Origin of the sequence: Kitasatospora sp. NPDC059646, from assembly GCF_042734615.1 — a bacterium.
GTDB lineage: Bacteria > Actinomycetota > Actinomycetes > Streptomycetales > Streptomycetaceae > Kitasatospora.
The window spans coordinates 105,901-159,886 of record NZ_JBHWDS010000012.1; the positions used below are offsets into that span (position 1 = coordinate 105,901).

The 53,986-nt window shown below is 75.0% G+C and carries 55 protein-coding genes; 23 read left to right on the forward strand and 32 right to left on the reverse strand.

Annotated elements, in window-relative coordinates:
- Positions 1–120 precede the first annotated feature (120 nt).
- The 5 genes from ACFV1L_RS11185 to ACFV1L_RS11205 all read right to left on the reverse strand — a co-directional run bounded on the left by ACFV1L_RS11185 (position 121) and on the right by ACFV1L_RS11205 (position 3,509).
- Positions 121–1,368, reverse strand: a complete 1,248-nt coding sequence (locus ACFV1L_RS11185; RefSeq protein WP_380364964.1) for an MFS transporter — start codon at positions 1,366–1,368, stop codon at positions 121–123.
- 145 nt (positions 1,369–1,513) lie between these two features.
- The gene (locus tag ACFV1L_RS11190; RefSeq protein ID WP_380364965.1) at positions 1,514–1,666 is read right to left on the reverse strand and encodes a hypothetical protein; all 153 of its coding nucleotides are present in this window, start codon (positions 1,664–1,666) and stop codon (positions 1,514–1,516) included.
- A 181-nt stretch (positions 1,667–1,847) separates the two neighbouring features.
- Entirely contained in the window at positions 1,848–1,970 is a 123-nt protein-coding gene (locus tag ACFV1L_RS11195) for a hypothetical protein (protein ID WP_380364966.1), read from the reverse strand.
- Positions 1,971–2,358: 388 nt separating this feature from the next.
- Positions 2,359–2,490 carry a hypothetical protein gene (locus ACFV1L_RS11200; protein WP_380364967.1) on the reverse strand — a complete coding sequence of 44 codons (132 nt, stop codon included), beginning with the start codon at positions 2,488–2,490 and terminating at the stop codon, positions 2,359–2,361.
- A gap of 191 nt (positions 2,491–2,681) precedes the next feature.
- Entirely contained in the window at positions 2,682–3,509 is an 828-nt protein-coding gene (locus tag ACFV1L_RS11205) for a sterol desaturase family protein (RefSeq protein WP_380364968.1), read from the reverse strand.
- Positions 3,510–3,585: 76 nt separating this feature from the next.
- Between ACFV1L_RS11205 and ACFV1L_RS11210 the strand changes: the two genes are divergently transcribed.
- Positions 3,586–4,284: a FadR/GntR family transcriptional regulator gene (locus tag ACFV1L_RS11210; protein WP_380364969.1), complete on the forward strand. Its 699-nt coding sequence runs from the start codon at positions 3,586–3,588 to the stop codon at positions 4,282–4,284.
- A gap of 59 nt (positions 4,285–4,343) precedes the next feature.
- Here ACFV1L_RS11210 and ACFV1L_RS11215 read toward each other — a convergent pair whose 3' ends face one another.
- A complete protein-coding gene (locus tag ACFV1L_RS11215) occupies positions 4,344–5,009 on the reverse strand; it encodes an alpha/beta fold hydrolase (RefSeq protein ID WP_380364970.1) in 666 nt (221 codons plus the stop codon).
- Positions 5,010–5,110: 101 nt separating this feature from the next.
- Here ACFV1L_RS11215 and ACFV1L_RS11220 point away from each other — a divergent pair, with 101 nt between their 5' ends.
- Complete coding sequence (locus tag ACFV1L_RS11220) at positions 5,111–6,103, forward strand: helix-turn-helix transcriptional regulator (RefSeq protein ID WP_380364971.1); 993 nt, start codon at positions 5,111–5,113, stop codon at positions 6,101–6,103.
- Here the strand turns inward: ACFV1L_RS11220 and ACFV1L_RS11225 are convergent.
- The 6 genes from ACFV1L_RS11225 to ACFV1L_RS11250 form a co-directional block, all read right to left on the reverse strand.
- Positions 6,081–6,722 (reverse strand): LysE family translocator, encoded by a 642-nt coding sequence (locus ACFV1L_RS11225; protein ID WP_380364972.1) that lies wholly within the window; start codon positions 6,720–6,722, stop codon positions 6,081–6,083. The genes ACFV1L_RS11220 and ACFV1L_RS11225 overlap by 23 nt on opposite strands.
- Before the next feature lie 6 nt (positions 6,723–6,728).
- Positions 6,729–7,577 carry a DUF3626 domain-containing protein gene (locus tag ACFV1L_RS11230; RefSeq protein ID WP_380364973.1) on the reverse strand — a complete coding sequence of 283 codons (849 nt, stop codon included), beginning with the start codon at positions 7,575–7,577 and terminating at the stop codon, positions 6,729–6,731.
- Positions 7,578–7,649: 72 nt separating this feature from the next.
- Positions 7,650–9,383, reverse strand: coding sequence for an SDR family oxidoreductase (locus ACFV1L_RS11235; protein WP_380364974.1), 1,734 nt, complete (start codon positions 9,381–9,383; stop codon positions 7,650–7,652).
- Positions 9,380–10,228: a M24 family metallopeptidase gene (locus ACFV1L_RS11240; protein ID WP_380364975.1), complete on the reverse strand. Its 849-nt coding sequence runs from the start codon at positions 10,226–10,228 to the stop codon at positions 9,380–9,382. The genes ACFV1L_RS11235 and ACFV1L_RS11240 overlap by 4 nt, the downstream gene beginning before the upstream one ends.
- Positions 10,229–10,231: 3 nt before the next feature.
- The gene (locus ACFV1L_RS11245) at positions 10,232–11,317 is read right to left on the reverse strand and encodes a PDR/VanB family oxidoreductase (RefSeq protein WP_380364976.1); all 1,086 of its coding nucleotides are present in this window, start codon (positions 11,315–11,317) and stop codon (positions 10,232–10,234) included.
- Positions 11,318–11,446: 129 nt separating this feature from the next.
- The gene (locus tag ACFV1L_RS11250; protein ID WP_380364977.1) at positions 11,447–12,364 is read right to left on the reverse strand and encodes a metal-dependent hydrolase; all 918 of its coding nucleotides are present in this window, start codon (positions 12,362–12,364) and stop codon (positions 11,447–11,449) included.
- Between the two features lie 205 nt (positions 12,365–12,569).
- Here ACFV1L_RS11250 and ACFV1L_RS11255 point away from each other — a divergent pair, with 205 nt between their 5' ends.
- On the forward strand, positions 12,570–13,139 hold the full coding sequence (locus ACFV1L_RS11255; RefSeq protein WP_380364978.1) for a pyridoxamine 5'-phosphate oxidase family protein: 570 nt from the start codon (positions 12,570–12,572) through the stop codon (positions 13,137–13,139).
- Positions 13,140–13,179: 40 nt separating this feature from the next.
- Here ACFV1L_RS11255 and ACFV1L_RS11260 read toward each other — a convergent pair whose 3' ends face one another.
- The gene (locus tag ACFV1L_RS11260; RefSeq protein WP_380364979.1) at positions 13,180–14,115 is read right to left on the reverse strand and encodes an alpha/beta hydrolase fold domain-containing protein; all 936 of its coding nucleotides are present in this window, start codon (positions 14,113–14,115) and stop codon (positions 13,180–13,182) included.
- A gap of 111 nt (positions 14,116–14,226) precedes the next feature.
- On the opposite strand from ACFV1L_RS11260, the gene ACFV1L_RS11265 reads away from it, so the two are divergent.
- Positions 14,227–15,402, forward strand: a complete 1,176-nt coding sequence (locus tag ACFV1L_RS11265) for a glycosyltransferase (RefSeq protein WP_380364980.1) — start codon at positions 14,227–14,229, stop codon at positions 15,400–15,402.
- Positions 15,403–15,409: 7 nt separating this feature from the next.
- Here the strand turns inward: ACFV1L_RS11265 and ACFV1L_RS11270 are convergent, their stop codons facing one another.
- Positions 15,410–15,844, reverse strand: a complete 435-nt coding sequence (locus tag ACFV1L_RS11270; protein ID WP_380364981.1) for a low molecular weight phosphotyrosine protein phosphatase — start codon at positions 15,842–15,844, stop codon at positions 15,410–15,412.
- A 160-nt stretch (positions 15,845–16,004) separates the two neighbouring features.
- Between ACFV1L_RS11270 and ACFV1L_RS11275 the strand changes: the two genes are divergently transcribed.
- Both ACFV1L_RS11275 and ACFV1L_RS11280 read left to right on the forward strand, forming a co-directional pair.
- The gene (locus ACFV1L_RS11275) at positions 16,005–16,730 is read left to right on the forward strand and encodes a hypothetical protein (protein ID WP_380364982.1); all 726 of its coding nucleotides are present in this window, start codon (positions 16,005–16,007) and stop codon (positions 16,728–16,730) included.
- Between the two features lie 87 nt (positions 16,731–16,817).
- Positions 16,818–17,432 (forward strand): dihydrofolate reductase family protein, encoded by a 615-nt coding sequence (locus ACFV1L_RS11280; protein WP_380364983.1) that lies wholly within the window; start codon positions 16,818–16,820, stop codon positions 17,430–17,432.
- Between the two features lie 16 nt (positions 17,433–17,448).
- Here ACFV1L_RS11280 and helR read toward each other — a convergent pair whose 3' ends face one another.
- Positions 17,449–19,620: an RNA polymerase recycling motor ATPase HelR gene (helR, locus tag ACFV1L_RS11285; protein WP_380364984.1), complete on the reverse strand. Its 2,172-nt coding sequence runs from the start codon at positions 19,618–19,620 to the stop codon at positions 17,449–17,451.
- A gap of 314 nt (positions 19,621–19,934) precedes the next feature.
- Between helR and ACFV1L_RS11290 the strand changes: the two genes are divergently transcribed.
- Complete coding sequence (locus ACFV1L_RS11290) at positions 19,935–20,996, forward strand: helix-turn-helix domain-containing protein (RefSeq protein ID WP_380364985.1); 1,062 nt, start codon at positions 19,935–19,937, stop codon at positions 20,994–20,996.
- A 183-nt stretch (positions 20,997–21,179) separates the two neighbouring features.
- Here ACFV1L_RS11290 and ACFV1L_RS11295 read toward each other — a convergent pair whose 3' ends face one another.
- From ACFV1L_RS11295 to allB, 3 genes are all read right to left on the reverse strand, one after another.
- Complete coding sequence (locus ACFV1L_RS11295; protein ID WP_380364986.1) at positions 21,180–21,965, reverse strand: IclR family transcriptional regulator; 786 nt, start codon at positions 21,963–21,965, stop codon at positions 21,180–21,182.
- Between the two features lie 166 nt (positions 21,966–22,131).
- On the reverse strand, positions 22,132–23,262 hold the full coding sequence (gene alc / locus ACFV1L_RS11300; protein WP_380364987.1) for an allantoicase: 1,131 nt from the start codon (positions 23,260–23,262) through the stop codon (positions 22,132–22,134).
- Between the two features lie 11 nt (positions 23,263–23,273).
- On the reverse strand, positions 23,274–24,617 hold the full coding sequence (allB, locus tag ACFV1L_RS11305) for an allantoinase AllB (RefSeq protein ID WP_380365030.1): 1,344 nt from the start codon (positions 24,615–24,617) through the stop codon (positions 23,274–23,276).
- A gap of 135 nt (positions 24,618–24,752) precedes the next feature.
- Between allB and ACFV1L_RS11310 the strand changes: the two genes are divergently transcribed.
- From ACFV1L_RS11310 to ACFV1L_RS11345, 8 genes are all read left to right on the forward strand, one after another.
- Positions 24,753–25,280, forward strand: a complete 528-nt coding sequence (locus ACFV1L_RS11310) for a GNAT family N-acetyltransferase (RefSeq protein WP_380364988.1) — start codon at positions 24,753–24,755, stop codon at positions 25,278–25,280.
- 97 nt (positions 25,281–25,377) lie between these two features.
- Entirely contained in the window at positions 25,378–25,683 is a 306-nt protein-coding gene (locus ACFV1L_RS11315) for a thiamine-binding protein (protein ID WP_380364989.1), read from the forward strand.
- On the forward strand, positions 25,680–26,051 hold the full coding sequence (locus tag ACFV1L_RS11320; RefSeq protein WP_380364990.1) for a helix-turn-helix domain-containing protein: 372 nt from the start codon (positions 25,680–25,682) through the stop codon (positions 26,049–26,051). The genes ACFV1L_RS11315 and ACFV1L_RS11320 overlap by 4 nt, the downstream gene beginning before the upstream one ends.
- A gap of 154 nt (positions 26,052–26,205) precedes the next feature.
- Positions 26,206–26,718 carry a 2-oxo-4-hydroxy-4-carboxy-5-ureidoimidazoline decarboxylase gene (gene uraD, locus ACFV1L_RS11325; RefSeq protein ID WP_380364991.1) on the forward strand — a complete coding sequence of 171 codons (513 nt, stop codon included), beginning with the start codon at positions 26,206–26,208 and terminating at the stop codon, positions 26,716–26,718.
- A gap of 38 nt (positions 26,719–26,756) precedes the next feature.
- Entirely contained in the window at positions 26,757–27,089 is a 333-nt protein-coding gene (gene uraH, locus ACFV1L_RS11330; protein ID WP_380364992.1) for a hydroxyisourate hydrolase, read from the forward strand.
- 49 nt (positions 27,090–27,138) lie between these two features.
- Positions 27,139–28,056, forward strand: a complete 918-nt coding sequence (pucL, locus tag ACFV1L_RS11335; RefSeq protein ID WP_380364993.1) for a factor-independent urate hydroxylase — start codon at positions 27,139–27,141, stop codon at positions 28,054–28,056.
- A 32-nt stretch (positions 28,057–28,088) separates the two neighbouring features.
- Complete coding sequence (locus ACFV1L_RS11340) at positions 28,089–29,474, forward strand: 8-oxoguanine deaminase (protein WP_380364994.1); 1,386 nt, start codon at positions 28,089–28,091, stop codon at positions 29,472–29,474.
- Positions 29,475–29,595: 121 nt separating this feature from the next.
- Entirely contained in the window at positions 29,596–30,033 is a 438-nt protein-coding gene (locus tag ACFV1L_RS11345) for a hypothetical protein (protein ID WP_380364995.1), read from the forward strand.
- Positions 30,034–30,040: 7 nt separating this feature from the next.
- On the opposite strand, the gene ACFV1L_RS11350 is transcribed toward ACFV1L_RS11345, so the two are convergent.
- Positions 30,041–31,273, reverse strand: coding sequence for an MFS transporter (locus ACFV1L_RS11350; RefSeq protein ID WP_380364996.1), 1,233 nt, complete (start codon positions 31,271–31,273; stop codon positions 30,041–30,043).
- Between the two features lie 56 nt (positions 31,274–31,329).
- Between ACFV1L_RS11350 and ACFV1L_RS11355 the strand changes: the two genes are divergently transcribed.
- Positions 31,330–32,328 carry an ArsR/SmtB family transcription factor gene (locus ACFV1L_RS11355; RefSeq protein WP_380364997.1) on the forward strand — a complete coding sequence of 333 codons (999 nt, stop codon included), beginning with the start codon at positions 31,330–31,332 and terminating at the stop codon, positions 32,326–32,328.
- Here the strand turns inward: ACFV1L_RS11355 and ACFV1L_RS11360 are convergent.
- Positions 32,312–33,916, reverse strand: a complete 1,605-nt coding sequence (locus tag ACFV1L_RS11360; protein ID WP_380364998.1) for a TROVE domain-containing protein — start codon at positions 33,914–33,916, stop codon at positions 32,312–32,314. The two genes, ACFV1L_RS11355 and ACFV1L_RS11360, sit on opposite strands and share 17 nt — an antisense overlap.
- A gap of 444 nt (positions 33,917–34,360) precedes the next feature.
- A complete protein-coding gene (aceB, locus tag ACFV1L_RS11365; protein ID WP_380364999.1) occupies positions 34,361–35,989 on the reverse strand; it encodes a malate synthase A in 1,629 nt (542 codons plus the stop codon).
- Positions 35,990–36,107: 118 nt separating this feature from the next.
- Between aceB and ACFV1L_RS11370 the strand changes: the two genes are divergently transcribed.
- Positions 36,108–36,878 carry an IclR family transcriptional regulator gene (locus tag ACFV1L_RS11370; protein WP_380365000.1) on the forward strand — a complete coding sequence of 257 codons (771 nt, stop codon included), beginning with the start codon at positions 36,108–36,110 and terminating at the stop codon, positions 36,876–36,878.
- 21 nt (positions 36,879–36,899) lie between these two features.
- On the opposite strand, the gene ACFV1L_RS11375 is transcribed toward ACFV1L_RS11370, so the two are convergent.
- From ACFV1L_RS11375 to ACFV1L_RS11390, 4 genes are read right to left on the reverse strand one after another with little or no spacing between them, the layout of a single operon-like run.
- Positions 36,900–37,553, reverse strand: a complete 654-nt coding sequence (locus tag ACFV1L_RS11375; protein WP_380365001.1) for a response regulator — start codon at positions 37,551–37,553, stop codon at positions 36,900–36,902.
- Positions 37,550–38,755: a sensor histidine kinase gene (locus tag ACFV1L_RS11380; RefSeq protein WP_380365002.1), complete on the reverse strand. Its 1,206-nt coding sequence runs from the start codon at positions 38,753–38,755 to the stop codon at positions 37,550–37,552. Before ACFV1L_RS11380 ends, ACFV1L_RS11375 begins: the two co-directional genes overlap by 4 nt.
- Complete coding sequence (locus tag ACFV1L_RS11385; RefSeq protein ID WP_380365003.1) at positions 38,752–40,059, reverse strand: TetR/AcrR family transcriptional regulator; 1,308 nt, start codon at positions 40,057–40,059, stop codon at positions 38,752–38,754. The genes ACFV1L_RS11380 and ACFV1L_RS11385 overlap by 4 nt, the downstream gene beginning before the upstream one ends.
- Before the next feature lie 26 nt (positions 40,060–40,085).
- Positions 40,086–42,443 carry a tetratricopeptide repeat protein gene (locus ACFV1L_RS11390; RefSeq protein WP_380365031.1) on the reverse strand — a complete coding sequence of 786 codons (2,358 nt, stop codon included), beginning with the start codon at positions 42,441–42,443 and terminating at the stop codon, positions 40,086–40,088.
- A gap of 226 nt (positions 42,444–42,669) precedes the next feature.
- On the opposite strand from ACFV1L_RS11390, the gene ACFV1L_RS11395 reads away from it, so the two are divergent.
- Entirely contained in the window at positions 42,670–42,828 is a 159-nt protein-coding gene (locus ACFV1L_RS11395) for a hypothetical protein (protein ID WP_380365004.1), read from the forward strand.
- On the opposite strand, the gene ACFV1L_RS11400 is transcribed toward ACFV1L_RS11395, so the two are convergent.
- Together ACFV1L_RS11400 and ACFV1L_RS11405 are read right to left on the reverse strand one after the other, a co-directional pair.
- A complete protein-coding gene (locus tag ACFV1L_RS11400; RefSeq protein ID WP_380365005.1) occupies positions 42,821–43,345 on the reverse strand; it encodes a hypothetical protein in 525 nt (174 codons plus the stop codon). The two genes, ACFV1L_RS11395 and ACFV1L_RS11400, sit on opposite strands and share 8 nt — an antisense overlap.
- 43 nt (positions 43,346–43,388) lie before the next feature.
- Complete coding sequence (locus ACFV1L_RS11405; protein ID WP_380365006.1) at positions 43,389–44,654, reverse strand: esterase/lipase family protein; 1,266 nt, start codon at positions 44,652–44,654, stop codon at positions 43,389–43,391.
- Positions 44,655–45,039: 385 nt separating this feature from the next.
- Between ACFV1L_RS11405 and ACFV1L_RS11410 the strand changes: the two genes are divergently transcribed.
- Positions 45,040–45,435, forward strand: coding sequence for a ribonuclease domain-containing protein (locus tag ACFV1L_RS11410; RefSeq protein WP_380365007.1), 396 nt, complete (start codon positions 45,040–45,042; stop codon positions 45,433–45,435).
- Between the two features lie 100 nt (positions 45,436–45,535).
- Complete coding sequence (locus tag ACFV1L_RS11415) at positions 45,536–45,862, forward strand: hypothetical protein (protein WP_380365008.1); 327 nt, start codon at positions 45,536–45,538, stop codon at positions 45,860–45,862.
- A gap of 94 nt (positions 45,863–45,956) precedes the next feature.
- Here the strand turns inward: ACFV1L_RS11415 and ACFV1L_RS11420 are convergent, their stop codons facing one another.
- The gene (locus ACFV1L_RS11420; protein WP_380365009.1) at positions 45,957–47,144 is read right to left on the reverse strand and encodes an alpha/beta hydrolase; all 1,188 of its coding nucleotides are present in this window, start codon (positions 47,142–47,144) and stop codon (positions 45,957–45,959) included.
- A gap of 205 nt (positions 47,145–47,349) precedes the next feature.
- The gene (locus tag ACFV1L_RS11425) at positions 47,350–48,114 is read right to left on the reverse strand and encodes an SDR family NAD(P)-dependent oxidoreductase (RefSeq protein WP_380365010.1); all 765 of its coding nucleotides are present in this window, start codon (positions 48,112–48,114) and stop codon (positions 47,350–47,352) included.
- Between the two features lie 195 nt (positions 48,115–48,309).
- Here ACFV1L_RS11425 and ACFV1L_RS11430 point away from each other — a divergent pair, with 195 nt between their 5' ends.
- Positions 48,310–48,936 (forward strand): TetR/AcrR family transcriptional regulator, encoded by a 627-nt coding sequence (locus tag ACFV1L_RS11430; RefSeq protein ID WP_380365011.1) that lies wholly within the window; start codon positions 48,310–48,312, stop codon positions 48,934–48,936.
- 181 nt (positions 48,937–49,117) lie between these two features.
- Here ACFV1L_RS11430 and ACFV1L_RS11435 read toward each other — a convergent pair whose 3' ends face one another.
- Positions 49,118–49,981, reverse strand: a complete 864-nt coding sequence (locus ACFV1L_RS11435) for a universal stress protein (protein WP_380365012.1) — start codon at positions 49,979–49,981, stop codon at positions 49,118–49,120.
- A gap of 196 nt (positions 49,982–50,177) precedes the next feature.
- On the reverse strand, positions 50,178–51,425 hold the full coding sequence (locus ACFV1L_RS11440) for an alpha/beta fold hydrolase (RefSeq protein WP_380365013.1): 1,248 nt from the start codon (positions 51,423–51,425) through the stop codon (positions 50,178–50,180).
- Between the two features lie 299 nt (positions 51,426–51,724).
- On the opposite strand from ACFV1L_RS11440, the gene ACFV1L_RS11445 reads away from it, so the two are divergent.
- Complete coding sequence (locus ACFV1L_RS11445) at positions 51,725–52,921, forward strand: alpha/beta hydrolase family protein (protein ID WP_380365014.1); 1,197 nt, start codon at positions 51,725–51,727, stop codon at positions 52,919–52,921.
- 144 nt (positions 52,922–53,065) lie between these two features.
- Here ACFV1L_RS11445 and ACFV1L_RS11450 read toward each other — a convergent pair whose 3' ends face one another.
- The gene (locus ACFV1L_RS11450; RefSeq protein ID WP_380365015.1) at positions 53,066–53,416 is read right to left on the reverse strand and encodes a hypothetical protein; all 351 of its coding nucleotides are present in this window, start codon (positions 53,414–53,416) and stop codon (positions 53,066–53,068) included.
- A 59-nt stretch (positions 53,417–53,475) separates the two neighbouring features.
- On the opposite strand from ACFV1L_RS11450, the gene ACFV1L_RS11455 reads away from it, so the two are divergent.
- Positions 53,476–53,937 (forward strand): MarR family winged helix-turn-helix transcriptional regulator, encoded by a 462-nt coding sequence (locus ACFV1L_RS11455; RefSeq protein WP_380365016.1) that lies wholly within the window; start codon positions 53,476–53,478, stop codon positions 53,935–53,937.
- Positions 53,938–53,986: the final 49 nt, after the last annotated feature.

Below are 53,986 nucleotides of genomic sequence, written 5' to 3' on the forward strand. Positions count from 1 at the left end.
GGCCACCGCCCACCAACCGCCCGCGTGGTAGGCGAGGGTGCCGAGTTCGGAGCCCAGCACGCCGCCACTCCCTCGACCGGCCCGCCGGCCCCGCGCAGCGGAACCGACACCCCCGCCGCCTCAACTCGCCAAGCTCTTGCGGTCCGTCGCCCAATGCGCCAGCGCCGGAAGCGGCAGCAGCGCGGCGAAACCGGCCACCGCCCACCAACCGCCCGCGTGGTAGGCGAGGGTGCCGAGTTCGGAGCCGAGGGCGCCGCCGAGGAAGAAGGTGGCGATGAAGACGCTGTTGAGTCGGGCGCGGGCGGCGGGGTCGAGTTGGTAGACGACGTGCTGGCCGAGGATGAGGGTGGTCTGGACGGCGATGTCGATGACGATCGCGGCGAGGGCGAGCAGCAGGATGTGGTGCCCGCCGAGGCCGGCCAGCAGGGCGCCGAGGGAGGCGGTCAGCAGGGCCGCGCCGGTGAGCGGGCGGCCGAGGCCGCGGTCGGCCCAGCGTCCGGCTGCCGGGGCGACCAGCGCGCCGGCCGCGCCGACCAGCGCGAACAGGCCGACGCCCGCCTCGGAGTAGCCGAACGCCGGGCCGGTGAGCTGGAACGAGACGGTGGTCCAGAAGGCGCTGAACGAGCCGAACACGGCCGCCTGGTAGAGGCCGCGCTTGAGCAGTGCGGGGTGGGTGCGCACCAGCCGGGCGGTGGAGCGCAGCACGTGGTGGTAGGGCAGGTCGGTGGTGGCGGCGTGGCGGGGCAGGGCGCGGTAGAGGGCGGCGGCGAGCACCGTCGTCAGCACGGCCGAGCCGAGGTAGACCGCCCGCCAGCCGGCGGCGTCGGCGACCAGGCTGCTCAGGGTGCGGGAGAGCAGGATGCCGGTGAGCAGTCCGGCCATCACCCGGCCGACGGTCCGCCCGCGGGCGTGGTCGGGGGCGAGGCCGGCCGCGAACGGGACCAGGATCTGTGCGACCACCGAGGTCCCGCCGCTGACCAGCGAGGCGGCCAGCAGCACCGGGAAGCTGCCGGCGGTGCCGGCGACGGCCATCGCCGCGCTGGTGACGAGCAGCAGCACGGCCACCAGCCGCCGCTTCTCGAACCGGTCGCCGAGCGGCACCAGGAACAGCATGCCCAGCACGTAGCCGATCTGAGTGGCCGTCACCAGCGCGCCCGCGGTGGCCGTCCCGACGTGGAACACCTCGGCGAGGCGGGCCAGCAGCGGCTGCGCGTAGTAGAGGTTGGCGGCGGTCATGCCGGTGGAGACGGCGAGCAGCGCGACGAGCCCGCCGGGCACTCCGTCACCGGCCCGGGCGGCGGCCGGTGCGGCCGGCGCGGCCGGTGCGGTCGGCGCTGAGGGGGTGCTGACGTTCGGTGAGGTGGCCATGTCTGCCTTCCGGAGTGGTCGTTCGCGCTGCGGCGTTCGCGGCGCGCAGCTGTGAGAGCGTCCGGCCCCGGCGTTCGCTTCCCGCCCGGGCGCGATGATCGGCGACAACTGTCATCTCTGTGGGAGATGACCGTGGCGGGCGCGGTCACCGGGGCCGGACCAGGCCCTGGTCGGACGCGGTGAGGCCGCCCCGGACGCACCGGGGCCGGACCGGGCCCTGGTCGGACGCGGTGAGGCCGCCCCGGACGCCGAAGGCCGCGCCGCCCTGGACGCCGAAGGCCGCGCCGCCGGCTCGCACGGGGCAGAGCCGGCAGCCGGCAGACGGACCGGGCGCGCCGTTCGCGCCTGCGACGGTCGCCGCCCTGCTCGCCGGTCGGCGCGAAGCACACGGAGCTGTCCGTGCCCCGGCAGCCCGCCCGGGCCTGCCACTCCCAGCAAGTCCGCTACGTCGACGTCGACCTGAGCGCGCCGTCGCTCGCCTATGTCGCGCCGTCCACGGTGTTCCCGCCGATCGGCAGCGGCATCGAGCCGTCCGGCCAGGCCGGCGACCCGGGCGCGCGGATCCGCGTCACCAGCACCGACCCGGTGCCGGGCGGCTGCACCCGCGGCTCCTGCCTGGCCGGCGGCGTACGGGAGTTCCGGTACAGCCTGGACGACAACAGCCTGCCCCGGCCGGCTACCGGGCCGAGCCGGTGGCCGGGGTCGACGCCTCGTCGACCGACCCCGGCCGGCCCGGCCCGGTCACCGTGGAGAACGGGCACCTGCGCCACTACCCCGGCGCTCCGCTCGGCGGCTGCAAGCTCGCCCCGGGCGTGGAACCCGGCCGGGCCGGCGAGAGTTGGAGCGGGTTCACCCTGCGGTCTCCCGGGCTGGTGGCCGGCGGCCCCGCCCTGTGGGTGCGCGACACCGTGACCGGCGCGATCAGCAGCATCCCGCTGCCGCCGGCGACCGGCCCGGCCCGGCCGCGAACTCCGTGGCGCTGCCGGCCCGTCAGGCACTGGTGTCCGCGGTGGCGAACGCAGCCGGCCGGCGGATGTGCGCCGACATCGAGGACGGCGGCACCGCGAACGTCACCGACGCCCGGCTGTCGGACTGCACCGGCACCGCGAACCAGGCGTTCACCCGCGGCACCGACGGCTCGCTGCACGTCCTCGGCGAGTGCCGGGACGTCACCGACGCCGCCACTGCCGACGGCCCCTGGACCAACCTGTACGGCTGCAACGGCACGCCCGCGCAGCAGTTCGTCGACGGCCCGTACCCGAACACCCTGTGCGGCGCCCAGGTACTGCACCGGGGTCGCGGGCCCCGGTCCGTCAGTGCGGTTCGGGCGCCCAGCCCGGGCCGCGCAGCACGTACCCGATCCGGTCGGACCAGCGCCGGGCGCCGAGCACGTCGCGGACGATCGCGGCGAGTTCGTGGGTCTGCACGCGCAGGATGTTGTAGGTGCCGATGTTCTTGGTCAGGCCGTAGCGGACCCGCTCGCCCTCGGGCTGGAAGGTTCCGAACAGCCGGTCCCACACGATCAGGATGCCGCCGTAGTTCTTGTCGAGGTACTGGCCCTGCGAGCCGTGGTGGGCGCGGTGGTGGCTCGGCGTGTTGAACACGAACTCGACGGGCGCCCACAGCCGGTCGACCAGTTCGGTGTGGACGAAGAACTGGTAGACCAGGTTGAGCGCGAAGCAGGCCGTCAGCACCTCCGGGCGGACGCCGACCAGCACCACCGGCAGCAGGAACGGCAGCGCGGTGACGGCCAGCAGGAACGGCTGCCGCAGCGCGACGGAGAGGTTGTACTGCTCGCTGCTGTGGTGCACCACGTGCACCGCCCAGAGCACCCGTATCTCGTGGTGGGCGCGGTGGAACCAGTAGTACGCGAAGTCCACGGCGAGCATCCCGGCCACCCAGGCCGGCCACCCGGTGAGCTGCCAGGGGACCGCCGAGTGCAGCCGCAGCAGCACCGCGGCCTCGACCACCGCCCATGGCGCGGCGACCAGTTGGTTGCCGACGGCGGTCGCGATGTTCAGCAGTGCGTCGCGCCTGTCGTAGCCGGGCAGCCGGCGTCTGCGGAGCACGAACAGTTCGACGAGCATGCCGAGGAGGAACACCGGCGCGGAGAGCCAGAGTACGAGCGATGCGAGGTCCATGAGCCGCGAGCATAGGGTTACTGGTCCAACCAGACAATCAGCAATCTGCTCCGGACCGCACGGATATGCTGTCGGCGTGAACCTCCGACCCGTGGGCGCCCTGCCGCTCTCCGGCCAGATCCACCGTCAGCTGATGGACGCCATCCTCGACGGCACGCTCACCGGCGCCCTCCCGTCCGAGCGCGAACTCGCCGAGACCTTCGGCGCCAACCGCCACGCCGTCCGCGAAGCCATCAAGCGCCTCCAGCAGGCCAGGCTGGTCGAGGTCCAGCAGGGCGGCGCCACCCGCGTCCTGAACATCCCCGACCACGCCGGCCTCGACCTGCTCCCCGAACTGGTCGCCGGACCCGGCCGGTTGAACGACGAAGCCACCACCGGCGTCCTCGAACTCCGCGCCTGCATCGGCGCCGACGCCGCCCGCCTCTGCGCCGAACGCTCCCCCGCGGTCGGCGCCGCCCTGCTCGACCTGCTCCCCCACGACGGCATGTCCGACGCCGAACTCGCCGCCACCAGCGCCGCCTACTGGACCGCCCTCGTCGCCGGCACCGCCTCCCTCCCCTACCGGCTCGCCCTCAACACCCTGCTCTCCGGCCTCGACGCCATCGGCGACTCGCCGGCCGCGCAGGTCTTCGTCACGGCCCTGCGCGAGGAGTCCCGCCGCACGGACGAGCTGGCGGAGATCGCCCACGCCATCCGCCGCGGCGACGCGGCCGCCGCCGGCGGGACCGCCCGCCGCCTGCTCGACTCCTCGGTCCCCGCCACCGCTCCGAAGTAGCGCGGCGCCGGGGGGGCTGCCGCGGGGCCCCGCTGCCGAGTCCCGCTGCGCCCGGGCCGTCAGGCGAAGGTGTGGAGCAGACGGGCGAGTTCGGCGGGCTTGGTGAACATCGGCCAGTGGCCGGAGTCGAAGTCGTGGTACTCGATGTGCTTGGCGGCGGCGAGTTCGGGGACGTGGCCCTCGGCGACCCAGGCGCGGACCTGGGCGGGGCTGAACTCGGGGCAGACCATCATGACCGGGACGTCGTGCCGACGGGGGTCGCTGTAGCGGACGGGGCCGCGGGCCACCTGCTCGGGGACGGGGACGGCGGCGGCGGCGATCCGCTGCCGCAGGCCCTCGTCGAGGTCCGCACTGTCGGGGCCCTCGAACGCGGCCCAGCCGGGGAACGGCATGAAACCGTCGCGGATGTCGAAGAACTCGGCGTAGCGCCCGCCGTCCGGCTGCGGGTAGCCGCCGACCAGGACGAGCGTGGCGATCCGTTCGGGGCGGGCGTCGACGGCCAGCCGGCCGAGGGTGCAGGCGGCCGAGTGGGCGACCAGCAGGACGGGCCCGGGCGCGGCGTCCACCGCGGCGAGGACGGCGGCGAGTTGGTCGTCCAGGGCGGTCGAGGAGGTGGCCGGCAGCGTCAAGGCCCGGGGGCGGTGGCCGAGTTCGCGCAGCGTCGGGGTGACGGCGTCCCAGGCGGTGCCGTCCAGCCAGAGGCCGCCGATCAACAGGATGTCCATGAGTGAGCTCCACAGGTGGGAAGGGGTACGACGGCAAGGCTAGGAGCGGTTCAGGACGATCGGCTTCCTGATTGAACGGTGATCCGTCTAGGCTGCCGGACATGTCGACCGGAACCAGCCCCACCGCCCGGGCGCTGCGCACGCTGGAGATCCTGCGGGCCCGCCCGGGCACCACGTCGGAGGAGCTGGCGGAGCGGCTGGGCGTGACGGACCGGGCGGCGCGGCGGTACGTGGCGATCCTGCGGGAGGCCGGGATCCCGGTGGAGTCGGAGCGCGGACCGCACGGCGGCTACCGGCTGCGGCGCGGGACGCGGCTCGCGCCGGTGACGTTCACTCAGGCCGAGGCGCTGGGGCTGGTGATGGCGGTGCTGGACGCCCGCCCGGCCGCGACCGATCCCGGGGATCCGGTCGGCTCGGCGCTGGACAAGGTGGTGCGGGTGCTGCCGGAGGAGGTCGGCCGGCAGGCGGCGGCGCTGCGCGAGCACGCCGCCGCCGCACCGGACCCGCGGGCGGTGCACGCGGACCCGGCGGTGACGAACACCCTGGTGGAGGCGGTGGCGCGGCGGCGGCGCGCGGTGATCACGTACCGGAGCGCGGACGGCGACGAGTGGCGGGCCGAGGTGGATCCGTGGGCGGTGGTGGTGCGCCGGGCCCGCTGGTACCTGCTCTGCCACTCGCACCGTTCGGACGCCCTGCGCACCTACCGGATCGACCGGATCGGGACGGCCGAGGAGACCGCCACGGCCTTCCGGATGCCGGACGGCCTCGACCCGGTCGCCGTGCTGGAGGCGCACCTCGGCACCGGCTGGGCCTTCCCGGCCCACGTGCTGTTCGACGCCCCGCTGGAGCAGGTCGCCCCGTGGGTCAGTGCCCCGATGGGCCGGCTGGAGGCGGCCGGCGAGCGGTGCGTGCTGCGCGGCAGCACCCGCAATCCGGCGATGTACGCGCAGGAGTGGCTGGGCGGCGTCCCGTTCGGCTTCCGGGTGCTGGGCGGCGCCGAACTGCGCTCGGCGGTCGCCGCGGCGGCCGCCCGCCTGGCCGCCGCGGTGGCGGATCCGGCGGGCGGGGATGTCAGTCGGTCAGTGCGAGCTTGACGCCGAAGCCGAGCACGGCGGTGCCGGTGACGCGGTCGAGCACGCGTCGCGCGGCGGGGCGGCGCAGCCAGCTGCGCAGGGTGTGGGCGAAGCCGATCAGGACGGCGGACCACAGCGCGCCTTCGAGCACGTGCACGGAGGTGAGCAGGACACCGGCGGCCAGGTGCGGCTGGCCGGCCGGGATGAACGGCGGCAGCACCGCGACGTAGAACACCCCGACCTTCGGGTTGAGCAGGTTGGTGACCGTGCCGCGCCGCCAACCGGCCCACAGGCCGCCGCCGTTGCCCCGGTCCGACGGCTCGTCGGCCGGGGCCGCCTCCCGGTGGCGGGTGCGCAGCAGTTGGACGCCCATCCACAACAGGTAGCAGACGCCGGCCCAGCGCAGCGTCTCGTACGCGAGGCGGGAGGCGGTGAGCAGCACGCTGAGGCCGGCCGCGGATGCGGTGCCCCAGATCATGGTGCCGGTCTGGATGCCGAGGACGACGCCCCAGGCGCGGCGGCGGTGTCCGAGGGCGGCGGTGCGGAGGATGAGGGCGGTGTCGACGCCGGGGGTGAGGGTGAGCAGGCCCACCACGAGCGCGAAGGAGGCGAGGGGGGCGGCCATGGCTGTCAGGTCCATGGGCTGTCAGTCTACGGGCCGGCCGAACCGGGCCAGGCAGTGCCAGACCCGTTTCAGCTCCTGCGGGTCGTGGCGGCCGTCGTGGACGGCGGCGCCGATGGCGGCCGGGTCGAGCACGCCGTCGCGGGCGATCCTCGCGCCGAGGGCGGCGATGTGCGGTCCCCGGTAGTCGGCGATGTCGGCGCGGTGGGCGAGTTCGTCGGCGGTGAGCCGGTGGCCGGGGTGCCATTCGAGGCGGCAGGGCAGGGCGCGGGCGGCGGTCTCGACGGCGGTGCCGCGGTAGCAGGGGTCGAGCACCAGCGCGTCGAGGTGGGCGGCGAGCCGGACGGGGCCGTGCAGTTGGGCCTCCACGTAGGCGTCCAGCAGGTCCTGCTCGTCGGCCTCGGCGACGGCGAGCAGGGCCGTCGCCTCGGCGGTGCCGAAGTGTTCGGGTTCGAAGACGCTGTCGGGGTAGCAGAAGGTGGCGCGGTGCAGGGCGGCGGGGGCGAGGCGGAAGTGCGCGGAGCCGAACCGGGGTGCGCCGCCGTAGGGGCTGCGCAGGTGGTTGAGCGCGCCGTAGACGGGGCGGCGCTCGGCGGGGGCGTCGTCGTAGGCGCCGCCGAAGATCCGGCTCTCCCAGGCCCACCGGTCGCCGCCGGGGTGGGCGGTGAGCCCGCCGTTGCTGGTGCCGGTGGAGAACTGGGAGCGGTAGACGCCGTCCCGGGCCAGCGATTCGAGGATCGGCACGCCGTCGAGGCCCGCCCGGTCGGGGTGGAAGTTGAGCGTGACGTCGAGGCCGGCGGGCAGCGGGCCGCCGCTGCTGCGGGCGGCGACGTGCCGCAGGGCTCGGGTTTCGGGCGTGTCCATGCGGCGCATTCTCGCCTCGGACACCTGTGCGGCGCAGCCGGTTTACGCTCCGGCCGCGCCGCACGTCCCGCTGACCGTCCGTCAGCCGACGTCGAGCCGGGCGGCCCTGCGGAGCAGGCCGGGGCTGAGCCGGCCGAGCAGGCGGGCGGCCTTGGCCTCGACCGTCACGGGGACGACGGCCCTGCCGGTGCGGACGGCGCGGACGATCTCGGCGGCGACCTTCTCCGGCGGGAAGCCGCGGCGGGCGTACATCTTGGAGACCCGGGCCTGCCGGGCGGCCTGCTCCTCCTCGCCGAGGCCGGAGAAGGTGGAGGTGCGGGTGATGTTGGTGTTGACGATGCCGGGGCAGATGGTGGAGACGCCGATCCGGTGCGCGGCGAGTTCGGCCCGCAGGCAGTCGGACAGCATGAACACCGCGGACTTCGACGTGGCGTACGCGGCCAGCACCTTGGACGGCAGGTAGGCGGCGGCGGACGCCAGGTTGACGAGGTGTCCGCCCCGTCCGTGGTCGACCATCAGCTGCCCGAACGCGCGGCAGCCGTGGATGACGCCCCACAGGTTGACGTCAAGGACGCGCCGCCACTCCTCCTCGGTGGTCTGCAGGAAGGTGCCGGAGTGGCCGATGCCCGCGTTGTTGACCACCACGTCGGGGACGCCGAAGTCGGCGGCGACCTGCTTGGCGAACGCGTCCACGGCCGCGCCGTCGCTCACGTCCACCTGGTACGCGCCGGACTTGACGCCGGACAGCGCGCACAGTTCGGCGGTGCGCTGCGCGGCGGGCAGGTCGCGGTCGCAGACCACCACCCGGGCGCCCTGGTCGGCGAAGGCCAGCGCGGTGGCCCGGCCGATGCCCGAGCCGCCACCGGTGACGACCACCAACTCGCCGCTGCCGGACGGCTCCTGGCGCAGCGCGCCGTGGTCGCGGGCGGCGAACTCGCGGACCATCGCGGCGACCGACGGGCCCTTCTCCAGCAGCGCCGACCAGTGGGTGGCGTTCAGGCTGCGGCGGGTCAGCCGGGGCACCCACTGCTCCAGGCCCTCGGAGAGGAACTCCGAGACGTAGTTGTCGCGCTGCAGGGTGATCAGCTGGACGGGGACCTCGGTGCGGCGCTCGCGCGGCCTGGCCACCGAGGGCCGCATGTTGGCCCGGTACAGCTCGATGCCGTGCACGGCGTCCTTGGCGAGCGTCGGCTGCGGGTGACCGGGGCGCGGGCGGACGGCCTCCAGGTCGTTCAGCACCCGGGGCCACAGCCGGGCCAGGCCGAGCTTCCAGGCGGCGGGCGCGAGGACCGGCAGGTGGAACAGGCCGATGTACCAGGAGTGCAGTCCCTGGCGGAGCAGTTGGGAGACGTGACGGGGCGTCGGGCGGCGCAGCCGGTGCCGGATCCAGTGGCCCATGTGGTCCAGGCACGGGCCGGACATGGTGGTGTAGCTGGCGATCCGCCGGTACGAGCCGGGGGCGGTGACCGCCTCCCAGGACTGCACGCTGCCCCAGTCGTGCGCGACCACGTGCACCGGCCGGTCGGGGCTGACGGCGTCGGCGACGGCGAACAGGTCCTGGCCGAGCAGTTCCAGCCGGTAGTCCTCCCGCCGGGCCGGCACCCCGGAGGCGCCGGCGCCGCGGGTGTCGTAGCGCACCACGTGGTGGTCGGCGGCGAGGTCGGCGGCGACGTCGTCCCAGACGCTGTGGTCGTCGGGGTACCCGTGCACCATCAGCACGGTCGGGTTCGCCGGGTCGCCCTGCTCGTAGACGGCGAGCTCCAGCCCGCCGGAGTCGACGGTGCGGCGGCGGATCTCGGTGCTGCGGCCGGTCATGCTGCATCCTCCAGGAGTGCCCAGCGCCGCACGTGCGGCAGGTCGTCGTCGAGCCAGTACACATCGTCGTCGGTGACCACGAGGAGCTCCTCGAACTTGATGCCCACCTCGCGGAAGCCGATGTGCGGTTCCACCGCCCACAGTCCGGGCGTCGGCGCGTGCCGGGAGGCCCGGCCGCCGGCCCACAGCGGGGACCGGCCCTCCAGCCGCTCCTTCACCAGTTCGCGGCCCAGCGTCTGCAGCGTCCGCACGCCGAACCCGAACAGGTTCACCCCCGCCGGACCGCGCGCGGTCGTCCTGGTGACCTGGTGGCCGATCACCCGGCCCGGGTACACCTGGTGCCGGTTGTCGTAGCCGTGCTCGGCGATCTGCGCGTCCACCGCCGCGTACACCTCGGACAGCGTCTTCCGCGCCTTCACCTCACGCAGGATCAGCTCCCGGTACACCTTCAGGTCCTGCGCCAGCCGGTCCCACACCGCGTTCTCGCCGACCTTGCCGCCGTACCCGATGTCGGCCGTGTAGCCGTCCACCACCGGCGCGCAGTCCAGCACGTACGGCATGCCCTCCTTCAACACCCGCGAGCCGGCGAAGAACTGCAGCGGGGTGTGGAAGTGCCGGAACGCGGTCCGGTCGCCGAACCACGCGAACGGCACGTGGAAGAAGTCCTGCACGCCGGCCCGCACCAGGCTGCGCCGCAGCCTGGCCGTGGCCTGACGCTCCGTCACGCCCGGCTCGATCCACGCCGCGACCTGCTCCGCGCAGTGGTACGCGAGCTGCTGGACCTCCCGGAACCTCGCCAGGTCCCGCTCCTCGAACGGGAACCGCGGCAGCTGCTTCTGGGCCATCGCCTACACCTCCAGGACGAGGGTCTCGCCCTCGGCGGCTCGGGACACGCACGGCAGCACCAGGCCCTCGGCCCGCTGCTCCTCGGTCAGCCTGCGGTCACGGTGCTCGGGCGTCCCCGAGGACACCTTCAGTACGCACGTCCCGCAGAAGCCCTGCTTGCACGAGTAGGCCAGGTCCGGCCTCAACTCCCGTGCGACGTCGAGCGCGGAGCGGTCCGCGGGGACGGTCACCGGCTCGCCGTCCGCGCCCAGCCGGATCGTGAACGGCCTGCCGTCAACGATCGGTGCGGCGCTGAACCTCTCGAAGTGCAGGGACGCCGCGGGCGACGCGTCCAGCGCCCGCTGCACCGCGCCCAGCATCGGCGCCGGGCCGCACACGTACACCGCGGCGTCGCGCGCCGCGTGCGAGAGCAGCTCGGCGGCGTCCGGGAGACCGTGCACGTCGTCGGTGCGGATCTCCACCCGGCTCGGGTCGAGGGCCTTCAGCTCGGCGGTGAACGGGAGCGCGGCGGCCGTCCGGCCCAGGTGGATCAACTTCCAGTCGATGCCCGCGTGCTGGGCGGCCCGGGCCATCGGCAGCAGCGGTGTGATGCCGATGCCGCCGGCCAGGAACAGCACCTTCGGCTCCCCGCAGAACGCGAAGCCGTTCCGCGGCCGGCGCACCCGCAGGCGCAGGCCGACGTGCAGCTCGTCGTGGACCTCCACCGACCCGCCGCCGCCGTCGGCGATCCGCCGCACCGCGATCCGGTACCCGTGCCGGTCCGCCGGATCCCCGCACAACGAGTAGTGGCGCTCCCGCCCCGACGGCAGCGTCACCAGCACCCGCGCACCCGGCTGCCACTCCGGCAGCCTTCCCCCCGAGGGATCGGCGAGCCGCACCTCCACGACGTCCTCCGCCACCACCTGGTGCGACGTCACCACCAGGTACAGCGGCGGCACCGGCCGCGACTCCGCGCGCCGCGGACTCCGCCGCAACCCCGGCCGCCCCAACGCCGGGCTGTACCAATCACCGAACGCGGTCAGCCGCGCGAACATCCGATCGACCCGAGGGCGGCCGTACAGGTCCGGCGGCGGGGTTTCGAGATCCATGGGGAGCGACTCCGGGAGTGAGGCTTCGTCAGGAGGAGGAGGGGCGGGGCGCGCACAGACGGGGACGTGTGGGGGTGCCTCCCAGCCGCTGGTGGTGCACCGTCCGCGCGCCGCCGGTTGCGTACTCGCCTAGTGAGCGGCGGCGGCCCTCGCCGCCGGCGACTTCGCCAAGTACGCCAGGGCCTGCGAGGAGCTGCCCTCGTTGGTGGGGTGGTAGCCGGGGGCGAAGTAGCGGAGGGCCGAGCGGAGGAACCGGGCGGGTTCGGGGAGCAGTCCCCGCTTCGCGGCCTTCTGCGCCTCGCGCCACGTCGGCACGATGCTCCCGTTCAGGCTGGGGTCGGCGGCGAGCATGAACCGGGTGCCGCGGATCCACAGGTGGATCAGGAGCGGTCCGGAGACGGCCATGCCGCGGATGCGTCGCAGGTAGCCGGGGTCCAGGTGGCGCATCAGGTCGTAGGCCACGCTCCGGTGTTCGACCTCTTCCGCGCCGTGCCAGCGCAGCAGGTCGACCATGGTGGGGTCGGCCTTGGCGCGGTCCAGGCCGGGCGAGTTGAGGGCCCAGTTGCCGAGGAACGCGGTGAAGTGCTCGATCGCGGCGACGAACGCGACCCGTTCGATGATGTTCTCGCGGCGCTGACGGGCGGTCAGCCCGGGCTTGTCGCCGAGGACGCGGCGGAACAGCCAGGTGATCTGGCGGACGTACGGCCGCGGGTCGAGGCCCTGGGCGAGCAGGTGGTCGAGGACTTCCTGGTGGGCCTCGGCGTGGATCGCCTCCTGGCCGATGAAGCCGAGCACCTCTTCGCGCAGCTGGTCGTCGCGGATCAGCGGCAGCGCGTCCTTGAACACCTTGACGAACCAGCGTTCGCCTTCGGGCAGCAGCAGGTGGAGGACGTTGATGGTGTGGGTGGCCATCGGCTCGTCGGGGATCCAGTGCAGGGGCAGCTGCGACCAGTCGAAGTGGACGTCGCGGGGTTCGAGGACGAGGTTGTCGTGCACGGACGCGGGCTGCCCGGGCCGAAGGCTGCGGGAGGGGGTGGTGCGGGGCATGGGGGTGCCTCCTGTACCTGCGGGTGGACATGGCGACGGGGCGGGACGGGTGGCGGGCCGGCCTCGGGGAGGCCTGGGGCCGGGTGGGCACACGGGCAAACTACTCGCGGGTAGTGGGCCCGACAAGGGGTTCGACCGTTCTTATCAACATTGTGTCTAATAAGCCGCTCGATAGGGTGAACCCCGAACCACCCCTGGAGACACCGTGACCGACCCCGCCCACCGGACCCCCCGCACCGCACCCGGCCCGCTGGTCCGGGCCCTGCTCGCCCACCCGGTCCTCGCGGCCGACACCTACCCGGCCCCGGACCCGGCCATCCCTGCCGATCCGGCGGGCCTGTTCACGGCCTGGCTGCTGGAGGCCCTCGCGGCGGGCGTCCCGGACGCGCAGGTGATGACGCTCTCCACGGTCGACGCCGAGGGCCGCCCGGACGCCCGGGTGCTCGTCCTGCGCGACGTCGACCCGACCGCCGGCGCCTGGCACTTCTGGACCGAGCCCGACTCCCCGAAGGCCCGCCAGCTGGCCGCCCGCCCGGACGCCGCGCTCACCGTCTACTGGCCCGGCCCCGGCCGCCAGGTCCGCCTGCGCGGCCCGGTCCGGCCGGCGCCGGACTGCTTCACCCCGTCGCCCGCCCTGCACTGCTACGCCCTGCACGCCGCCGCCGCGGAGTTCTGGCAGGCCGCTCCGGACCGCGCCCACCGGCGTCTCCGCTGCACCCGCACTCCCGGCGGCTGGACGTCCACGGGCTGGACCCCCGCCGACGTCCCGGGCTGACCCGCGGCCGGTCCGGGTCCGGCCGCTTCCCGGTGAACCGTCAGGTCAGCAGTCGGCGCAGCCAGTCCTGGCGGGCCGCCACCGCCGCCCGGCTGACGGCGGCGTTCGGGGCGAGGGTGTCGAACCCGTGGTACGCGCCGGGCCAGACGTGGAGTTCGGCGTTGCCGCCGCTCTGCCACAGGGCGTTGGCGTAGGCCACCACCTCGTCCCGGAAGGTCTCGGCGGAGCCGACCTCCAGGTAGGCGGGCGGCAGGCCCGCGAGGTCGGTGGCCCGGGCGGGTGCGGCGTACGGCGGGAGGTCGGGCGTGCCGTACCGGTGGCCGAGGGCGGCCTGCCAGGCGGTGGCGTTGGAGGTGGCGTCCCAGGTGTCGCGGCCGGCCTGCTGGCGGGCGGAGGCCGTCCCGCCCCGGTCGTCCAGCATCGGGCTGAGCAGGAGTTGACCGATCGTCGGCGGGCCGCCCTGGTCCCGCAGCAGGAGGGCGAGCGCGGCGGCCAGTCCGCCGCCGGCGCTCTTGCCGGCGAGCACCACCCGGGCCGGGTCGACCCCCAGGGCGCCGGCGTGGGCGACCGTCCACCGCAGGGCGTCCCGGCAGGCGTGCAGCGGCTCCGGGTACCGGGCACCGGGGGCCAGGGGGTACCCCACCGAGACCACCGCCAGTCCGAGTGGCTCCGCCAACTCCCGCAGCACGCGCGGCAGTACGGCGTAGGCGTTGCCGCCGATCAGCCCGCCCCCGTGCAGGTAGTGGAGCACCGGCAGCCGCCCGGCCCGCCCGGCGGGCCGCGCCCAGACCACTCCGTCCGCCTCGCCCACCTCGAACCGTCCGCCGGCCGCCAGTTCGGCCACTGCCGGGCGCGGCCGTCGGGCCGCGTCGGCCCGCTGCCACTCCGTCAGCCGCTCCGCCGTCAGCGGCGCGGGCACCCCGCCACGGGCCGCCAGTGCGGCCGCCGCCTCCGGATCCAGGTACGCCTCGCGCATCTCCTGCCCGCCCCTCTCCGGCCCCGCCCGGCGAAATGTGACTGTCCGCCAGGAAAGGGTGCACCCTGGAGCGCGTACAGGTGATCAATTTCGACGTGGAGGGGCATCACAGTGGTCGACGAACAGGGGCGCCGCAGCCTGCGGCTCGTGGTGACGGGCGGCGGTACGGGCGGGCACACCTACCCGGCGCTGACGGCGGTGCGGGCGCTGCAGGAGCGGCTGGCCGCCGAGCACCGCGCCGTCGACGTGCTGTGGATCGGTACCGCGAAGGGCCTGGAGGCGCGGGTGGCGCCGGCGGAGGGGATCCGGTTCGAGCCGGTCGCCACCGGGAAGATCCGGCGTTCCCGCAATCCGTTGAAGCTGGTCTCGCCGGCGAACGTGCGGGACATGTTCCGGGTGCCGCTGGGCGCGGTGCAGGCCCGGCGGCTGATCGCCCGGTTCGGACCGGACGTGGTGCTGGCCACGGGCGGGTACGTGGCGGTGCCGGTCGGGCTGGCGGCGCGCTCCTGCCGGGTGCCGCTGGTGGTGCACGAGCAGACGGTGCGCCTGGGCCTGGCGAACAAGGTGCTGGCGCGGGCGGCGAGCCGGGTCGCGGTCTCCTCCGAGTCGACGCTGCCGTTGCTGCCCGGGTCCGCACGGAGCACCGCGGCGGTGACCGGGAACCCGGTCCGCCCGGCCGTTCTGACGGGTCGTCCGGACAAGGCGGTGGCGGCGCTGGGCCTGTACGGGTTCGACCGGGCGCTGCCGACGGTGTACGTGACGGGCGGCGCGCAGGGCTCGGCGCAGATCAACGACCTGGTGTCGGGCGTCCTGCCGTGGCTGCTGGAGCGGGCCAACGTCGTCCACCAGTGCGGCCCGGCGAACGAGGCCGCGCTGCATGCCCGGGCGGCGCAGCTGCCCGCGCACCTGATGGGCCGCTACTTCCTGTCCGGCTTCATGGGCGCCGAGCTGCCGGACGTGCTGGCGCTGGCGGACGTGGTGGTCAGCCGCAGCGGCGCGGGCACCCTCGCGGAGCTGACGGCGCTGGGCAAGGCGGCGGTGTTCGTCCCGCTGGCGTCCTCGGCGGGCAACGAGCAGGCCCACAACGCGTCCCACCTCCAGCAGTCCGGTGCGGCGGTGGCGCTGCTCGGCGCGGTCGGCCCGGACGACCTGCGCTCGGCGCTCGGCCCGCTGCTCGACGATCCGGCCCGCCGCGCCGCGCTGGCGGCCCGGGCCCGCGAGCACGGCCGCCCGGACGCGGCGGAGCGCCTGGTGGACGTCCTGCTGTCGGTCGCCCGGCGGGACTGACCCGCCGTCAGGGCAGGTGGACGGCCGCTCCCGCCTCGATCAGCAGCGCGCAGTAGGCGAATTCGACGGCGGAGCGGCCCATCGGGTCGGGCACGTCCCGGTCGTGGTCGAGGTAGAGGCGCATGGGGGTGGTGCTGTCCGGGCCGGCGAGCGGGTAGAGCCGGTCCAGCACCGACTGGTCCATGGCGAGGACCAGGTCGGCCCACTCGATCAGCTCCCGGGTGACCCGGGTGGGCCGGTGGCCGGTGAGGTCGTAGCCGAGCACGGCGGCGACGGCCACCATCTCGGGGTGCGCCTCCTGCCACGCGGCGGCCAGCCCGGCGGAGCGGACCTCCACCGCCGCACCCCCGAGGTCCGCGAGCACCCGGGCGGCGAACGGGCTCCGGCAGTAGTTGCCGAGGCAGACGGTGAGGATGCGCCGGGGCGGCGTGCTGGCGGTCATCGGGGCCTCCGGTGGGCGGACGGAACGTGGCGGTGCGCTGGTGATCCTCCGTCAAGGAGTCCGCCGGGGCCGCCAGCCGCACCGGGGCGGCGTTGCGGATCGGCTCCGACGACCGGCGGGGCCCGACCGGTCGAGACTCGAACGGCTACCATCCCGGATCATGGAAAACGGACGTTCGATTCCGCCGGCGGGGAAGTGGCCGCGGCTGTTCTGGCCGCGCTGGGTGGCCCTGGCGATCGCCGTGGCCGTCGGGCTGGGCGGCGGCTGGCTGACCGGGCGGGAGTCCCCGAACGGGACGGCCGCCGCGGCCCTGGCGGCGATGACGTACGGCGCGTTCATGGCCTTCGCCGCGGCCGGGCGGGACACCCTGGAGCACATCCACCCGGTGTTCGGGGGCTGGACGTCCTCGCTGGCCGCGGTGGTCACCATCGCGGTGGGCGCGGCGGTCGGGATGCCCTCCGGGTGGCCGCTGCCGGTGGCGCTGGCCGCCGCGGTGGGGGCGGTGTTCACCGCCCGGGACGACCGCTCGGGGCGGCTGTTCGACCTGAACCGGCCCCGGGAGCGGGCGCTGCACGAGCGGCGGTTCGCCGCCGAGGCGGTGACCCGCCGGGCCGTGGTCACCGAGATGGGCAAGACCCTGGCGGAGATCGACCACCGGGGCCGGACCTCGGTCTCCCTGACGCTCCGTTACACCGACGGGGCGGACGGGGAGTCCGTCGTCCGCACCCAGTACGAGTTCCCGGTGCACCTGCCGCCGCGGGTCGGGGCGAAGGCCACCGTCCGCTACCTCCGGGACAACCCGGGCGACCGCAGGATCGAACTCGACCCGCCCGAGGCCCCGGAGCCGTCGGACGCCGTCCCGCAGGACGCGCCGCCCCGCGGCTGACCGCTCGTGGCTCCCGGAGATCCGCGGCCCCGCTGCCTAGCATCACAGGTGGCACCATCCGCGCCGTCGAAACCACCGGGAGCCCTCGTGGGAGTCGTCACCGCCAACATGGCCATCTCGCTGGACGGGTTCACCGCCGGGCCCGACCAGAGCCTGGAGCACCCGTTCGGCACCGGCGCCCGGGAGGCGCTGACCTCCTGGATGTTCGAGACCGACCGGCCCGGGCGGGAGCAGGACGCGCACCTCCTCGGCGCACTGCACGCCAACACCGGCGCGCACATCATGGGCCGGAACATGTTCGACCCCCACCGCGGCCCCTGGGACGAGAGCTGGACCGGCTGGTGGGGCCCCGAACCCCCTTACCACGCGCCGGTGTTCGTCCTCACCCACTACCCTCGCAGGCCCCTCCCGATGGAGGGCGGCACCATCTTCGAGTTCGTCACCGACGGCATCGAGGCCGCCCTCACCCGGGCCCGTGCCGCCGCCGGCGAACAGGACGTCGAGATCGCCGGCGGCGCCGCCACCGTCCGCCAGTACCTCCAGGCCGGCCTCCTCGACGAACTCGTCCTCCACCTCGTCCCCGTCACCCTCGGCACCGGCGAACGCCTCCTCGACGACGTCCGCGCCACCCTGGAACCCGTCGAGGTCCTCCCCTCCCCCACCGTCACCCACCTCCGCTACCGCGTCCTCAGCTCGGTCTGACGCCGGCGGGGGGCGGTCAGCCCCGGCTGCGCAGGACGGCGAGTTGACCGGTGGCGCGGGTCATGGCGACGTAGCGGTCGACCGCGCCCTCGATGCCGTCGCCGAAGGAGTCGGGGTCGACCAGGACGACCAGGTCGAACTCGAGGCCCTTGACGAGTTCGGGGGTGAGGGAGCGGACCCGGGGCAGGCCGGGGAAGGTCGGGTCGCCGATGACGCAGGCGGTGCCCTCGGGGTGGTCGGCGAGCCAGCGTTCGAGCAGGGGGTCGCGCAGGGCGGGGGCGCCGTGCAGGACGGGCAGGCCGCTGCGGCGGACCGAGGTGGGGACGTTGGCGTCGGGGAGGGCGGCCCGGATGACGGGTTCGGCCTCGGCCATGACCTCCTCGGGCGTGCGGTAGTTGACGCTCAGTGAGGTGAGGGTGATGCGGTCCAGGCCGGCCCGCTCCAGGCGTTCGGTCCACGACTCGGTGAAGCCGTGGCGGGCCTGGGCGCGGTCGCCGACGATGGTGAAGGACCGCGACGGGCAGCGGGCGATCAGCATCTGCCACTCGGCGTCGGTGAGTTCCTGCGCCTCGTCGACGACGATGTGCGCGAACGGGCCGGCCAGCAGGTCGGGCGAGACCGGCTCCGGGTCGGAGTGGTCGATCAGCGCCTCGCGCAGGTCCGCGCCGCGCAGCATGGTGACGGCGCCCTCGCCGTCGTCGTCGGCGGTCAGCAGGTGGTCGACGACGCCGTCCATCAACTCCCGTTCGGCCGCGAGCCGGGCGCGGTGGGCGCGCTGGCGGCGGTCCGCGTCGGTGTCGCCCAGGCGTCGCCGCGCGGCGTCCAGCAGCGGCAGGTCGGAGAGCGTCCAGGCGGCCGGGTCGGTGCGCTGCAGGGTGCGGATCTCGTCGCGGCTCAGCCAGGGCGCGCACAGCCGCAGGTAGGCGGGGACGGTCCACAGGTCGCCGACCAGGTCGGTGGGTTCGAGGATCGGCCAGGCGCGGCGCAGCGCCCCGAGGAGTTCGGGGTCGCGGCGCAGTTCTCGGCGGAGCACCTCGGGCGAGATGCCGTCCTCCTCCTCGTCGAAGGAGTCGGCGTTCTTGTCGAGCAGGATGGTGATGAGCTCGTCGAGGATGATCTCGCGGGCCTCGTTGTGCGGGGTGCCGGGGCCGGGGGCGGCGAACGCCTCGGACCAGTCCTCCGGGTCGATCCACAGGTCGTACCACTCGGTGGAGAGCTTGCGGCCCTCGGCGGGCGGCTCCTCGTAGACCTTGACGGCCCGTTCGATCGCGCCGACGATCCGGGCGTCGGCCTTCAGCCGGGCCGCCTCGGGATCGGGCTCGGCGTCCACGGCCGCGCCCTCGGGGAGCAGGTCGCGCAGCGTGCAGGTCTGCACGCCCTCCTCGCCGAGGCTGGGCAGCACGTCGGAGACGTAGGCCAGGTACGGCTGGTGGGGGCCGACGAACAGGACCCGGCCCTTGCGGTGGCCGAGCCGCGGGTCGGAGTACAGCAGGTGGGCGGTGCGGTGCAGGGCGACGACGGTCTTGCCGGTGCCGGGTCCGCCGTCGACGACGAGGGCGCCGCGCGAGCCGGCCCGGATGATGGCGTCCTGATCGGCCTGGATGGTGGCGAGGACGTCGCGCATCCGCTCGGAGCGGGCCGAGCCGAGGCTGGCGATGAACGCGGACTGGTCGTCGAGCGCGGCGTGGCCGTCGAGCCCGTCGGCGGTGAACACCTCGTCCCAGTAGTCGCCGATGCGGCCGCGCTGCCAGCGGTAGCGGCGGCGGCTGGCCAGGCCCATCGGGTTGGCGTGGGTGGCGGCGAAGAACGGTTCGGCGGCGGGCGAGCGCCAGTCGACGAGCAGCCGGCGTCCGTCGGCGTCGGCGAGGCCGAGGCGGCCGATGTACACGGGTTCGGTGGCGTCGGCGTGCACGATCCGGCCGAGGCACAGGTCGGCGCCGAAACGGCGCAGGGTCCGCAGCCGCGAGGAGAGCTGGTGGATCTCGTTGTCGCGGTCCATGGCGGCGCGGCCGGCCCCGCCGGGGCTGCGCCGGATCTCGTCGAGGCGGGCGGTCAGTTCGGCGATGTCCTGTTCGAGGGTGGCTGCGACGGCGGCGAAGTGCCGGTCGTCATCGGCGATCAGGCCCGGGTCCGCCTTGGCGGCGAGCCGCTCGGGCAGATCGAAGGAACTGGTCGTCTGCTGCGTCATGTACTGGACTCCGATCCCCTGCCGGGTGCTGCGCGCACGATGCCCCGTTTGTGCTGTTTGCACGGGTTCCCCGGTTCAGATCAGCGATTGTCCGGCATCGAGGGGGCCTTGCCGCAAGGCCCCCCGTCCGGTATAAGTTTGACAACGGCAGGAGAGCATCGACTCCCTGCCTTTTCTGCTGTCCGGGCCGGTGTCCCTCCCCCCGCCCGGTTCCCCGCCGCCGCCGGTCCGGTGTCCGGGCCGTGCCCGTGACCTGCGATGCTGGGAGGCGGACACGGCGGGTCGCCGAGCGGCAACGGAAGGTGGGCACCAGCATGACCACGGCGACGGAGAACGCCGGCCCGTTCGAGGAACTCCGGCCGCACGAGCGGTTCGAGCTGTGGCGCGACCTGCTCGCGCTGACCAGGGACTGCGACGCGAGCACCTCGGACACGGACCGGTTCTCCGCGGAGCTGCGCCGCTCCGAACTCGGCCCGGTGACCTTCCTCGGCACCTCGTTCCCGTCGGCCCGCTTCCGCCGCACCGACGCGCGGGTGCGGCGCTCCGACCCGGGCGTGTTCCACCTGACGTTCGTTCAGCGCGGCGTGCTGGCGCTGTCCCGCGACGCCGAGCAGACCCAGCTGTTCCGCCCCGGCGAGCTGACCATGCTGGACAGCTCCCGCGCGTACGACCTGCGGGCGCTCGGCGAGCGCGCCGCGGCGGGCGGCGAACCGCGGGTCGAGGGCGTCGGCATCGACTTCCCGGTGGCGCTGCTGCCGACCCCGCCGTTCCGGCTGCGCCGGCTGCTCGGACGGGGCTTCCGGGCCACCGGGGGACCGGCGGCGGTGCTCGCCGACTTCCTGGTCAGCCTGGACCGGCAGGCCGCCCTGCTCGGCCCCGCGGTCGCCGACCGGCTCGGGCCGATCGCGGTGGACCTGGTCGCCGCCTGGCTGGCCGACGAGTTGGAGGACGACGCGGACCTCCCGGACACCGCCCGGCAGCGCGCCACCGTCGAGCAGGTCCGGACGTTCGTCCGCCGCCACCTGCACGACCCGGAACTCACCCCGTCGACGATCGCGGCCGCGCACCACATCTCGGTCAGCTACCTGCACCGGCTGTTCGCCCAGCACACCGACGGCGACACGGTGGCCGCCTGGATCCGCCGCCTTCGCCTGGAGAAGGCCCACCGCGACCTGGCCGACCCGGCCCTGCGCACCGTCCCGATCGGCACCATCGCCGCCCGCTGCGGCATCCCCCGCCCGGACGACTTCAGCCGCGCCTTCCGCACCGCGTACGGCCTCGCCCCGCGCGACCACCGCCAGCAGTCGCTGTCCCTGAAGTTGACTCCTCGCCAACCGGTCGTCGACCCGGTGCCAAACCGCTCCCGGGCCGGCTGACCTACCGTGGAGCCTCCGGGGGAGCCCGACTCCGGGGGACGGGCTCGAACCTTCGACGTTGCTCCGCCACCGGCGCCCCGCTTGCCGGTGGCGGAGGCAAGGGGACACGTCGAACCCACGGGGGCTGTCGCACCGGATCGCCGGATCCACCGCGACAGCCCCCGTTCTCCTTCTGCCGGCCCCTCAGACCGCCATCGCCAGCATCAGCGGCGTCGCCCGGGCGGTGAGGAGTTCTGCGGCCGCGCGCAGGCGGTGGGCCTGGTCGACGGGGAGGGAGGTGGCCAGGCAGCCGACGGTGTTGCCGGCCACTATCGGGACGGCGGCGCAGACCGTGTCCATCGAGTACTCCTGGAGGTCCAGGACGGGGACGGTCGCGGGCTGGCGGTCGAGCCGGTGCAGCAGGCGGTCGGTCTCGGTGATGGTCCGGGAGGTGAGGCGGGCCACCGGGTGCCGGGCCAGGTGGTCCAGGCGGGCGGCGTGGTCGAGTTGGGCCAGCAGGCACTTGCCGATCGCGGACGCGTGCGCGGTGGCCCGGAAGTCCACCCACTCGTGGACCGCCGGGGCGTGCTCGCCGGAGCAGACCGCCTCCACCGACAACTCCCCGTCGTGGTACCGGCTGAAGTACACGGCGGCGCCGAGCTCGTCCCGCAGGTCTTCCAGTTGGTGGTGCAGTCTGGCCCGGACCAGCGGCTCCCGGTGCTGCGCGCCGAGCAGGGTGAACGCCCCGCCGAGCGCCCACACGCCGTCGAGGCACATCAGGTAGCCCTCGGTCTCGAGTTCCTCCGCGAGCTGCCGAACGGCCGCTTCCGGCATGGTCAGCGCCCGTGACAGCTCCGCCAGCGTGCAGCCCTCGGCGTGCCGGTCGACCGCCTCCAGCAGGCGCAGCGCCCGGCGCAGCACCCCGAACGGTCCCGCGCCGCCGCCTCCGGGGCCGAGCAGGTCGCTCCGCCCCCGACTCACCGTCCCCATGCCCCGGCCCCCCTCGCGTTCCACCCCGCCTTCCGCCCAGCGTAACCAGCCCTTCGGCTGCCGATCGCCCGCTCCCCCGATATTCGCCCGCCCGGGCCCCCGGCCCTTGACAGGCATATGCCCCTGCGGACGGTGCCGCGGCGGCCGGAGGGTCCCCGTCCGGGGCTCAACCCCCGTACAGCGCCCGGATCGGCGCCGCGTCGCCCAGCGGCCGTGCCGCCGCCGCGCCCGCCGCCAGCGCTCTCGCCTCGGCCTCCGGCAGCGCGTTGAACCAGCGCAGCGCCATCGTGTCGCGCCCGGTGGCGGTGAGCCGCCCGGTGAGGCGGAGGCGGGCGAGCCCGCCGTCGGGGTAGACGTTGATGCGGACGTGGGTGACCGGTGTGCCCGGCGGGAGGCGGAAGTGGTGCCGGGTGTCGGGCTGCAGGCGGGTGCGGGGCAGCAGGACCGTCTCCGACTCCCCGTCGGAACCGACGAGTTCGGCCCAGCCGGGCGCGTTGGCGACGAAGCAGGAGGTGTCGACCTCGGCGGCCAGCACCTCGCCGTGCCCGGCGAGCGCGATCCGGACCCAGTCGTGGGACTTGTCGCGTCGGCGCCGGGTCTCCCAGCCGTCGCCCATGACGGCCGCCCGGCCGGGCGCGTTCAGGTGGTGCGGCGAGGAGTAGTAGCGGTCGGACGCGGCCTCGGCGACGCCGCCGTGCTCCTGCGCGGCCAGGTCGAACGTCAGCCCGGCGAGCTGCCGGGGGTCGGGCAGCACCTCGCCGTGCACCCGGAGCCGGGCGACGCCGCCGTCCGGCCAGATGTTCAGCCGCACGTGCGTGTACCGGGTGGGGTCGGCGACCGCGAACGCGTGCGCGGTGTCGCCGCGCAGCGGCGTCCGCGGCACCAGGTCGGTCCACTCGGCCGCCGCGACCTCCTCGGGCGAGGGGTGCCCGAGCACCGACGCGCCCTGCACGGACGCGGTCTCGGGGTGGTTGCCGGTGAAGTGCGCGGTGTCGACGACCACTCCGCGCACCACGCCGGCCGCGCCCAGGCGGACGATCGCCCAGTCGTGGTCCCCGTCCGCGGGGTGCGGCTGCCCGGCGCTGACGCCGCGTCGGCGGCGGGACTCCCAGCCGTCCATGATCTGGCCCTTGTGCCCGAAGGTGTGCGGGCGGAACCGGGCGGGCGCGGCGACCAGCAGGTTCTCGGCGTCCGCGAAGGTGTCCTCGTTGGTGGCGACCACTCCGGCGCCGAGCAGCCGGGAGGCCAGGTCGACCAGCTCGGTGAACGGCGCGTCGGTGCTCTGCTCGGCGCTCAACTGACTCTCCCTCACGCTCGGACGAGTTGCCGTCCGCGCGGCGCGCCGTCGACGTCGACGACCCGGCCGCGCAGCCAGGTGGTGCGGACCTGCCCGGTGAGGGTGCGGCCCGCGTAGGGGGTGACGGGGTTGCGGTGGTGGAGCCGTTCGGCGCGGACGGTGCACTCGGCGTCCGGGTCGAAGGCCACCAGGTCGGCGTCGCACCCGGGCGCGACGGCGCCCTTGCGTCCGCCCAGCCCGACCAGTTCGGCGGGCCCGGCGGACATCCAGCGGACCACGTCCGCCAGGGTGTGGCCGCGCCGGCGGGCCTCGGTCCAGACGGCGGGCAGGCCGACCTGGAGGGAGGCGATGCCGCCCCACGCGGCGGCGAAGTCGCCGCTGCCGCCGTGCCGTCGGAGCAGTTTCAGGTCGGGCGTGGACGGCGAGTGGTCGGACACCACGGCGGCGAACCCGCCGTCCGCGAGGGCCTGCCAGAGCAGGTCCCGGTTGGCCGCGTCGCGGATCGGCGGGCAGCACTTGAACGCGGTGTCCCCGTCGGGGACCTGTTCGGCCGTCAGCGTCAGGTAGTGCGGGCAGGTTTCGGCGGTGACCCGGACGCCGTCCTCGCGGGCCCGGCGCAGCAGCGGCAGCACGGCGGCGGACGAGACGTGCAGGACGTGCACCCGGGCGCCGGTCCGGCGGGCGCACTCCAGCAGTCCGGTGACGGCGGCCTCCTCCGCGCCGGCCGGCCGGGAGGCGAGGAAGTCGCGGTAGCGCGCTCCGGGCACCCGGGGGGCGGCGTCCAGCACGGCCGGGTCCTCGGCGTGGACGACGGCCAGCGCGCCGAGCCGCGCCTGCTCGGCGAGCGCGGCCTCCAGGTCGGCGGGCGTGGCCAGGTGCGGGAACTCCGGTACGCCGGACGGCGCGAGGAAGGACTTGAACCCGAACACCCCGGCCCGGTGCAGCCCGGCCAGCTCTCCCGTGTTGCCGGGCACCGCCCCGCCCCAGAAGCCGGCGTCCACCCACAGCTGCCCGTCGGCGGCGGCCCGTTTGGCCGCCAGGGCCTCGGCGGTGGTCGTCGGCGGCACGGAGTTCAGCGGCATGTCGACGATCGTGGTGACTCCCCCGGCCGCGGCCGCCCGGGTCGCGGACGCGAACCCCTCCCACTCCGTCCGGCCGGGTTCGTTGACGTGCACGTGAGTGTCGACCAGCCCGGGCAGCAGGGCGACCGCGCCGAGGTCGGTCACCTGCTCCGCGGTCAACTCCCGGTAGCCGGCGACGGCTTCGATCCGCCCGCCGCGCACCGCCACGTCCGCCGGGCGCTCCCCGTCCGGCAGCACCACCCGCCTGGAGCGGATCACCACCACGTCGCCGATGGACACCAGGGCCTCCGAACCGTCGGGAGCGTGCTGGGAGCGTAGGACCGCTTTCAACAAAACGTCAATGGAACGGACGCGGCCGGTGGGTGACGGAGAATCGGACGGCACACGTCCGCCCCGGAGGAGCACCGCGTGACCATCGAGCTGCGCCACCACACCGACCTCACCGCACGCGCCCGGCGGGACCTGCTGGACGTCTACTCGGACGTCCGGGCGCCGCTGCTCCACCTGCCCGGCTACGGGGTCGAGGCGTTCACCGGGCGCCTCGACCGGCACGCCGGCGAGCCCGGGTTCGGGCTCGTCCTGGGGTACGACGGCGACCTGCCGGTCGGGTACGTGTACGGGAACACCGTCGGGGCCGGCGACCGGTACTGGACGCGGATGGCGGAGCCGCTGCCCGAGGGGTTCACCGACCGCCCGGTGCTGGCGCTGCGGGAGATCGGCGTCCGCTCCCCGTGGCGCGGGACGGGCCTCGCGCGCCGGATCCACGACGCGTTCCTCGGCCGGCGCACCGAGGGCCGCGTGACGCTGATGGTCAATCCGGCCGCGGGGGGCGGCAAGGTGCAGGCCCTGTACGAGAGTTGGGGCTACCGTGCGTTCAACGGCCAGCCGGCGTCGGACGTGTCGCCCCGGCTGGCCGTCATGGTCCGCCCGCGCTGACCGGCCCGCGCGGTCGAATCCCGCGGTCTACGCGGGCAGACCCGTCGACGGGGACTCCGCCGGGACGGCCGCTGGATAGGGTGGGCCGGTGCGATTGATGGTGGAGTTCACGACCGAGCCGTTCGACCTGGACGGCTTCCCCGAGCACGCCGACGCCGCCCGCCGGGCGGCCGCCGAGGCGGGGCTGACGGTCGCGGTCGGCCCGTTCGGCACCAGCGCGGAGGGGGACGCCGAGCAGGCCCTGGCCGGCGTGGCCCGGCTGCTGCGGGAGACCCTGGCGGCCGGCGCCAGCCGGATCTCCCTCCAGGTCAGCGTCCTGCCGGAGGGCGCCGGGGCCCCGTCCGCCGGCGAGCGCCCGGACTCCGGCGCCCCGGCGGGCCCCGCAGGAAGGAGCGCGCAGTGAGCGATGCCCCGGACCACCCGCTCGCCGTCGCCCTGCGGCCGCTGCTGGAGGCGGTCGGCGCCACCGCACTGGACCCGGCCGCGGCCCGGGCCGAGGACGTCGTCCTGGCGTGGGAGGGCGTGCCGGCCGTCGCGGTGCGGCTGCCGCACCTGAGCAGTGCGCTGGACCTGCTGCTGGCGGAGATGGCCCGGCAGTTCGACGGCCGGCCGCTGGCCGAGCTCGGCCGGACGGAGAAGCAGCGGGTGGTCGCCCTGCTGGAGGAACGCGGGGCGTTCACCGTCCGCCACGGGGTGGAGACCGTCGCGTCGGCGCTCGGTGTCAGCCGGTTCACGGTGTACAACTACCTGAACCGGCAGGAGAAGTCCTGACACGCCGGGCGCTGCCGGGCGGGTCGCGGCCGGTGCCGGGCGCGCGCCCCCGGTGCTCCTGTCCGCCGCCGCGAACAGTTCAACAAAGTGTTGACGGCCTGTTGCGGCCGCTCTAGCTTGTGCGGGTGGCACCGACTCCGAGGAGGCCCCTCCCGTGACCAAGCCACCCCCCGACCTCGATGCCCTCGCCGCGCTGGCCGCCACCGGGCCGTCCGAACTCCGGGAGATCCTGCTGGAGGTCTGCTCCAGCCCCGCCTGGGCCGACGCCGTCGCGGCCTCCCGCCCCTGGCCCGGCCGCGCCGAACTCCTCGCCGCCGGCGCCGGGGCGATCGCGAGGCTCTCCGCCGCCGACCTGCGGGACGCCCTGGCCGGTCACGCCCGGATCGGCACACCGCGGGCGGGGGACGCGGCGTCCGAGCGCGAGCAGTCCGGCCTGCGCGGCGTCGAGCCGTCCGTGCTCCGCGAGTTGGCGGAGGCCAACGCCGCGTACGAGGCGAAGTTCGGTCACCTCTTCCTGGTCTGCGCGACCGGCCGCACCGCCGGCGCGCTGCTGGCCGCGCTGCGCGAGCGGCTGCCGAACGACGCCGCCACCGAGGCGGGCGTCGTCCGGGAGGAGCTGCGCCGGATCACCGAGATCCGGCTCGACCGCTTGCTCGGCACGCCCTGACGGACCGTCAACCACCACCGCGACCCGGACGAGGCCCCATGACCGGCATCTCCACGCACGTGCTCGACACCAGCCTCGGCCGCCCGGCCGCGGGCGTCCCGGTCGAGCTGGCCGTCCGCACCGAGGACGGCTGGCAGGCGCTCGGCGCCTCCGCCACCGACGCCGACGGCCGGGTCGCCGACCTGCCGGCCGTGGCGGCCGGCTCGGTGGTCCGCCTGCGCTTCGACTCCGCGGCGTACCACGCGGGTTCGGGGCAGCAGCCGTTCTTCCCCGAGGTGTCGGTCGTCTTCGCGGTCGCGCCCGGGCAGCGGCACTACCACGTGCCGCTGCTGCTGAACCCGTTCGGCTACTCGGTCTACCGCGGGAGCTAGGAGCTCCCGTCGGGCCGCCCATCGCTGAGGAGAGCTGAGGAGACACCTCATGGCGCACGTGCTCGGCCAGAACCAGTACGGCAAGGCGGAGAACCGGATCGTCCGGGTCCACCGTGAAGCGAACCGCCACCACCTCAAGGACCTGAACGTCTCGGTGTCGCTTCGCGGCGCCTTCGAGGACGTCCACCTGACCGGGTCGAACGCCAACTGCCTTCCCACCGACAGCACCAAGAACACCGTGTACGCCTTCGCCAAGCGGCACGGCATCGAGTCCGCGGAGGGCTTCGCGATGCTGCTGGCCCGGCACTTCGTGGAGAACACCGAGCGGGGCGTGGTGCACAGCGCCCGGATCCGGATCGAGGAGTACTCCTGGGACCGGATCCCGGCCCGGTCCGCCCGGCCCGGCGAGTCCGGGGACGTCGGCCACTCCTTCGTCCGCAGCGGGCAGGAGGTGCGCACCACGGAGGTGGAGTACGACGGCGAGCGGTTCCGGGTGGTCTCGGGGCTCAAGGACCTGGTGGTGATGAACACCACCGACTCGGAGTTCTGGGGCTTCATCAAGGACCGCTACACCACGCTGCCGGAGGCCTACGACCGGATCCTGGCCACCCAGGTGACGGCCCGTTGGGCGTTCGGCTTCGCCGGCCGGGACGCCGGGGAGGCGGCGCCGGACTGGAACCACTCCTACCGGGAGGTGCGGCGGCACCTGCTGGAGGCGTTCGCACAGACCTACTCGTACTCGCTCCAGCAGACCCTGCACGCGATGGGCACCCGGGTGCTGGACCACCGGCCCGAGGTGGACGAGGTCCGGCTCGAACTGCCCAACAAGCACCACTTCCTGGTGGACCTGGAACCGTTCGGGCTGAAGAACGAGAACGAGGTCTACTTCGCCGCCGACCGGATGTACGGCCTGATCGAGGGCACCGTGCACCGCGAGGGCGTCGCCCCGGTCATCCCCGTCTCCTGACGTCCCGTCACCCCGACCCCCTGGAGGACGCCATGGCAGTGCAGCCCCCGGCCGCCGACCGGCGGATCGTGATCGAGAACACCGCGATCGCCACCGTCGACGCCGCCGGCACCGAGTACGCGCGGGGGCACGTCGTCGTCCTCGGCAACACCGTCGAGTCGGTCGGCGACGGACCCGCACCGGCCGGGCTCGACAACGTGGCCCGGCGGATCGACGGCGAGGGGCACCTGCTCACCCCCGGGCTGGTGAACACCCACCACCACTTCTACCAGTGGCTCACCCGGGGGCTCGCCCAGAACGACATCCTGTTCGACTGGCTGGTGGCGCTGTACCCGACCTGGGCGCGGATCGACGCCGAGCTGGTGCACGCGGCCGCCCTGGGGTCGGCGGCGGCGCTGCTCAAGTCGGGCTGCACCACCGCCTCCGACCACCACTACGTGTTCCCGCGCGGCGCCGGCGACGTGCTCGGCGCGTCCGTCGAGGCCGTCCGGGAACTCGGCCTGCGGTTCACCGCGCTGCGCGGCTCGATGGACCGCGGCCACAAGGACGGCGGCCTGCCGCCCGACCGCGCGGTGGAGGACACCGACGAGATCCTCGCCGCGTCCGAGGCCGCCGTCGACCGGTGGCACGACCCCGCGTTCGGCTCGATGCTGCGGGTCGCCCTGGCGCCCTGCTCGCCGTTCTCGGTCTCCACCGAACTCATGTCCGGCACCGCCGAGTTGGCGCGCCGCAAAGGGGTGCGGCTGCACACCCACGGCTCGGAGACCGCCGAGGAGGAGGAGTTCTGCCGGCAGCTGTTCGGCATGGGGCCCACCGACTACTTCGAGTCCACCGGCTGGCTCGGCCCGGACGTCTGGATGGCGCACTGCGTCCACCTGAACGACTCCGACGTCGCCAAGTTCGCCGGGACCGGCACCGGCGTGGCGCACTGCCCGTCCTCCAACGCCCGCCTGGCCGCCGGGATCGCCCGCGTCCCCGACCTGCTCGCGGCCGGCGTGCCGGTCGGCCTCGGCGTGGACGGCACCGCGTCCAACGAGTCCGGGCAGCTCGGCACCGAACTGCGCAACGCCCTGCTGATCAACCGCCTGCACGGCCGCCCCGACGCGCTGACCGTCCGTCAGGCCCTGCGCCTGGGCACCATGGGCGGTGCGACCGTCCTCGGCCGCGCCGACGAGATCGGCTCGATCGAACCGGGCAAACTCGCCGACCTCGCCCTCTGGCGGATCGACGGCCTGCTGCACTCGACCATCGCCGACCCCGTGGCCGCCCTGGTCCTCGGCTCCCTGCCCCCGCTCACCGTGCTGCTGGTCAACGGCATCCCGGTCGTCGAGCACGACCGCCTCACCACCGCCGACGAGTCCGCCCTCGCCCGCACCTGCGCCCGCGCGGCCCGCGAGCTGGCCGCCCGCAGCGACTGATCCCTGCCCGGCGGGTTCGGCGGTCCGGGTGGCCGACCCGCCGTCGGGGCCGTGCGTGACGGCGGCGTGCGGTAGCGTCCGGACGCGGTGCGAGCCGTGACGAGACGTGAGGAGCAGGCAGATGGGCGCGAGTGGCTGGGAGTACCTCACCACGTACCGGGGGACCCCGCAGCGGACGTTGACGGCCCTGCACGCGGAGGTGTTCGCCGGGACGGCGTGGGTCGGGGCCGGGGAGTACGAGTCGCTCGACGAGCTGTGGGCGGACGAGGAGTTCATGGGCGAGGAGGGCACCCACTCGATCCTGGACATCCCGCGGGCGGTGCTCGTCGGCGAGGCCCCGACGGGGTACGAGGACCTGGGGACGGTCCGGCCGCTGCCGTACGCGCGGCTGCTGCACCACTTCGGGACGGACCGGCCGAGCGTCGAGCAGTACCGCCGGGCGATGGAGGGCAGCGAACTGCCCGCCGAGGCGGACCTGCGGTGGACCGGCCGCTTCGTGGTGCTGTACACCGGCGAGGAGGCCACCCACTTCGGCGTGTTCGGCTACTCCGGCGACTGACCCGGCGTCAGCCCCGGCCGGGCAGGGGCGGGCGCCGCGCCGCCACCGGCATCGCCAGGCCGGCCGCCGCCAGCAGCCCGGCGAGCACCGCCCACCCGGCGACGCCGTGCGCGAGCACGGTCGCGGTGACGACCAGCGGCCCGATGACGTGCGAGCCCGCCTGGCCGCTCATGAAGACGCCCTGGTACTCGCCGTGCGCGGCGGGGTCGGCGAGGTCCAGGCTGAGCGTCCAGCCGCCCGCCGAGGTGAGCAGTTCGGCCAGGCTGTGCAGCAGGATCCCGGCCAGGACCAGCGCCACGGCGGTGCCGGTGCCCCGGCCGCCCGCCGCCGCGTACACCAGGCAGGCCGCGCCGAGCAGCACCCCGCCGCGGGCGCACGCCCTCGCGGCCGAGCGGACGTCGACCACCCCGCGGCCGGCGCGGACCTGGAACAGCACCACCGAGAGGCTGTTGACGATCGCCACCACCGCGACCAGGGCGCGCGGCGCGGTGGTGCGGTCGGCGATCCACAGCGGGATGCCGATCTCCAGCATGGCGAACTGGAGCTCCAGCACGGCGTGCAGGCCGGCCACCAGCAGGTAGCGGCGGTCGGCGAGCGCGGTGCGGGGCCGCTCCTTGCGGGCGCGTTCCCCGGCGGACACCGGCGCGTCGGGCAGGCCGCGCAGCAGCAGCGAGGTGGCGGCGAAGCTCACGGCGTCCAGCGCCAGGACGGTGGCGTACGCCCAGTGGCTGTCCTCCTGGAGGGCGAGCACCGCGCCGGCTCCGCCGAGCATCAGCCCGGCGTTCATCACCGAGCGCAGCAGCGCCCGGGAGCGGACCTGGTCCTCGGCGGGCAGCACGTGCGCGATCAGCGCGCTGCGCACCACGATCGCGCCGCGTTCCAGCACGGTGGCGGCGACGATCGCGGCGACGAACGGCACGAATCCGTGCACGAAGACGTAGCCGAGCACGGCCGCGCCCTGCAACGGCCCGAGGACGTACAGCAGTCGGCGGTGTCCGACCTTGTCGGCGAGCCGGCCGAACGGCACTCCGGCCAGCATGCCGGCGACTCCGGCGGCGCCGAGGCCGATCGCCAACTGGGCCGCGCTCAGGCCGACCTGGCGGGTGAAGTAGAGCGCGCTGACGGAGTAGTAGAGCCCGTTGCCGACGGTGTTGACACCGGTCATCACGGCGAGCCGGCGCAGGACCGGGTCGGCGGGCAGCAGGGAGCGGCGCCCGACGGGCGCGGCGGTGGCGGTCATGGCCGACAGGACACCAGGCTTCCGAACTGCCCGGAATCCTTTTACCGTTGGGGTCAATGTTCGAGTTCGCCCTCGGCGTGGACGACCTCGCCGCCACCTGGTTCACCTACTCGCCCCTGCAGGAGGCGGTGTTCAGCCTGCGGGCGCGCCGCTACCCGGCGAAGTACGCCTTCCAGGCGCGCTGGATGGAGTCCTGGGAGCCGGAGTTCCGCACCCTGGACGTGCCGCTGCTGGATTCGCTGGTGACGCCCCGGGTCTGGGTGCCGGACTTCCTGACGCCCCGTCCCGTCGTCCGACGCCCTTCGTTCGAGAGCGAGTTGGAGATCCTGGCGCGGACTCCCCCGGCGACGGTGGTGAAGGACTTCCGGGCGGCCTACCGGGGCGACGGGGCGCCGGTGCCGGAGCCGCTGGCGGGGCTGCTGGACGATCCGGCGGAACTGCTGGCGCGCTGCGTCGCGCAGTTGGGCGCGTACTGGGAGCGGTGCCTGCTGCCGCGCTGGTGGGCGCGGGCGCGGACCGTGCTGGAGGCGGATCTCGCCCACCGGGGGCGGATGTTGGCGGAGCGCGGCGCGGAGGGGCTGTTCGCGGACCTGGACCACCGGCTGTCCTGGCACGCGGGCGTGCTGCGGCTGATCGACCCGGACCCGCGGGTGCGGGCGCTGGGCGGCCGGTACACGCCGGTGGCGGGCCGCGGCCTGGTGCTGGCCCCGACGCTCTTCTCGCTGGGGGCGCACACCGTCATCGACGCGGACGAGCCGCCGCTGATCAGCTACCCGGCCCGCGGCAAGGCCCTGATGGGCGAGAGCTCCCCGCCGCCGGTCCCGGGCGCGCTGGCCGAGCTGATCGGCCCGCCGCGCGCCCGGCTCCTCGTCCTGCTCGACCGGCCGGCCTCCACCACCGCCCTGGCCCACCGGCTGGCCGTCACGCCGGGCGCGGTCAGCCGCCACCTGACGGCCCTCGCCACCGCCGGCCTGCTCACCCGCACCCGCGCGGGCCGCACCGTGCTCTACGCCCGCTCCCCGCTGGGCGACGCCCTCCTCAGCGCGGGGTCGTAGGCCCGTCCTGCTCCTCCCACGGCCAGCCGGCGGTCCGGCCGGCCTCCAGCAGCGGCAGGAGGCGGAAGGCCGCGTCGGTGAGGCCGCCGAAGGTGTGGCGGTTCGGCCCGTTGGGGGCGTGGCCGGGCCGGTAGCCGGCCAGGTTCCAGGTGTAGGTGGGGACGTGGGCGGGGACGGCGGCCAGCGCGTCGCCGGGGTGGCTGCCGTACGCCTGCTCGTCGGTGACGATGACGACGCGGTCGTGCCGGTCGTAGTGGCGGCGGACGGCTTCGGCGGTGTTGGTGCCGCCGAGGTTGCCGAAGCGGTCGAGGACCTTGAGGACGGCGTCGCCGCGCCGCAGCGGGACGGGCCGGCTGTCGGTGCCGAACTCGACCAGGTCCGCGTCGGCGGCCCGCAGGGCGAGGGCGGTGCCGAAGACGGCGGCGCTGTCGGCCCGGTTGAGCCGGCTCTCCCCGGCGGCGCGGTCGAACATCGAGCCGGAGCGGTCCACCAGGATCAGTGAACGGCCGGGCAGCGAGGGGACGTTGGCGAGGGAGTGGGCCAGCGCCGTCTCCAGTGCGTGCCCCCAGCGCAGCGACGGTGCGTGCTGGTACGCGGCGAGGTACCGGAACGGGAACTGGCGGGAGCGCCGGACCTCGTCCCGGTCGGAGATCCGCCGGGCGACCTGCTCGGCGGCCTCGTCGGACACCCCGGCCTGGTCGAAGTTGCGCAGGTTGCGCACCAGTGCCATCACGCCCATGGACGGGATGACGGCCTCCCAGGCGGCGGCGTCCAGCGGGCCCTGCAGCCAGCCGGCCAGCGCCTCCCAGGTCAGGCCGGCCTCGGCGAGGCGCTGCGCGCCGTCGGGGCCGGTGACCAGGGCGCGGCGCTCGCCGACCGGGACGGCCATCAGGGCGTGATGCGCCGTCAGCAGGGCGTCGCCGGGCGGCGGGACGGCGGTGTCGGGGTGGTGGCGCCGCTCCAGCGCGTAGCGGAACAGCTCGTTCTGCCACGGCTTGTCGGGGTGCGGCTTCGGGTGGGTGAGTTCCAGGACGTCGCCGAACCGGAAGCCGCGGCCGGCGGTGTCGTACTTGAGCAGCGCCCGGCTGTCGTAGAGCCGGGCGACGGCGTCGGCGACGCCGCGCTTGACGGGCTTGGGCAGCGCCCGCCCGTACCGGGTCGTCCAGTAGCCGAGCATCTCGCCGGGCTCGTCGGGGCGCCGGAGGACGGCGGCGACGGCCTGCCGGGAGTGGCCGGGGAGCCGGGCGTCCAGCCGGGCGCGGGTGAACTCGGCGGCGCCGACCAGCGAGGCGGTGCGCATCGCGGCGCCGTCCCGCAGCCAGCGCAGCAGGCCGAGCGTCCACTCGGGGTCGGTGACGGCGAGGGAGCGCACGAGTGCGGTGTAGCGGTCGTCGCGGGCGCCGCCGTGCTCGTAGAAGGTGTCCTGGCCGACGGTGTTCGAGACGGCCAGCAGGAAGAGTTCGGACTTCTCGTCGCGCAGGTGGCCGGGCCCGCCCTGGTGGTTGACGGTGGGCTGCCCGGTGGTGGCGACGGGCGAGCTCGGACCGGCGGGGGCGGTCTTCGAGCGGCGAAGGTTGAAACGGGCCATGGGAACTCCTCCTGCGGCAGGGCATGCCGAACCGGGGCGTCCGAGAATGCCGGCCGCGGAGGCCGGCCCCGGCGGAGGTGGCTCGGGGCCCCGGCCGTGCCTGCGCACGGCCGTCCGGGGTTCGAACCCGGCGAAGCCCACACCAAAGAAGTAACCCCCGCCTGCGCACCGGACGCCCCGGCACGGTTTCCTCCCGAGATCGAGGTGGCACCGGTGGGATTCTTTGGAGGAAGTAACCGGTGCCTGCGCACCGGGAGGTGGCAGTGATGTCTGAAGTTTGGCGTTCGGAGAACAGGGCGGCGGAGGTGACGGTACGGAAGTTCCTTCAACTGGACTGCCCGGGATCGCTCCCGGCCGGCCCATCCGGAGAAGCAACCCCTGCCTGCGCACCCGAACGGGAGTGACCTTATCGGCCCCGGCCGGCGCCCCGCACGTGCTTTTCCGTCAGTCGAGCAGATCGAGCGCCGGGAGCGTGAGGAATTCGGTGAACTCCTCGCCGAGCGCGACCTGTTCGAACAGGGCGGCGGCCTCCTGCCGGCGCCCGGGGGCCTGCCCGGGCAGGGCGGCGAGTTCCTCGGCGACCAGGCGGCGCACCTGGTCGGCCGTCACCCGCTCCCCGGTGTCGGCGAGTCGGACGCCGTTGTGGATCCACTGCCAGATCTGCGAGCGGGAGATCTCGGCGGTGGCGGTGTCCTCCATCAGGTGGAAGAGGGCGACGGCGCCGGTGCCGCGCAGCCACGCCTCCAGGTAGCGGATGCCGACCTGCACGGCGTTGCGCAGACCGGCGGAGGTGCAACTGCCGCCGGCCCCGGCCACGTCCAGCAGGTCGGCGGCGGTCACCGGCTCCGCCGGGCCCGGGTTGTCCTTCTGGTGCGGCCGGTCGCCGAGCACCGCGTCGAAGCAGGCGCGGGCGACCGGCACCAGGTCGGGGTGGGCGACCCAGGAGCCGTCGAAGCCGCCGCCGGCCTCGCGCTCCTTGTCGGCCCGGACCTTCGCCAGCGCCGCCGCGTTGACCTCCGGGTCCGTGCGGGAGGGGATGAACGCGGACATCCCGCCGATCGCGTGCGCGCCGCGGCGGTGGCAGGTCCGCACCAGCAGCCGGGTGTAGGCGGCCATGAACGGGGACGCCATGGTGACGGCGTTGCGGTCCGGCAGCACGAAGGCGGGGCCCGCGTCCCGGAAGTTCTTCACGATCGAGAACAGGTAGTCCCACCGACCCGCGTTCAACCCTGCGGCGTGGTCCCGCAGTTCGTACAGGATCTCGTCCATCTCGAACGCGGCGGTGACGGTCTCGATCAGCACGGTGGCGCGGATCGTGCCGTGCGGGATGCCGAGTTCGGCCTGCGCGTGGGTGAAGACCTCGTTCCAGAGCCGGGCCTCCGGGTGGCTCTCGGTCTTCGGCAGGTAGAAGTAGGGGCCGGAGTTGGGGTCCTGCGGGTCCCGGGCGGCCCTGGCGAGCAGCCGGGCGGCGTTGTGGAAGAAGTACAGGCCGAAGTCGACGAACGCGCCGGCCACCGGTTCGCCGTCCACGGTCAGGTGTCGCTCGTCCAGGTGCCAGCCGCGCGGGCGCACCACGACGGTCGCCAACTCCCGGGCGGGCTTGAGGGCGTAGGCCTTGCCCCGGTCGTCGGTGAAGTCGATCCGGCCCTCGAACGCGTCGATCAGGTTGAGCTGTCCGGTGACCACGTTGTGCCAGGTGGGGGCGGAGGCGTCCTCGAAGTCGGCGAGCCACACCCGGGCGCCGGAGTTCAGCGCGTTGACCGTCGTCTTCCGGTCGGTGGGGCCGGTGATCTCCACCCGGCGGTCCGTCAGGGCGGGCGGGGCGGGCGCCACCTGCCACTCCGCGGCCCGGACGGACGCCGTCTCCGGCCGGAAGTCCAGCGTGCCGGTGCGGGCGATCCCGTCCCGGCGCGCCCGGCGGGCCGTCAGCAACTCCCGCCGCCGGCCGTCGAAGGCGCGGTGCAGGCCCGCGACGAACGCCAGCGCCTGCGGGGTGAGCACCTCCTCGGCGCGCTGCACCGGCGGGCCGGCGACCACGACGCCCGGAACGGCGGAACCCTGCTCTGCGGCCATGGGCGGCACTCTCCTCGGGCTGCTCCATTCTGTAGAGTGGAGATTAGTTTCCGCGATACAGAATTTCAACGGTCTGTTGACGGATCGCGCCCCCGCACCCCCTCGAAGGAACCGTCCCGTGAGCAGCACCCCCACCGAGCGCCCGGCCGGCTCGGTGCAGTCCGTCGAACGCGCCTTCCACCTCCTGGAGGCCCTCGCCGACGCCGGCGGCATCGCCACCCTGAGCGAGCTGTCCGCCGTCTCCGGCCTGCCGATGCCGACCATCCACCGGCTGGTCCGCACCCTGGTCGCCCAGGGGTACGTCCGGCAGGACTCCGCCCGCCGCTACACCCTCGGCCCGCGCCTGATCCGCCTCGGCGAGACCGCCGGCCGCCTGCTCGGCTCCTGGGCCCGGCCGTACCTCGCCGAACTCATGGAGGCCACCGGCGAGACCGCGAACCTGGCCGTCCTGGAAGGCTGCGAGGTGGTCTACGTCGGCCAGGTCCAGAGCCGGCGCTCGATGCGGATGTTCACCGAGGTCGGCCGCCGCGCCCAGCCGCACTGCACCGGCGTCGGCAAGGCCCTGCTGGCCCAGCTCCCCGAGGACGAGGCCCGCGCGCTGCTCGGCCCCGGCCCGCTGCAGGCCCACACCCCGCACACCGTCACCGACCCCGCCGCGCTGCTCGCCCACCTGGCGGCGGCCCGGGAGACCGGCTACGTCGTCGACGACCAGGAGCAGGAGATCGGCGTCCGCTGCCTGGCCGTGGCCGTCCCCGGCGCCCCCACCCCCACCGCGCTCTCCGTCTCCGGCCCCGAGGCCCGCATCCACGCCCTGGAGGCCCAGTCCGGCCCGGCGGGCCTGGTGCCCCTCATGCAGGCCGTCGCCGCCCGCCTCGGCGGGGTGCTCTGAACGCCGGGCCCGGACGGCCGCTCAGACCAGGCCCGACTCGTAGGCGGCGATGACCAGTTGGGCCCGGTCGCGGGCCCCGAGCTTGGCCAGCAGCCGCCCGATGTGGGTCTTCACCGTGCCGGCGCTCAGCTGGAGGTGCTCCCCCAGCTCGGCGTTCGACAGCCCGCGGGCCACCAGCACCAGCACCTCCCGCTCCCGGGGCGTCAACCGCTCCGGGCCGCCGGCCGGGCGGTGGCCCGGCAGGCGGGCGAACTCGGCGATCAGCCGGCGGGTCACCGACGGCGCCAGCAGCGCGTCCCCCGCCGCGACGGTGCGGATGCCCTCCAGCAGCGTCGCCGGGGCGGCGTCCTTGAGCAGGAACCCGGCCGCCCCGGCCCGCAGCGCCCCGTACACGTACTCGTCCAGGTCGAAGGTGGTCAGCACCAGCACCCGGGGGCCCGCCGTTCCCGGGGTGCCGGTGATCCGCCGGGTCGCCCCGATGCCGTCCAGCACGGGCATCCGAATGTCCATCAGCACCACGTCCGGGCGCAGGCGTTCGGCGGCGGCCACCGCCTCCTCGCCGTCGCCGGCCTCGCCGACCACCTCCAGCCCGGGCGCCGTGTCGATCAGCAGCCCGAAGCTGCCGCGCAGCAGCGGCTGGTCGTCGGCCACCAGCACCCGCACCGGATCCGTCATGTCCCGTCCCCCGCCCCGTCCGTCGCCGCGTCGGCCGCCCGGCCCGCCGCCCGCTCCACCGGCAGGTGCGCGGACACCGTGAACCCGCCGTCCGGGCGGGGCCCGGCGGCGAGCGTCCCGCCGTACATCATCGCCCGCTCGCGCATCCCGGCCAGCCCGTGGCCGCCGCCCGGCACCCGCCGGGCGGCCGGCCGGCCCGCGCCGTCGTCCGCCACCTCGACCCGGATCCCGCCCGGCTCCCGACGCACCGTCAGCTCGCAGCGGGTGCCCGGGCCGGCGTGGCGGAGCACGTTGGTCAGCGCCTCCTGGACGATCCGGTGCACGGCCAGCGCGACCCCGGCGGGCGGCGCGAGCCCCGGCTGCACCGCGCTCGACACCCGCAGCCCGGCGTCGCGCGCCCGCCGCACCAGCAGCGGCAGCCCGTCCAGTCCCGGCGCCGGGGCGTCCGCCGCGCCCTCCTCGCGGAGCACGCCCAGCGCCCGGCGCATCTCGGTCAGCGCCTCCCGGCCGGTCCGCTCGATCTCCCGGACGGCCGCCCGGAGTTCCGCCGGGCGGACCTCCGCGACGTGGTCGGCGACCGCCGCCCTGACCACGATCACGCTCAGGCTGTGCGACACGATGTCGTGCAACTCCCGGGCGATCCGCAGCCGTTCCTCCACCAGCGCGGCCCGCTCCAGGCTCCGCGCCCGCACCGCCGCCCGCTCCCGGCCGGCCCGCACCGCCCGGCCCGCCGCCCACGCCGCACCCAGCACCCCCGCCGTCGCCGCCGCCGTCCCGGCCGCCTCGGCGATGCTCCCCGACGGCGTCACCACGCCCTCGCCGAGCAGCACCGCGGCCGACGCCACCGCGACCGCCGCCGCCAGCGCCCCGGCCGCCCGCCGGGCCGACTCGCGCACCGCCACCGGGTACCCGGCCAGGGCGGCCGCCAGGAACGGGTCCCTGGTCACGTCGAGCAGCGTCGCCGCCGCCGTCGCGGCCAGCACCACGGCCAGCACCGGCAGCGGCCACCGCCGGCGCACCGCCAGCGGGCCGCCCACGCCGAGCGCCAGCAGCACCGCCAGCCAGGCCGGCCCGGTGAACCCGGGCTGCCCGTCGTCGGCCGGCCCGACCGCCAGGCCCCAGTAGGCGGCGGTCGTCACGGCCGCGACGACCGCGTCGACCGCCCACAGGTGCAGACCGGCCGGCCGCTCCGCGCCGGTCATCCGAGCTGCCCGAACAGCACCATCGCCCCCGCCGCCGTCGCCACCAGCAGGACCCGCCCCGCCACGGTCCGCCCCGCCGGCCGCGGGCCCTCGCGCCACGCCGCCGCCCCCAGCGGCACCAGTGCGAGGCACAGGCCCGCCGCCGCGGCCACCGATCCCACCGTCGTCCCCTTCAGCACACCCAGCGGCATCGCCGCCCCCGCCGCCAGCGCCACCGCCCGCACCGCCCCCAACACCCCTGCCCGCCAAGCCCCGTACGCCAGCACCAGCCACCCGCCCATGATCGCCGCATTCAGCGCGCCGAACACGTGGAACGCCCCGTACGCCTCCCCCACCACCGCGCTCGCCTCCGCCGCCCCGCGCTGCGCCGCCAGTTGGAACGCCAAGTGGTCCACACCCGCGTGGAACGCCCGCGCGCACAGCCCGAGCACCGCCAACGTCCCGCCCCACCAGGCCAGTTCGCTCCGCCGAACGGCGATCCGCCCGGCCAGCAGCGCCACCCCCGGCAGCAGCAGCGTCCACCCGGCCGCGACCAGCCCGTACGAGACGGCGATCAGCCGCCGGTGCTCCTGGTACGCCGTCAACTGCGCCGGGAAGAAGAAGTCGAACCGCCACCTCGCCAACACCCCCGCCAGCACCAGCACCGGCCCCGCCACCAGCGACCCCGCACCGACCCAACGCCCGGGAAAACCCGTCCACCTGCTCTGCCTCTCGACCATGCCCCCACCCTGCCGCCCGCACCCGCGGGGCGTCGTCGGAGCCCGGTCCGGACCTCGGTGTCGGACCTGGGTCCGACGCCGAGGTCCGAGAGCCCGGACGGCAGTCGGGTCGGAGCCCGTGTCCGCGGAGCCGTCGGTCAGCTCGGCGATCGCCGCCAGCAGCGGGGCGCAGTGCCGGTGGTGCAACTCGTGCACGCGGGCCACGCATTCGGCCGGCAGGTCGGCCCGCATCAGGGCCTTGGCGGGGCGGTGGGTGCCGCAGGCGGCGATGCGCAGTTCGGTGCGGACGAAGGCGTCGATGCGGTCGGCGGGTGCGCCGACCTCGGCGAGGGCCTGCGCGGTGGCGGCGTCGGCGGCCGTGAAGGACTCCTCGACGAGGGCGGCGAGCAGCGCGGCGGCGGACGGGAAGTACTGGTGGAAGCTGGACCGGGCGAGGCCCGTGCGGGCGCCGACCGCGGCCGGGGTGACCGCGGCGGCGCCCTGTTCGACGAGGACGTCGACGGCGGCCTGGATCAGCGCGGCGCGTTGCTGGGCGCCGACACATCTGTCGGTAAGAGCGAACAGCCGCAGGCCGCGCAGGGGCACCGCCGCCCCACCCACCGTTACCCGGCTTACTGCTCCGGCGTGTCGGCCTTCGCCAGCGCCTCGACGGCCTTCTCCTCGGCGCCGGCCCGGCGGTACGCCACCGCCGCCTCCTCCCGCAGCGCCCGGACCTCGGCGGCCGGCCGGCCCGCGGCGAGCAGCGTGCCGGCCAGCTCGTCGCATGCCCAGCCCAGCCGGTACTGGTCGTCCAGCTCCTGGAACAGCGCGACCGCCCGGTGGCCGGCCTCCACCGCCTGTTCCAGGTCGCCGGCGCTGCGCAGGACACCACCGAGGTTGTGCCAGCCGCTGGCCTCGCCCTGCTTGTCGCCCAGCGCCCGGTGACCCGCCAGGGAGGCGCGCTGGGCCTGCTCGGCCTGCTCCAACCGCCCGAGGTCCCCCAGGACGAGACCCAGGTTGCCCAGACAGGATGCGATCTGCTGTTCCCCCAGCGCCCGGAAGCCCGCAAGAGCCGCACTGTGGGCCTGCTCCGCCTCCTCCAACCGCCCCACGTCCCGCAGCACGATGCCGAGGTTGTCCATGACCCTGGCTTCGTTCCATCTGTCGCCCAGGTCCCGATAGCCGGCCAGCGAAGCGCGCTGGGCCTGCTCGGCCTCCTCCAACCGCCCCAACTCCCGGAGCACGAAGCCCAGGTTGTCCCAGGCATAGGCTTCTCGCGACCGGTCCTCGATGTCCTGCGCGGAGGAAAGGGCGGCCTCCGCCACGGTCAGGCCCTCCTCCAGACGGCGACGCATGCCGAGGTAGGACGTGAGGGAGGACGCGATGCGCAGGACGAATTGGTGGAACCCCGTCCTGTGGGCGGCGTGGACGGCGGCGACGAGGTTGGCGTGTTCGGCGTCCACAGCTGCCAGCGCGTGCGCCCAACCCGTGTACTGCCGAGCCCGGTCCTTCGCGTTGCTCCCCGGAGCCAGGTGCGCCCACGCCGCTTCCACCATCCGGCTGTAGTACTGAAGCAGCCGCTGGAATGCGAGCGCCGAGCTTCCCGCATTCTCCCGCGCCAGCTCGTCCGCGTACGCCCGCACCAGGTCGTGCATCCGCCAGCGGCGGGTCTCCGGGTCCTGGCGGATCAGGCTGGCCCGCGACAGTGCGACGAGGCGGAGGCGGACGTCCTTCAGTTTGGCGATGCCGGTGGCCGCTGCGGCCGCTTCGAGCGACAGGTCGGGGCCCGGGTTGACCGCCAGCAGGCGGAACACCTCGGCATGGGTCGGCGCGAGCCGCCGGTACGACCGCTGCAGGACGCTCCGGACGGCTCTCGGGCCGTCCTCCAGCAGGTCGAGCCGCTCCGTCAGGGCCTCCAGTTCCTCGGCGAGCCGGGTCGGCGTGAGGCTCCGGTCCGCGGCCAGCTGCGCGGCGGCGATCTGCAGCGCCAGCGGCAGGTGCCCGCACAGTTCGGCGATGCGGGCCGCCCCGGCCGGGTCGGCATGGATCCGCGGGTCCTGGGGGAACGTCAGGCGCAACGCGGTGTCGAGGAGTTCGACGGCGTGCCCGGGGGTGAGGACGTCGAGGTCGACGAGGCGGGCGCCGAGGGCTGTGGCGAAGTCGTCCCGGGAGGTGACCAGCAGGCGGTGCGGGCCGTCCGGCGGGATCAGGTGGTGGACCTGGTCGACCGTCGAGGCGTTGTCGGCGAGCACCAGGACGCGTTCGTCGGCCCGGGCGCGGGCGTCGAGTTGGGCGCAGTACAGCGCGGCGCGCTGGTCGGTGTCGGGCGGGATCTGCTCGGGGGCGGTGCCGAGGGCGCGCAGGGCGGTGTCGAGGGCCTGGCCGCCGTCGAGGCAGCTGTCGTCGTAGCCGTGCAGGTCGAGGAAGAGCACGCCGGTGAACAGGCCGCGCTGGACGGCGAGATGGCCGGCCGCGAGGCCGAGCGTCGTCTTGCCCATGCCGCCCATGCCGAGGACGGACGCGACCACCACGGCGTGCTCACTGTCGGAGGTCGGGTCGAGCATCTCCAACAGGGCGTCGAGGTCCGCGTCCCGTCCGGTGAATCCCGGCGGGACGCGCTTGAGCGGGGCGAGCGGCGCGGGCCCGTCGAACGCGGCCCCGGGTCCGTGTTCGAGTTCCTCCAGCCGTTCCACCAGCTCGTTGTGCAGCCTCCGCCAGTGCGCGAGGTCTCCGAGCGGGGCCTCCAGCGGGAAGCCCTTCCGGTCGGTGTGGTGCTTGCAGCCGGTGACGAACGCGCGGACGGCATCCCACTGCGGCAGCCGGAACACACCGCGCTTGCCCTTCAGCAGTTCGCTGATCCCGCTGGTGGTGAGGCCGCCCCCGGACGCGGCGACCAGTTGCGGGCCGTTGGGGTTCCCGGAGCGTGCCTGGAGCCGGGCCAGGTCCCGGGCGAACTGCGCCAGAACCTGCTGCGCCTGCGCGCTCTCCACTCGTGCCAACGAGGCCCCCTCGTCCACTCCGGCGGCATCCGCCGCGGTCCGCCCCCGTCCGCCGGACCGAGCCCCACCCTAGCGCTCACCTGCGCGGATGCGAGGCCGTTTCCGGGACGGTCCGGATGCGTCCGCGGATCCGCCAACTGCGGTGGCTGCCAGGGATCGTGGTGCTCGCGCCGGCCGGCCGACCCACCGTCACCACGACCCTCCGGGGAGGAACCCGATGTCCCGCAAGCACCGCACCACCGCCACCGCCACCGCCACGAAGGCCGACCCGGCCGACCGGCAGCTCAAGGCCCAGCTCGCCCGCGGCACCGCCACCGGCGTCGCCCGCGCCGTCACCGCCTGGATCCTCGACCGGATCGGCGAGTTCCTCAACTGATCAGCGCCTCGTACGGGGTGCCCTCCGGGGTGAAGATCAGGACGTAGTCCCGGCCCGGGCCGGTGGCGGTCTGCCGGAGGCGGGCGAGTGCCTCGGCGGGGGTCGGCAGGGTGAGGCCGAGGAGTGCGGCGACGGCGTCGCGGGTGGTGTACAGGTCCGGGTCGTCCGCCAGGTACTCGGCCGCCCGGGCGTCGCTCTCCTCCGCGGTGAAGCCGGGGCAGTCGCGCCACCAGGGCGCGGTCAGCAGCAGCCGCAGCAGGTCGGGGAGGCCGAGGGCCAGGAGCGCCGCGCTGCCCTCGGAGTCGGCGTAGAGGACGGGGCGTTCCTCGCCGCCGTCGCCGCAGAAGAAGAAGGTGCCGCCCGCACCGTCGCCGGCGAACGCCTCCAGCGCGAGGCCGGAGGCCAGTTGGACGGGCTCGCCGTGGTCCGCGCCGAGGAGGTCGAAGTCGCCGGGCCAGGACAGGAATTCGGCAACGGCGGCGTGGTCGCGGACGGCGGCGAGCAGCGAGGTCGGCATGCGCGGCACTGTACTGCCGGCGGCCGACAGCGGGCGGTCGGCGTCAGGCCAGCCAGGCCGTCACCTGCGAGACGGCCGCGCCGGACCACGCCAGTTCCATGTGGTTCAGGCCGGTGAGCAGCGCGGTGCCGCCGACCGTCCTGATGCCGGTGGTGTCGAGGGCGCTGGCGGTGAGGACCAGGCCGTCGCTGGCGCCGCGGTTCTCGTTGAGGATGCCCGGGATGTCGGCGGAGCCGCCGGCCAGCAGGTAGGTGGGCACGGCCGCGGGGGTGCCCGCCTGCTGGAGGGGCTTGATCAGCGAGCCGGCGTCGATCGCGGCCTGGATGCCCTGGCCGGAGGTGTAGAGGCCCTGGCCGCCGTAGTAGGTGGTCCACCAGTCCTGCATGCTGCCGTCGACGCCGTAGGGGCCGTCCCAGCGGGCCAGCAGCTGGCGCTGTCCGGGGAAGCAGTCGTAGCCGCCGGTGGGCAGCACGCCCAGGCAGGGCTGCGCGGTGTAGGTGCCGTAGCAGGTCATGTACAGGTGCGGGGACGGCGCGTTGGCGGTGCCGCCGCAGGCCGGCCAGGTGGCGAGCGAGAACGCCCAGCCGTGCGCGTAGGTGTAGTCGAGGCCGCCGTTGGGGCCGCCGAGCGTGACCAGTCGGCGGACGTCGCCGGCGTAGGCGCGTCCCCAACTCGGCTTCACGGACGAGACGTAGGACCGGGCCGCGACCTCGCCCTTGCTCCAGGCGACGACGTCGACCTGGGCCGCGCCGGTGCGGGCCTTGATCAGCGCGACGGCGTCGCCGACGGTCTGGGCCTGCATCAGGTTGTCGCCCTGCTTGTGCGCGAATCCGATCGCGAACACCCGGTGGCCGGCGGCGGCCAGCGCCTGTGCCATGCCGGTGCCCGGGCAGCCGGACGCGCCGCAGTTGCCGGTCTCGCCGGGGTTCGCCCAGGCCCGGTCGGCGTTGTCGTTGGCGCCGTGGACCAGCAGGACGGGCGTCCCGGCGGCGGTGTTCCAGCCCTGCGCGCTGTACAGCAGGAACCGGCCGGAGAACGGGCGCTTCACGCCGCCGAAGTAGGTGACCCGCGCGCCGTCCTGGTCGCCGCGCCCGTCGGACGGGTACTGCTCCTGGGTGAACCCGGACGTGCTGTCCAGGTAGCGCTCGACCTGCGCCCAGCCGTTGCCGGGCGAGGCGAACACCGCCTCCCGGGCGAGGTACCCGGGAACGGCGGTGACGGCGGCGGCCTGCTGCGCGGGGGCGAGGCCGAGCGCGAGCAGCGCTCCGGCCAGCAGGGTGGTGAGCACGGACCTGAGCGGGTGGCGCACCTGGTCCTCCTTCGGCTGACGAGGGGCCGCCGCCGCGGCGCACCCGGGGGCGCGGGCCGGGCGGCGGTCCGACTGTGGGTCAGGTCACGTTAGGGGCGGCGGGCCCGGCCACCCATGTGTCAGGACCACAGGGCGCGGCCCCGGCCGGTGTCGGTGCGCCACAAGCACCCCGACGGCACCCCTTGTCGGTGCGCCGGCAGCCCACGCCGGCACCCACCCTGTCGGTGGCACCACCGGCCCGCGACGGCACTTCCTGTCGGTGCTCCACCGGCCGGCGGCGGTACACCGCGCGTCGCGCGGGTTCTCCGGCGGCGACCGGCGGGTGAAGTGTTCGCCACAAGGGTTCCGCCGTCGCCTGACGCAGCGTCACACTGCTGGCATGCGAATGACGCTACGTGGATTGAAGAACCGTGCCGTCCCGGTCGCCGCCCTCGGCCTGCTGACCCTCGCGCCCACCGCCGTGGTCGTCACCGCCGCCGAGGCGCACGCGGCCGTCAGCGGCAACGTCTGCTACAGCGCGCTGCCCAGCCAGGGCCGCGACACCATCCGCCTGATCGACGCCGGCGGGCCGTTCCCCTACTCCCAGGACGGCGTCGTCTTCCAGAACCGCGAGGGCGTCCTGCCCGCGCAGACGACCGGCTACTACCACGAGTACACCGTCATCACCCCGGGCAGCCCGACCCGCGGCGCCCGCCGGATCGTCACCGGCAAGGTCCACCACGAGGACTACTACACGGCCGACCACTACGCGACGTTCCGCCGCGTCGACTTCGCCTGCTGACCGGACGCCCGGTTCGGACTCCGGTCCGATAGGTTGGGGCGGGTACGGCCGCGCCGGCCGTGCCCGCCCACCGCACCGACCGCCGAAGGACCGCCTGCACATGACCGCCGCCCTGCCGGGATTCGCCGGCCGCACCTACCTTTTCGAGGTCGACAACGGCGCGGCCTTCCGCAATTCCTACTCGGCGGACGGCACTCGGCTGCGCTGGGAGGGCCTCGGCGAGTCCGCCGGCCAGTACGAGGACGTCCCGCTGCACACCGCCGCGATCGCCCCGGGCATCTGGTTCGTCTCCTGGACCGAGCGCAGCGGCATCACGGTCAGCCACGTCATGGACCTCAACTCCCTGACCGTCAAGGTGTTCTGGACCTGGGAGGGCGAGACCGGCCGGGTCGGCGAGCTGCACTCCGGCACCCTCACCCCGGCCTGACGCACCGCCCCGGCCCGACGCAGCGCCCCGGCCCGACGCACCGCCCCGATGCCCGCCGCCGTCGCACCCTGCCGCCCCGACCGACGCGCCGCCGTCACGCCTTCAGGTGGGCCGAGAGGAACTGGAAGGCGGACGGCAGCAGCTTGATCCAGGTCTGGAAGTTGTGGCCGCCCTCGGGGACGGACGCGACGCCGGTGACCAGCGGCGGCCTCGCGGCGGCGGTGAAGGCGTCGGCGTCCTTGCGGAAGTCGCCGTCGCCCTTCTCCGCGCCGCTCAGCATGACCGCGGTGGCGGGCATCGGCAGGTGCTGCAGGCGCCACAGCAGGTCGGCCTCGTCGCGTCGCTGCTGGCTGCCCTTGAACAGGTCGCCGGTGGTGACGTCCTCGGCGGCCTTCAGGTAGCCGGAGATCGAGACGCCGCCCGCGAACACCTCGGGGTGCCGCATGGCGAGCTTCGCGGCGCAGTACCCGCCGGTCGAGTTGCCCATCACGCCCCACGCGGCGGGACCGCTCGCGGTCCGGTAGGTCGCGCCGATCGCCCGCGGCACGTCCTTGGCGAAGTACGTCTCGGCCTGCGGCCCGCCGGGGACGTTCTCGCACTCCGGGTCGGCGGGCATCGCCGGCGACGGGCGCATCAGGATCAGCACGGTCGGCCGCATCCGCCCGGCGCGCATCTCGTCCAGCGCGACGCCGGGGTAGTTGAAGCGGGTGATCAGCGCCTTCGCGTCGCCCGGGAAGCCGGTCATCGCGATCACCGCGGGGAACCGGCGCTGCTCGTTGCCGGGCTGGAAGTACTCCGGGGGCAGGTAGACGTAGCCGTCGGTGCTCAGCCCGGTGCGCGCGCCGGGGATCCGCACCGAGCGGATCTCCCCGACCTTCTTCGGGTCCCGCCCGACGGTGGTGTCGACCGGCTCCTTGCCGAGTTCCTGCGCGGGCAGCAGCGGCAGGTCGGCGGGCTCGGGCTCGACCGTGGCGGTCGGGCTGGGCGCGGCCGTCGCCCCGGCCGGCGCGGCCGGGACGGCGGCGGCCTGCACGGAGACCGGGCCGTCCTTGCCGGTGCCCAGCAGGTCGTTCCAACTGCTGTAGAACGAGAAGTAGTTGTTCGCGACCAGGCCGATCACCGCGAGCAGCGTCAGCTGGCTGCCGAGCAGCAGCCCGATCCGGCCGACGACGGCCCGCCAGTGCCGCTTCGCGAGCGCGGGCCACCACCAGACGGTGGCGGCCATCACCGCCAGTGCGATCTCGCTCGTGAACAGCAGCAGCGTCGTGCTGGTCAGCCCCATGGCCGTGGTCCCCGTGTCTTCCCCTCGCGGCGCGTCCGCGAGCCGGTGGTGAACGGGCCCGGCGCGGCCGTGTCGAACGTGCCGGCTAAGTATGCACGCTGCCGCGAGGACGCCGGCCACCCCCCGGACGGTTCCGCCCCGCCGCCCGCGCTCCCCGGGGGCGGCGGGCACGGGCGGCGGGTTGACGGCCCGTCGGGGGGACGGCTCAGGCGTGCGTGCCGCCGTCGATGCGGATCTCGGTGCCGGTGACGAACGCGCCGTCGTCCGAGGCCAGCATCGCGATCACGCCGGCCACCGTCTCGGGTCCGGCGAAGCCCTGGCCGATCGCGGGCTGGAGCTTGACGAACCAGGACATGTCGGCGTCCTCGGGCAGGCCCGGGTCCGACGTCATGCCGGAGGCGATCGAGCCGGGGGCGACGCAGACGGCGCGCAGGCCCTGCTTGGCGTACTCGGCGGCGATCGCGTGGGTGAAGGACTGGATGCCGCCCTTGGTCGCCGCGTAGGCCGCCATGTAGGGGTGCGCGAACGAGGCCGAGGTGGACGAGAAGTTGACCACCACGCCGCGGCCGGTGGCGAGCAGCGCGGGCAGCGCCTCGCGGGTGACCAGGAAGGTGCCGGTCAGGTTGACCGCCAGCATGCGGTTCCAGAACTCCAGGGTGGTCTGCGCGGTGTGCGTCGAGCGGAGGATGCCCGCGGCGTTCACCACCGCGTCCAGGCCGCCGAGTTCGGCGATCGCGCCGCCGACGCCGGCCTTGACGGACGCCTCGTCGGAGATGTCGACGACCTTGGTGGTCAGGCGGTCGGCGGTACCGGCGGCCTCGGCCTGCTCGCGGGTGGCGGCGAGCCCGGCCTCGACCACGTCGGCGGCGACCACGGTGCCGCCCTCGGCGAGGATCCGGTGGACGGTGGCCCGGCCGATGCCGGAGCCGGCACCGGTGATCAGGACGCGGCGGCCTTCGAAGCGGTTCATGGGGTCTCCCTGTGGTGCGGGGGCCGACCGGGTCGGCCCGGCCCCTTGAACTGCACGGTACGCCAAGGTGGCACGTTGTGCCACTTCCGCATGCCGTGACGCACGGGCGGCTACCCTGGGGTGCGGGCCCACCGGCCCGCCTTCCATCCGCACCTGCCCGCCGGCCCCGGCCGGCCCGCACCGGGGGACCCGCCCATGGCCGCACCCGAACGCCCCGCGCCCACTCTCACCGAGCGCCGCAAGGCCGCCACGCAGCACGAGATCGCGCTCGCCGCCGCCCGCCTGTTCGCCGAACGCGGGGCCGACGGCACCACCGCCGAGGACATCGCCCGCACCGCCGGCGTCTCGCTGCGCACCTTCTACCGGTACTTCCGGACCAAGGAGGACGCCGTCGCCCCCCTGCTCGCCGACGGCTCCCGCCAGTGGATCGACCTGCTCGCCGCCACCGCCCCCGGCGCCCCGCCGCTGGCCGCCCTGCTCGACTCCGCCCGCGCCTCGCTCACCCCCGCGCCCGGCCGCCCCGCCGAGAACCTCGCCTGGACCCGGGGGCTGCTCCGCGCCATGCCCGACGACCCGGCGCTGCGCGACGTCTGGCACCGCATCCACCACGACGCCGAGGCCGCCCTGCGCCCCGTCCTCGCCGCCCTCGCCGACCTGCCGCCGGACAGCCTGGACGCCCGCCTGCTGGCCGCCGCCGCCAACACCGCCATGCGGGTGGCGGTCGAGGCCTGGGCCGCCGACGACACCGACCCGGCCGGGGCCGCCGACCTCGCCGACACCGCGTTCCGGCGCCTCACGGGGACGCTGCTGGAGCCGAACTGACGGAACATCACCATCCGGCCCCTGCCGGGCCAACCGTCCGCGCCCGCCCGGACGGCGGCGGCCGGGCTCCGCGCCCGCTCCCCTCGACCCCCGCCCGCCCGGCCCCGCGCCGCTGGGCGGGGCCGGGCGGACGCCCCCTCAACTCCCCTCTTCCATTGGCTGGTTCACACCGGTGGCCGACTCACACCGGGACGACCGCCACCGGGCACTGCGCGTGGTGCAGGACGGCGTGCACCGGGGTGGACAGCCGGAGGCCGAAGCGCAGGGCCGGCTGGTGGCGGGACATCACCACCAGGGCGGCGGTCCGGGACTCCTCGACCACACTCGCGGCGGTTCCACCGGTGAGCTGCCGGGTCTCGAAGTCGACGGCGGGGAAGTCGTCCTTCACCGGTTCGCAGGTGCGCACCAGCAACTGCTCGTGCAGCTTGGCCTCCTCACCGAGCTCGTCGACCATCGGCGCCATCCGCCCGACGTCGGCGACCACCGGCGACCAGGTGTGCAGTGCCCGCAGCGGCAGGCCCCGCCGGGCGGCGAGTTCGCAGCCGAAGCGCAGCGCGGCGGCGTCCCGCTCGTCGTGGACGGCGACCAGCACGGGACCGTCGGGGTGCTCGGTGCCGCGGACCACCACCACCGGACAGGCGGCGTGCGCGGCCACCCGCAGGCTGACCGAGCCGAGCAGCAACGACGCGAACCCGCCGTGGCCCCGGGTGCCGAGCACCGCGAGTCCGGCGTGCTCGGCGGCGGTGAGCACGGCCTCGGCGGCGTCCCTGGGCACCACGTCCCCGGTGATCCGCAGCGTCGGGTGGGCCGCCTGCAGGCCGGACTTGATCGCCTCCAGCAACTCCTCGGCCTCGCGCAGGATCAGATCGGTGACGGTCGCCCCCGTCCGGGGCGAGAGCGTGACGGTGCCGGTGTTGACCGCGTGCACCAGGTGCAGGCTGTCCCCGCGCCGTTCGGCTTCGCCGGCCGCCCACTCGGCCGCTTCCGCGGCGGGTGCCGAACCGTCGACTCCGACGATCACACCGCTGGCTGCCCTGATCTCCATGGCACACTCCTCGGAGCCCGGTTGCTCCTTCCAGCATGCGCCGCCCCGCGCCACCCGAACAAACAGGGGCGGCAGGCGGACCCGGAAAGCGGTTTCCGTGCGCCTGCCGTCCCGGGTGCGTCAGGGCCGTTGCCGTTCCCGCCCTCGGCGTCCGCCCGGTCCGCGGAGAGGGGAAACCGCTTTCCCGCACCCCCGGTCAGTGCTCGGCCGGGTCCTCCGCGCCGGTGTACGGGGTGCCGGGCAGCGGGGTACCGGTCAGGAAGGCGAGGACGGCGGCGCGGTACTCCGCGGGCCGGTCCACCGCGATGGCGTGGCCCGCGCCCGGGACGTACAGCAACTGCGCCCCCGGCAGGGTGTCGCGGTACTCGCGGGTGACCTCCCAGTGCTTGTAGTCGCACTCGCCGCGCAGCACCAGCGCCGGGACGTGCACGGTGCGCAGCGCGGGGCGCGGGTCGGGGCGGTGGCGCAGGTCGGCGACGATCAGCTGGTTCGCGTAGGAGCCGGGTGTCTTGACGGGCAGTTCGGCGGCGGCGCCGGGGCGGCAGGTCGCGGCGGAGCCGGAGACGGCCAGCAACCGCCCCATGAGGGCGTCGGCCTGCTCGTCGGGCAGCAGGGCGTGGGCCTGTGCCGGGTCGAGGGCCATCAGCAGGGACCAGAGCGGGACGCGCGGTCCGTTGCCGCCCAGGGCGTCGACCCGGGCGCGCTGGTCGGGGGTGAGCCGGTCCCAGAGCTGCCCGGCCTGTTCGTCGGTGTACTCGGGCGTCCAGAGCGCGCCGGGCGAGGTGAACACCACGCGTGCGACGCGGTCCGGGTGCGCGGCCAGGTACTCGGCGGCGAGGGTTCCACCCCAGGACGCACCGATCAGCACCATCCTCGGCGCGCCGAGCCGTTGCCGGATCGCCTCCAGGTCGTCCACCTGCCGCTGCACCGTGTAGCCGGACAGGTCGGCCGGGCGCGGCGAGTCCCCGGAGCCCAACTGGTCGTAGTCGTACACCCGGTAGCCCGCGCGACTGAGTGCCTCGTCCAGACCGTCGGCCGCCTCGCCGGGCGTGCCCGGGCCGCCGTGCAGCCGCAGCACCGGTTCGGGACGGGCCGGCCCCTGAGCCGGCGTCAGGCGGTACGCGAGCCGGGAGCCGGTCGGCAACTCCCAGTAGGCGTCGGCCTTTCCGGGGACGGCCCGCTCCCCGGGCCACAGCACCGCGGCCCCGTAGGCGACCGCCAGCACCCCGCTCATCGCCGCCGGCAGCCAGCCCGGCCACCCGGCCACCCGTCGCGCACCCCACACCGGCAGCCCGCACCCGACGGCGGTCCCGCACGCCGCCCCCGCCAGCATCGCCCCCAGGACGGGCCACACCGCTCCCGCCACCACCGTCCCCACCACGGCCCCGACCACTCCGCCGAGCACCCCGACCACCAGCAACCCACCCGCGAGCAATGTCTTCATGCCGCCCACCCTCGCCCCGCGCGACACCTCGGCGCGTCCCCGCCGGAGCTCGAACCGGTCCCCCTGCGGGTGGACAACGCCTCACCCCGGCAGTGGAGTCGACCCCGGCGGCCCCGGCCCGGCCGAGCCCGCGCCGGTGCCGGTGCCGGTGCCGGTGCCGGTGCCGGTGCCGTTGCCGGTGCCGGCGAACCGCAGCGCGAGCTCGGGTCGCCAGGGGACTCGGGGTGTACCCAGTACCACCTTGAAGAGTGAAACCTGCATGATCGAGCGGCGGGGCGGGGCCGGACAGGATCGTGCCCATGAGCACTTCGTCGAACCTCAAGCGCCGCATCGGCGCCGCCGCGATCCTGGGTCTCGCCGCATCGGTGGCCGCGACCGGCACCGGATTCGCCGCCACGCCCCCGCCGTCCGCCGTGCACGCGACCGCCGTCACGGCTGCCGCCGCGCCCGCGCGGTCCTTCCACGGCGAGCTCCCCGCACCGACCGGCCCCTACGCCGCCGGCGAGGAGATCATCCATCTCACCGACACGAGCCGTCCCGATCCGTGGGTGCCGTCGTCCGGCCCCCGCCGACTGACCGTCACGATGGTCTACCCGGCCGTCCCCGGGACCGGGACCCCGGCCCCGTACATGACCCTCGCCGAGGCAGCCGGAGTCGTCCAGCGCCGGAATCTGCCGCCGAGCTCCGGCATCACCCCGGAGAGCCTCTCCGGCGTCACCACGCACGCCTTCGACGGCGCGCGGCCGCAGCCCGGCAAGCATCCGCTGGTGCTCCTCTCACCCGCGTCCGAGAACCCGCGCATGACGCTCACCTCGCTCGCGACCGACCTGGCCAGTCACGGCTACGTCGTCGCGCTCGTCGGCCACACCTACGAGGACAGCGGCGAGACGCTGGCGGACGGCCAGACGCCGCCGTGCGCGATCTGCGACCACCCGGAGACGCTCGACTACGACGCCGTCGCCGCCAGCCGGGCGCGGGACGAGTCCTTCGTGATCGACCAGTTGACGCACGGCAACACCGCGTGGCACCTGGCCCACCTCGTCGACAGGCACCGGATCGGCACGGGCGGACACTCCCTCGGCGGAGCGGCGGCCGCCGACACGATGATCGCCGACCCGCGCGTCCGGGCCGGAGTGAACATCGACGGCACCTTCCACCCGGCCCCGAAGCCCGGCCAGATCGACCGGCCGTTCCTCATGCTGGGCCACACGCCCGGCGGCGGCGACCACTACACCGACTGGGAGGAGGCCTGGACCGCCCTCGGCGGCTTCAAGAAGTGGCTGACGGTCACCGGCTCCGACCACTTCAGCTTCTCCGACGGGGACCTGCTCCAGGGGCAGGCCGGGTTCCCGACGCCGCCGCTCGATCCCGAGCGCGGAATCGAGATCACGCGTGAGTACGTGACGGCGTTCTTCGACCAGAGCCTGAAGGGGATCCACAGCCCGCTGCTGGACGGCCCCTCGCCGAACAACCCGGAAGTGCTCTTCCGGCACTAGCCGCATCGGCCCCTTCGGGGGCCGCCCCCGATCCGCCGCCGCACTGTCAACCTGCCGTGTCCCACACCTGAGTTGATCAGTGGTCAACGGTCGGCGGAGCGGGGCCCCGGACGCTCCGCGGGCCGGTTCGGCGGGCGGTCCCGGTCAGCGGGCCGCCCAGCAGGCGGTGGCGAGGTGGAGGGCGGCGGCCGCGCCGGCGCCGATCGCCATGCCGGGGTTCCGTTCGCGGAGGCCGATCGCCGAGTCGCCCAGCTGCGCCAGTCCGGCCACCGTCAGCATCGGCCGAGCCGCGCTCCAGGGTCCGGCGGCGAGCACCAGCGCCGTGGCGATGCCGAGCGGGACGGCGCGGGCGGCGTAGGCCCGGGCGTACAGCTGCGTCCCGGCGGCGATCGGCTCGTTGGCGGCCAGGACCAGCCCGGGGCGGACCGCTCCGGCCACGCCGGCTCCGGCGCCGAGCAGTGCCACCACCGCGTTGGCCGCCAGCAGTGCCGTCATTCCGTCTCCCCCTGAATCATTCGAGCCCTGAACGATACGCGGACGCTACCATTCGGGGCGTGAGCGATGTCAAGGGAGCGGGAACCAAGGGAGCGGCGGCGCTCCGCGCGACGGTGGCCTTCAATCTGGGCACCCTCGGCACTCTCGCCTCGGACCGCTTCGCGGCGCGGGTCCAGGCGCTCGGCCTCAAGCCCAAGCACGCGGGGCTGCTGGCCGCGCTGGACGCCGGATCGGCCGCGTCCCAACAGGAGTTGGCGTCCCGACTGGGCGTCGCGCCGAGCCTGGTCGTGTCCCTGGCGGACCAGTTGCAGGAGCTCGGCGCGGTCGAGCGCCTGCGCGACCCGGACGACCGCCGCCGCCAGGTCCTCACCCTCACCGCCGAGGGCCGCCGCCTGCTCGCCCGCTGCGCCGACGCCGCCGAGGCGGTGGACGCGGATCTCACCGCCGGCCTCACCGCCGCCCACCGCACCGCCCTCGCCCGCCACCTGCGCTCCCTGGGCGAGCAGCACCTCCCGCACTGACACCCCCGAGCCCGCCGGCACGCCCCCGCCCCGCCGGGAATCCCCCGCG

What these genes read in the sequence shown, in the direction of transcription:
- ACFV1L_RS11185 (WP_380364964.1), bottom strand. Translation starts at nt 1,368, where the DNA reads ATGGCCACCTCACCGAACGTCAGCACCCCCTCAGCGCCGACCGCACCG.
- ACFV1L_RS11205 (WP_380364968.1), bottom strand. Translation starts at nt 3,509, where the DNA reads ATGGACCTCGCATCGCTCGTACTCTGGCTCTCCGCGCCGGTGTTCCTC.
- ACFV1L_RS11215 (WP_380364970.1), bottom strand. Translation starts at nt 5,009, where the DNA reads ATGGACATCCTGTTGATCGGCGGCCTCTGGCTGGACGGCACCGCCTGG.
- ACFV1L_RS11220 (WP_380364971.1), top strand. Translation starts at nt 5,111, where the DNA reads ATGTCGACCGGAACCAGCCCCACCGCCCGGGCGCTGCGCACGCTGGAG.
- ACFV1L_RS11225 (WP_380364972.1), bottom strand. Translation starts at nt 6,722, where the DNA reads ATGGACCTGACAGCCATGGCCGCCCCCCTCGCCTCCTTCGCGCTCGTG.
- ACFV1L_RS11230 (WP_380364973.1), bottom strand. Translation starts at nt 7,577, where the DNA reads ATGCGCCGCATGGACACGCCCGAAACCCGAGCCCTGCGGCACGTCGCC.
- ACFV1L_RS11235 (WP_380364974.1), bottom strand. Translation starts at nt 9,383, where the DNA reads ATGACCGGCCGCAGCACCGAGATCCGCCGCCGCACCGTCGACTCCGGC.
- ACFV1L_RS11240 (WP_380364975.1), bottom strand. Translation starts at nt 10,228, where the DNA reads ATGGCCCAGAAGCAGCTGCCGCGGTTCCCGTTCGAGGAGCGGGACCTG.
- ACFV1L_RS11245 (WP_380364976.1), bottom strand. Translation starts at nt 11,317, where the DNA reads ATGGATCTCGAAACCCCGCCGCCGGACCTGTACGGCCGCCCTCGGGTC.
- ACFV1L_RS11250 (WP_380364977.1), bottom strand. Translation starts at nt 12,364, where the DNA reads ATGCCCCGCACCACCCCCTCCCGCAGCCTTCGGCCCGGGCAGCCCGCG.
- ACFV1L_RS11260 (WP_380364979.1), bottom strand. Translation starts at nt 14,115, where the DNA reads ATGCGCGAGGCGTACCTGGATCCGGAGGCGGCGGCCGCACTGGCGGCC.
- ACFV1L_RS11270 (WP_380364981.1), bottom strand. Translation starts at nt 15,844, where the DNA reads ATGACCGCCAGCACGCCGCCCCGGCGCATCCTCACCGTCTGCCTCGGC.
- ACFV1L_RS11275 (WP_380364982.1), top strand. Translation starts at nt 16,005, where the DNA reads ATGGAAAACGGACGTTCGATTCCGCCGGCGGGGAAGTGGCCGCGGCTG.
- helR (WP_380364984.1), bottom strand. Translation starts at nt 19,620, where the DNA reads ATGACGCAGCAGACGACCAGTTCCTTCGATCTGCCCGAGCGGCTCGCC.
- ACFV1L_RS11290 (WP_380364985.1), top strand. Translation starts at nt 19,935, where the DNA reads ATGACCACGGCGACGGAGAACGCCGGCCCGTTCGAGGAACTCCGGCCG.
- ACFV1L_RS11295 (WP_380364986.1), bottom strand. Translation starts at nt 21,965, where the DNA reads ATGGGGACGGTGAGTCGGGGGCGGAGCGACCTGCTCGGCCCCGGAGGC.
- ACFV1L_RS11315 (WP_380364989.1), top strand. Translation starts at nt 25,378, where the DNA reads ATGGTGGAGTTCACGACCGAGCCGTTCGACCTGGACGGCTTCCCCGAG.
- uraH (WP_380364992.1), top strand. Translation starts at nt 26,757, where the DNA reads ATGACCGGCATCTCCACGCACGTGCTCGACACCAGCCTCGGCCGCCCG.
- pucL (WP_380364993.1), top strand. Translation starts at nt 27,139, where the DNA reads ATGGCGCACGTGCTCGGCCAGAACCAGTACGGCAAGGCGGAGAACCGG.
- ACFV1L_RS11340 (WP_380364994.1), top strand. Translation starts at nt 28,089, where the DNA reads ATGGCAGTGCAGCCCCCGGCCGCCGACCGGCGGATCGTGATCGAGAAC.
- ACFV1L_RS11345 (WP_380364995.1), top strand. Translation starts at nt 29,596, where the DNA reads ATGGGCGCGAGTGGCTGGGAGTACCTCACCACGTACCGGGGGACCCCG.
- ACFV1L_RS11350 (WP_380364996.1), bottom strand. Translation starts at nt 31,273, where the DNA reads ATGACCGCCACCGCCGCGCCCGTCGGGCGCCGCTCCCTGCTGCCCGCC.
- ACFV1L_RS11355 (WP_380364997.1), top strand. Translation starts at nt 31,330, where the DNA reads ATGTTCGAGTTCGCCCTCGGCGTGGACGACCTCGCCGCCACCTGGTTC.
- ACFV1L_RS11360 (WP_380364998.1), bottom strand. Translation starts at nt 33,916, where the DNA reads ATGGCCCGTTTCAACCTTCGCCGCTCGAAGACCGCCCCCGCCGGTCCG.
- aceB (WP_380364999.1), bottom strand. Translation starts at nt 35,989, where the DNA reads ATGGCCGCAGAGCAGGGTTCCGCCGTTCCGGGCGTCGTGGTCGCCGGC.
- ACFV1L_RS11375 (WP_380365001.1), bottom strand. Translation starts at nt 37,553, where the DNA reads ATGACGGATCCGGTGCGGGTGCTGGTGGCCGACGACCAGCCGCTGCTG.
- ACFV1L_RS11380 (WP_380365002.1), bottom strand. Translation starts at nt 38,755, where the DNA reads ATGACCGGCGCGGAGCGGCCGGCCGGTCTGCACCTGTGGGCGGTCGAC.
- ACFV1L_RS11395 (WP_380365004.1), top strand. Translation starts at nt 42,670, where the DNA reads ATGTCCCGCAAGCACCGCACCACCGCCACCGCCACCGCCACGAAGGCC.
- ACFV1L_RS11400 (WP_380365005.1), bottom strand. Translation starts at nt 43,345, where the DNA reads ATGCCGACCTCGCTGCTCGCCGCCGTCCGCGACCACGCCGCCGTTGCC.
- ACFV1L_RS11410 (WP_380365007.1), top strand. Translation starts at nt 45,040, where the DNA reads ATGACGCTACGTGGATTGAAGAACCGTGCCGTCCCGGTCGCCGCCCTC.
- ACFV1L_RS11415 (WP_380365008.1), top strand. Translation starts at nt 45,536, where the DNA reads ATGACCGCCGCCCTGCCGGGATTCGCCGGCCGCACCTACCTTTTCGAG.
- ACFV1L_RS11420 (WP_380365009.1), bottom strand. Translation starts at nt 47,144, where the DNA reads ATGGGGCTGACCAGCACGACGCTGCTGCTGTTCACGAGCGAGATCGCA.
- ACFV1L_RS11425 (WP_380365010.1), bottom strand. Translation starts at nt 48,114, where the DNA reads ATGAACCGCTTCGAAGGCCGCCGCGTCCTGATCACCGGTGCCGGCTCC.
- ACFV1L_RS11430 (WP_380365011.1), top strand. Translation starts at nt 48,310, where the DNA reads ATGGCCGCACCCGAACGCCCCGCGCCCACTCTCACCGAGCGCCGCAAG.
- ACFV1L_RS11435 (WP_380365012.1), bottom strand. Translation starts at nt 49,981, where the DNA reads ATGGAGATCAGGGCAGCCAGCGGTGTGATCGTCGGAGTCGACGGTTCG.
- ACFV1L_RS11440 (WP_380365013.1), bottom strand. Translation starts at nt 51,425, where the DNA reads ATGAAGACATTGCTCGCGGGTGGGTTGCTGGTGGTCGGGGTGCTCGGC.
- ACFV1L_RS11445 (WP_380365014.1), top strand. Translation starts at nt 51,725, where the DNA reads ATGAGCACTTCGTCGAACCTCAAGCGCCGCATCGGCGCCGCCGCGATC.
- ACFV1L_RS11450 (WP_380365015.1), bottom strand. Translation starts at nt 53,416, where the DNA reads ATGACGGCACTGCTGGCGGCCAACGCGGTGGTGGCACTGCTCGGCGCC.